This window comes from Nonomuraea aurantiaca, assembly GCF_020215705.1.
In the GTDB taxonomy this organism is placed as follows: Bacteria; Actinomycetota; Actinomycetes; order Streptosporangiales; family Streptosporangiaceae; genus Nonomuraea; species Nonomuraea aurantiaca.
Genome location: NZ_JAIWNB010000007.1, coordinates 226158 through 283828 on the forward strand (window position 1 = coordinate 226158; position 57671 = coordinate 283828).

The following is a 57671-nucleotide window of genomic DNA, read 5'->3' on the forward strand; positions in this document are numbered from 1 at the left end:
GCCGCCGAGCGCCAAGCCAAGGAGAGAGGCTGTGCTCCGCGCGGAGAGATGAGCTGACATCACTGCCATTGTGCAGCACTTCGGCCGGCCGGGCCGCGCTTCGAGAGCCGAAGCGCGGCGCCGCCTGGGGCCGGCGGGCGCTCGACGAGGTCGAGCAGACGATCTTCGGCGTGTGACCTCACGGCTCCGGGTCAGGCGTCCTCAGGTCCGGAGGGGGCGACCCACTCGACGAACTGGACGATCACGCCGTTGGGGTCGGTGACCTGGAAGAGGCGTTCGCCCCAGGGCTCCTCCCGCAGCGGCATGGTGATCTCGACGCCCTCGGCGCGCAGCCGCTTCTCCTCGGCCTCGATGCCGGTGCCGGTGAAGGCGAGGATCAGGCCGGAGGCGTGCTGGTCGCGCTGGCCGGGCGGCAGGACCTCGATGCCGCGGGCGAGCAGGACGATGTCCACGGCGGCGTCGTCACGCGACAGGGAGGCGAACCCGTCGGCGGCGGCCTGCTCGGCGTAACCGAGGTGGGTGGTGAAGAACCGCTGGGAGGCGGCGACGTCGTCGACGGTGAGCGAGACGGTGGACGCGGTGATCTGCAAGGCGGTTCTCCTCATCGGCTGTGGGGAGCCTGTCGGTGAGGCGGTATACATACGTTCGTCGCAAATTTACGGCGAACGTAAACTTAGCCGGAAGGCTGATGGATGTCAACGTAAAAATACGACGAGGGTAAGATCTCGCCATGGCTACCGACACCACATCGCCCGTGCCGCCCGCCGGCCTGCGGGAATCCAAGAAGCAGGAGACTCGGCAGCTCATCTCCGACCATGCCACCCGCCTGTTCATCGCCCAGGGCTTCGAGCAGACCACCATCGCCGAGATCGCCGTCGCCGCACGGGTCGCGAAGAAGACGGTGACCAACTACTTCGCGCGCAAGGAGGACCTGGCCCTGGATCACCAGGACGCTTTCATCGCCTCCCTGGCACACACGGTGGCCGAGCGGCGGGACGGCGAGTCGGCCCTGGCGGCGCTGCGCCGCGCCTTCGCCGACGCCGCCACGGCCGCGGATCCGGTCGCCGGGTTCTCCGGCCCCGCCTTCGCCCGCATGGTCGCCGCCAGCCCCACCCTCTCGGCCTGCCTGCGCGGCCTGCACGACCAGCGCGAGCATGCCCTGGCCCACGCTCTCGCCGCCGCCGTGGGCGCACCGCCGGAGGACATCACCGTCCGGACCGCCGCCGCGCTGCTCGGCACCGTCCACCGCATCCTGTTCCAGCGCATCCAGGACCTCACCCTGGCCGACCGCCCCAACGACGAGATCGCCGAAACCGTCGCCGCGGAGGCGGCCCGCGCCTTCGACATGCTCGAACCGGCCCTTGGCCACTACGCCATCGCCTGACGCGCGATCGCGGAGCGCCTCGTGCTTACGCCTGCTCGGTCAGCTCGATGGCGGCGCCGGGGCAGACGGCGGCGGCCTCGCGGACCGCGCTGTGCCGGTCGGCCGCGGGCTCGGGTTCGAGCAGGATGACGATGCCGTCCTCGTCGCGCTGGTCGAACACCTCCGGCGCGATCAGTACGCACTGCCCGGCGCCGCAGCACTTGTCCTCGTCCACGATGACTTTCATCTGAGAGCTCCCTCCTTACCGATCAGGATCACCAGCGGACCGGCACCGTACGCAGGCCGCCGACCGCCAGCCCTTCCACGCGCTCCAGCTCCGTCACCGGCACCGCCAGCTCCAGCGTGGGGAGTTTGCGCAGCAGCACCTCCAGTACGACCTGCAGCTCCGTGCGGGCCAGCGCCTGACCGAGGCAGGAATGCGCGCCGGAGCCGAAAGCCAGGTGGGGGTTGGGGCTGCGGGTCAGGTCCATCTGGTCGGCGGCCTCGAAGGCGCTCTCGTCCCGGTTGGCGGCGGCCATGCTGCAGATCACGGTCGTGCCCTTGGGCAGGACCGTGCCGCTGACCTCGGTCTCCTCTTTGAGGTAGCGCGGCAGGCCGAAGCCGGAGTTGGCGTCGAGGCGCAGCGTCTCCTCCACCGTGGAGCGGATCAGCGCGGGCTCGGCCAGCAGGCGCTCCCACCGGGTACGGTCGGCCAGCAGCATGGAGACCATCTTGCCGATCATGTTGGCGGTGGTCTCGTGGCCGGCGACCAGCAGCGCCATGCCGGTGACGAGGATCTGGATCTCGGCCAGCCCGCCGTCTTCTGGACCGCCGGCCGCGATCAGCTCGCTCAGCAGGTCGTCGCCCGGCTCGGTGCGCTTGGCGGCGAGGTGGTCGGACATGTACTGGAAGAACTCGGCCTGGGCGGCCTCGATCTCGTCCTTGCCGTAGCGGGTGAGGTTGAGCAGCGTGTCTGACCAGTACGAGAACTGGTCCCGATCTTCGGCGGGCACGCCGAGCATGTCGCAGATGACGTACACCGGCAGCGGGAAGCCCAGGCCCGCCCTGAGGTCGCCGGGGGCGCCGCGCTCGACCATGCCGTCGATCAGGCCCTCGGCGATCCGCGCCATCTGGGGTCGCAGGGCGTTCATGCGCTTGGCGGTGAACCACTTGCCGACCAGCCGCCGCCAGTGCTGGTGCTCCTCTCCGCCGTCGGGGATGATCGCCGCCATCTCGCTGTTGAACAGTCCGCCGTCGTCCGTGGCCGAGAGCCGGGCGGCGTCGGGGGCGTTCAGCAGACGGGTGAAGCGCGGGTCGGCCAGCACTTCCTTGACGTCGTCATAGCGGGTCAGCAGCGTCGCCTGGTCGCCGCTGGGCAGCTTCACGTGCGCCACCGGGCACTTGCCGCGCAGCTCGGCCCACTCCCCGGGCGGGTCCAGCGCCGCGTCGCTGGGGATCGGATAGCTCAGAACCTGCTCGTTGATGCTCATCGGGCATCTCCTCGTGAACGAACGAACGAACGGACGGATGGACGGATGGACGGATGGCCGGATGGCCGGATGGTGGTCTTCTGGTCGTGCGGGCTTTCACGCGGGTGTGAGTGGTGGGGTGGGTTGCCAGGTGCCCAAGAGCTGCTGCCGTAGGAGGCGGGCCTGCTTCGGCATGTTCCAGCCGAGGACGCCGGTGATCTGGTCGCCCTCGCGATAGACGGCGGCGAAACGGTGCTGCTCCGGGTCGCCCTCGGCGATGGTGACCTCGGCCGCCGGTGAGGGCAGGCCGTGGGCCTGGATCTTGATGTCGTACTGGTCGGTCCAGAAGTATGGGATCGGCGTGTACGGGCGGTCGGCGCCGAGGAGGTTGGCCGCCACCACCTGGGCCTGCTCGGTGGCGTTGGTGCGGTTCTCCAGCCGGAGGCGCCTGCCGAGCCCGGTGTGCTCGAAGGAGGCCACATCGCCGACCGCGTACACGCCCTCGGCGGCGCGGCAGCGCGCGTCGCACTCCACCCCGTCACCCAGGGTGAGGCCGCTGCCGGCCAGCCAGCCGATCGACGGGCGCGACCCGATGGCCACCACGACCGCGTCGGCGGGCAGCAGCTCGCCGGTGGCCAGTCGCACGCCGGTGACCCGGCCGCCGGCGCCGGTCAGCTCGTCGACCGCGACACCGAGCCGCAGCTGGACCCCGCGCTCGGTGTGGGTGCGGGTGAGCAGGCCGCCGACCACGTCGCCGAGCTGCTCGCGTAGCAGCGTCCGCCCCATGCCGGCCAGGGTGACCTCCAGGCCCATGGCGCGGGCGGTGGCGGCGAGCTCGGCGCCCAGTACGCCCTCGCCGACGACCACGAGCCGGGTGCCCGCGGTCAGGCGGGCGCGCAGCGTGAGCGCGTCGTCCAGACCGCGCAGCACGTGTACGCCCGCCAGCCCGTCCTGTCCCGGCAGCCGGTACGGCGTCAGACCGGTGGCCACGACCACGGCGTCGGCCCGCAGCACGCGGCCGGAGGCAGTGGTGACGGCCCGCTCCGCCGCGTCCAGCGCGACGGCGGGCTCGCCCCGGACGAACTCGGCGGCCAGGGCGTCGAGCTGGGCCGCGCTACGGAGCTGGGCGCGGGCCGGTTCCCAGGCGCCGGCCAGGACCTGCTTGGACAGCGGCGGCCGATCGTAGGGAAGGTGGAGCTCGGCGTCCACCAGGGTCAACCGGCCCTCGTGGCCGAGCCGCCGCAGCGCCTCCGCGGTGCTGAGCCCGGCGGCCGACGCGCCGACGATCAGTACGTGTCCGGGCGAGGTCACGAGGCGCTGCTCGGGGCGAGGGCCTGAGCTGCACATATGCACATAAGACGAGATCCCTTCGTCATCCCGGTCACACATTAGCCTACAGCTGCAAGGAAACTTGCACCTGTAGGCGTTCGATAGGATGGCAACTGTGGACACCGCCAGAGAGAGCAAGGCCTCATCGGGTGACCGGCGCGTGCGCCGCACCCGAACAGCGCTGGCACGCGCGCTGATCCAGCTGGTCGAGGAGCGGGACCTGTCCCGGATCAGCGTCTCCGACGTCGCCGAAGGCGCCGGCGTGAGCCGCTCGGCCTTCTACGACCACTACCGGGACGTCCACGAGCTGGCCGAGGACGCCTGCACCGCGATGATCGACGGCTTGATCGAGTCCTTGCCCGCTCCCGAGCTCGATTCGCCGGACCTGGTGCAGGAGGCGATCCGGTCGCTGGCGGCGTTCTTCGCCAGCCTCGCCGAGCACGCGGGGCTGTATCGCGCGCTGCTGGGGCTGGAGGGCAGCGCGCGGGTCGTCGGCCACATCCGCCACCGCATGGCCACGGTCATCCAAGACCACCTGGTCGCGGCCGACGCCGGGCAGTGGCCGGAGCTGGTTCCGCATGACGTCACGGCCGCGTTCACCGCCGGGGCGCTCCTCGGCGTGGCCGTCGACTGGCTCGAAGGTGGATGTGCCCGGACCCCCGCCGAGATGGCCGAGGTGATCTGGCCGCTCTTGAACGCGCACTACCGCATCAACGAGGGCGGACGGAGATGAGGCCGGCGGACCCGCCGGCCTCTGGATCGCTCAGGTCTTACGAGATGACGGCGGGCACGGGCGGTGTCATCGTGAACATCGTCTCGACCGCCGGTTTCCGCGGCAGCGCGCCCGGCCTGGCCGCTTATGTCGGATCGAAGCACGCCGCGCGCGGTGTCACGCGCGAGCTGGCCCTCGAACTCGCTCCGCTCGGCATCCGCGTGCTCGGGGTCGCACCGAGCTTCGTCCCCACCGAAGGCAATATGATGGCCGCCGCGGCCGTGATGACCGACGACATCCCGCCGACCGACCTCATGCTGAACGGCCCGATCGGGCGGGTCGGCGTCCCAGATGACATCGCGCGCGTCGTCCTGTTCTGCGCGTCGGACCTGTCGACCTTCATGACGGGCAGCACGCTGCTCGCCGACGGTGGCGACACCGCCTGACCCGCCTCGGTCAGCGCCAGTAGTCCCGTTCGGGCAGCCGCAGGTGCGTGTCCGGATCGGTGATCGCGCGGGCGTTGGTCGGGCGCAGGCCCGCGCCGGCGAAGCAGTAGGCCTCGGCGTGGCCCTGGTACAGGTATTTGAGCAGGATCTCCTCGGCCGGGTCATCGCCGGACGCGTCGCCGCCGCCCGGGTGGGTGTCCCAGTCCACGACCTCGCCGTCGCGGAAGACGCAGCCCTGGTTGCCGCTCTTGGGGTTGGCGTACATGCCATAGGCGACCGTGCCCGCCGACAGCACCTGCATGACTACGGGAGCCGAGGCCATGTAGCCCCATTCCTGGCTGACGACACAGCCGCCGGGCACGTCGGTGAAGCCGATGAACCGCAGGGCCTTCTCCTCGAACGGGTCTTCCATGATCTCTTCCAGCTCTTCCTCGTCGACGGGTGTGGCGGCTAAGCGCTGTGCCGCCTCGGCGGCGCTGATGCCGTGGACACACGCCAGGCTGAAACCGTCGTTCACGATGCCGTCCAGCGCGCCGATCAGGCGTTCGGCCTCCGTCACGGCGGCGGTCTCTGCCTCGGTCAGCCCGGCATGACCCGGCGGAAACGGAAAGAACAGGCCAGGCGTGGGGCCCGCCAGGCTGAGCCGGCCGGGCGACCAGCCGGCCATCATGGGCCGCCATGGGTCCGCTCCGGCGGCGGCCAGGGCACGGGCGTTCTCGGGCCGGTCGTTGAAGACCGCGTCCCAGAGCGCGGTGCGGCCCTCGCACTCGGCTTCGACGTCATCGACCCGGCTGGCCAGCTCGGCGACCACCTCCGGCGAACCCCGCTCCGCCGCGGCGTGCAGCGGCCGCTCGAAGGCGTAGTCCCCTTCGTTCGGGTCGGCGCCCGCGTCGAGCCTGGCGCGGACCAGAGCGAGGTCCTTCCAGGAATCCCACCTGAAATCTGACCATCCTGCGGTTTCCTTGGCGGTCATGACAGCCCCTTCGAGATCACGTACGTGGACACGAGCGGGGCCATCATGACGAAGGGCAAGGACAATTTCGGCGCGCGTCAGCCGGACGTGCCGAACAGCTGGGCGGCCATCCGGAGCGAGGCGTCTACAGCGTCGCCCCATGGACCACGCCGGTGCCGGTCGCCACCCGCGAACCGGGGGTGGCGACGCCACGGACTCGGGCTCGCGCTAGTTCACGATCTCGGTGGCCTCGCAGCCGGTGAAGGTGTCCGCCGGCACCGGCAGGCCCACGAGGTTGGACGTGCAGTGGTCGGTGCCGGCGCCGCCGTCGATGGTGCCGCCGCCCCTGCCGGTGAGCCGGTCGTCGCCGCCCAGGCCCTGGATCTGGTCGTGGCCGTTCGAAGCGTTGATGACGTTCGGGCCCGCGTTGCCGATGAGTACGTCGTCGGTGTTGGTTCCCTCCAGGTTCTCCACGTCCGCGGCGATGGTGTCGCGGGCGCCGGCGGGCCCGTCCTCGGAGCTGCCGTCGTCGCCGGTCGCGCCGTCGAGGTCGGCCCGGACGCCGAACCTGCTCGATATCTCGGAGTAGGTGACGGTGTCGGAACCACCGTTGCCCTGCAGGACGTCGCTGCCGAATCCGCCGTTGAGCGTGTCGTCGCCGGAGCCGCCGACGAGCCGGTCGGCGCCGTCGCCGCCCATCAGGTGTGCGGCGATGCCCGTGGAGTTCGTGATCACGTCGTCGCCGTCCAGCCCGCGGATGACCATGAACCCGACGTTCGTCGCCGAGCAGCGCGCCTCGTGCGGGGTCACCAGGGTGCACCCGGCGCCCACGGTGAGCGTGGCGGTGGGGTCGGCGACCGTGAGGAAACCGCCGCCCGCGCTGACGGTGATCTGGTCGTTCACTCCCACGGGGGCGTCGTACTTGAGGACTCCCGCGGAACGCACCACACCAGGCTGACAGTCGCCGTAGCAGGGCGCCGCCATCGCCGGCTGCATGGACAGAACGGCCGGCAGGGTGGCCAGCGCCGCCGCGCCCACGAGCACGCGCATCACGCGACCTTTTGACATGAGGGTCCCTTCCATCGTGCGAGACGGTGCCCCTTCGGCACCCACCCAGGAGGCGTTCCGGCGCGTTCCATCACGTGGCATGCGCGTCCCACGGGTCGACACGTCGCTGCTGGAGAAGCCGTCAACCGCGCCCTCGAACCCCGGCTCGGCCGCATGATCCAAAGAGGGTTGACACGAATCTGGTGACCAGGTCATCCTGTTCCGCGGCGTGCCCGGAAAGTCACAAAACTCAAAATCGGCAGGCATGACATTGGATGCACCACACTTAGCATCTGTTCTGCGGCTTTACCAAGATCGGCTGTCTACAGACCCAGTCAGGATTGCTGTTTCGGACAGTCAGGAACACCTCACCTACCAAGAGTTGGATCGCCTCGCGAACGGCATCGCCGCTCAGCTGCTTCGTCTCACGACGACCGGGCAGTCCTGGGTGGCCGTGCTCGCGGGCCGCTCGATCCGGCTGGTCGCGGGCCAGCTCGGCGTGATGAAGGCGGGCCTCGCCTTCGCACCGATCGACCCTGCCACGCCCGCCGAGCGGATCCACGCCATGCTGGCGGGAGCGGCGGCCGTGGTCACGGCGCCGGAGTGGAGAGCTCTGGTGCCCGACGGCATCCCGGTGATCGACACGCCCGCGGCGGCGGACGCGTTACCCCCGCCGCACATCGAGCCCGGCGATCTCGCCTTCGTCATCCACACCTCCGGCTCGACGGGGACCCCCAAGGGCGCGCTCGTCCCCCACCGCGCGCTGACCAACCTGATCAGGTGGTCGCACGAGACCTTCGGAACGGGCGGCCGGGCCCCGCTGCTCACCAGCCCCAACTTCGACGCGTCGGTCTGGGAGATCTGGCGGTGCCTGACCGCGGGCACCACGATCGTCATTCCCAGCGAGCGGACCAGGCTCTCCCTGCCCGCGTTGCGTGACTGGATCGTGGATCAGGAGCTGACCACCTGCTTCGCGCCGACCCCCATCGCCGAGGGCCTGCTCGGCATGTCCTGGCCGGAGCGGACCAGGCTGGCGACGCTGAGCACCGGCGGCGACCGGCTCACCACGTATCCGAGACCCGAGCTGCCCTTCCGGCTGTTCAACGTCTACGGCCCGGCGGAATGCGCCGTCATGGCGATCGTCGGCGAGGTGCCGGTCTCCGCCGGCCAGAGCCGTCCGCCCACGCTCGGCTCGCCACTGCCCGGCGTCACCGTCCACCTGCTGGACGAGGCGATGCGGCCGGTCGAGGAGGGCGAGATCTACCTCGGCGGCGCGTGCGTCGGCCTGGGCTACCTCGACCGGCCCGACCTCACGGCCGAGCGCTTCGTCCACGACCAGGACGGGCGGCTCCTCTACCGCACCGGAGACCTGGCCCGCCGTGACCAGGCCGGCCAGTTCGAGTTCCTGGGCCGGGCGGACGACCAGGTCAAGATCCGCGGCAACCGGGTCGAGCTCGGCGAGATCGAGACCGTGCTCGGCCGGCACCAAGGGGTCCGGGCCGCCACCACCGCCGTCCGCGGCCACGACCTGGTCGCCTACCTCGTGGGCACGACGAACGAGCAGGAGGCGCGCGCCCACCTGCGCAGGTTCCTGCCCGACTACATGATCCCCACCGCCTGGGTCTTCCTGGACGAGCTCCCGCTGACCCGTAACGGCAAGGTGGATCGCGCCGCGTTGCCCGACCCGGTCCGCGAGTCCCGCTCCATCACGCCGCCCGGCACCGCCACCGAGGAGCTGCTCGCCGAGATCTGGCAGGACGTCCTCGACACCGGGCCCATCGGCGCCGACGACGACTTCCTGGCGCTGGGCGGCCAGTCGCTGCTGGCGATGCGCATCGCCGCCCGCGCCTGCGGGCGGCTGAACAAGCCGGTCGAGCCCCGGATGCTCTTCGAACATCCCACGCTCGCCGCGCTGGCCCGCGCGATCGACGGCCTGCCGCGGATGACGGCGGTGTCCGCCGCCGAGGGCGGGCTCACACCCGCGCAGCGCCGACTCTGGTACATCGACCAGGTGGCACCCGGCCCGCAGTACAACGTGCCCATCCTGTACGCCCTGGACGGCCCCCTCGACACCGGCCGCCTGGAGCACGCGATCAACGAGATCGTGCGCCGGCATCCATCCCTGCGCACCCGTTACGAAGAGCACGACGGCGAGCCGGTGCCCATCGTCGTCGAGCCGGCCGACGGGCTCATCACGATGAAGGTCATGGACGCCACCCCGGGTGGCGCGGACGCGCTGGCCCAGCATGCCGCTCGTGACCCCTTCGACCTGCGGAACGGTCCCGTGCTGCGGGCGCTGCTGCTCCGGCTCGCCGACGACCGGCACCGGCTGCTGGTGACCGTGCACCACATCGCCTTCGACGGCTGGTCGGTCGGGGTCTTCCTGGACGAGTTGGCCCGGCTCTACGCGGGGGAGAGCCTGCCCGCGCCGACCACGCCGTACGGGCGCAGGCAGGGTCTCGACGGCCTGCCGTACTGGAGGAAGGTCCTGGAGTCCGCGCCCGAGCGGCTGGGGCTGCCCGCCGATCGCCCGGGGTCGACGGGGCCGCTCCGGCCCGGCGGCCGGGTCCGGGCCACGCTGCCGGACGGGCTGCTCGCCGAGGTGGAGTCGCTGGGCAGGAGCGCGGGGGCCAGCCCGTTCATGGTGCTGTTCGCGGCCTTCCAGGCGTTGCTGCACCGCTACAGCGCCCAGGACGACCTCGTGACGGGGGTGCCGTTCTCCGGCAGGGAGGCGCTGGGCGCGCACTCCATGATCGGCTTTTTCGTGGAGACGCTGCCGATCAGGACCGGCCTGGCGGACGACCCCTCCTTCGAGCGCCTGCTGTCACAAGTACGGGCGACGGTCCTGGCCACGCCCACGGACGTGTCGCTAGAGGAGATCGTCCGGGAGCTCTGCCCCGACGGCCGGCCGCCCTTCGACGTGATGTTCGCGATGCAGGAGCCGCTGGACGTCAAGCGGGGAGACGGCGTGACCTTCCGGATGCTCGAGGAGGTGGAGAACGGCGGCGCCAAGGCCGACCTGGTGCTCTACGCCGAAGGGCGGGAGATGAGCCTGGAGTTCGCCGCCGACCTGTTCGAGCGCGCCACCGCGGAGCGCCTGCTGGGTCATTACCTGCGCGTCCTGGAGCAGGTGGTGGCTGACCCGGCGGCGCCGATCTCCACGCTGCTCGCCCGGCGGCACGAGCCCGCCGGTCGCGGCCCCGACCAGTGCCTGCACCGGCTCTTCGAACAGCAGGCGGACAGAACGCCCGACGCGGTCGCCGTCGAGTTCGACGGCGCCGCCCTCACCTACGCCGAGCTCGACCGGCGGGCCAACCAACTGGCGCACCTGCTGCGCGGGCTGGGTGTGGGCCCGGAGGTGCCGGTCGCCCTGCACGTACGGCGCTCGCTCGACCTGCCCGTGGCGCTGCTGGGCATCCTGAAGTCCGGCGGCGCGTACGTACCGCTCGACCCCTCCTACCCCCAGGGGCGCCTCACCCAGGTACTCGGCCAGGTCGACACCCCGGTCCTGGTGACACACCAGGCGCTGGCCGGCGCACTGCCCCACGAGCGGCCCGTCCACGTCGACACCGACCTCGACGGCCGGCCCGAACACCGGCCGGACAGCGGCGTCACACCGGACGACCTGGCCTACATCCTGTTCACCTCGGGCTCGACCGGCCGGCCCAAGGGCGTGGCGATGCCGCACCGCCCGGTCGCCAACCTCATGGCCTGGCACCGCGGTACGTACCGGAGCCTGCAGTTCACCGCGCTCGGCTTCGACGTCTCGGTGCAGGAGATCTTCAGCACCTGGGCGTACGGCGGGACGCTGGTCATGGTCGGCGACGAGGTGCGGAGCGACCCGGCCGCCCTGCTCGACCACATCGCCAGGACCCGGGTGGAGCGGATCTTCCTGCCTTTCGTGGCGCTGCAGGCGCTGGCCGGCGCCGGGATCGAGCCGCCCGCGACGCTGCGCGAGGTGATCACCGCGGGCGAGCAGCTCCAGGTCACCCCGCAGCTGGAGCGGTTCATCAAGCCGTGGATGACGCTGCACAACCAGTACGGCCCCACCGAGGGCGCGATCATCGACATCGCCCACACGCTCACTGGCCCTCCGGAGAGCTGGCCGCGGCTGCCGCCCATCGGCAGGCCGGTCACCGGCGTCCAGACGCCGATCCTGAACCGCCTGGGCCATGAGGCGCCCGACGGCGTCCCCGGCGAGCTGCACCTCGGCGGCGCCTGCCTGGCCCGGGGCTACCACGGCCAGCCCGAGCTGACCCAGGAACGGTTCATCACCTGGCGGGACGGGCGCCGGCTCTATCGGACCGGGGACCTGGCCCGCCGCAACGAGGCGGGCGAGATCGAGTTCCTCGGACGCGCGGACGACCAGGTCAAGATCCGCGGTTACCGGGTCGAGCCCGGCGAGATCGCCGCGGTGCTGGCCGGGCACCCCACCGTCCGTGAGGCGTTCGTCATGGTCCGGGACGGTGCTCTGGTGGCCTACGTGGTCGCCGACGGCAGCCCCGAGCTACGCCCTTACCTGGCCGAGCGGCTGCCCGAGTACATGGTGCCGAGCACATTCGTCACGCTGGACTCCTTGCCGGTGAGCCCCGCGGGCAAGGTGGACCGGCAGGCCCTGCCGGAGCCGGGCCGGAGCGCGCGGGTCGTCACGGCCCCGGCCACCCCGGTGGAACAGGCCATCGCCGCCATCTGGCAGGAGGTGCTGGGCGGGCCGGTCGGGCGGCACGACGACCTGTTCGAGCTGGGCGGCAACTCGCTCAACGCCACTCAGATCGCCTCCCGGGTGCGCGAGGCGCTGGAGGTCCAGGTGCCGCTGCGGACGCTCTTCGCCCACCCGACCGTCGCCGAGCTGGGGGCGCAGCTCACTTCGCCGGACGTGGAGGCGGCCGCGGAGCTCTATCTGATGGTCGCCGCGTATTCGGACGAAGAGGCCGAGGCCCTGCTGCGCTCGATGGAAGGTGATCAATGAGCTTGTCCGCCCAGCAGCGCCAGCTCCTGGAAGCGTTACGCAAGAAGAAACAGCAGCAACAGACCGAGCGGCCCAGGCCCGATCGGCTGCCGATGTCCTTCACCCAGCTGCGCGCCTGGTACCTGGACAAGATGGCGCCGGGCGCCGCGCACTATCTCATCCCGCTCGCCTTCCGCATCGAGGGCCCGCTCGATCGCCAAGCGCTGCACCGCGCGCTGAACGCCCTGGTGGCCAGGCACGAGAGCCTGCGCACCACGTTCGCCATGGACGAGGACGGCCCGTACCAGATCGTGGCCGACTCGCTCACGGTCGACCTGGCGGACGTCGAAGACGGCACGCCGATGGACCTGACCACCGGCCCGCTCATCCGCGCCCACCTCGTGCGCGAGGGCGCGGAGCGGCACGTCCTGCACCTGTTGCTGCACCACATCGTCGCCGACGCGTGGTCGCTGGACGTGCTGCGCCGGGAGCTGAGCGCGCTCTACAACGGCCAGGAGCCGCCGGCGCTGTCGCGGCAGTACCCCGACTACGCGATCTGGCAGCGGGAGCAGGACTACAGCGGGGATCTGGCCTACTGGCGCGAGAGGCTGGCGGGCGCGCCGCCGGTCACCGAGTTACGGACTGACCTGCCGCGGCCGGCCGTCCAGACGTACGCGGGCGCCGAGCTGCCCTTCTCCCTCGACCTGCCGCGCGAGGAGTTCACGGCCTACTGCCGCGGCCTGGGCGCCACGCCGTACATGGTGCTGTTCGCGGCCTACCTGGTGGTGCTCTCGCGCCGCTCCGGCCGGCTGGACCTGGTGGTGGGCACGCCCATCGCCAACCGGGACCGGATCGAGTACGAGGGCCTGATCGGGTTCTTCACCAACACCCTGGCCATCCGGGCCGACCTGTCGGGCGAGCCGTCGTTCGCCGAGGTGGTCGAGCGGGTCAAGGAGGCGGTGCTCGACGCCCACGACCATCAGGGGATGCCGTTCGAGCGGCTGGTGGAGGAGCTCAACCCGGAGCGCCGCCTGGACCGTGCCCCGGTGTTCCAGACGATGTTCTCCATGCTGCCCGAGGCCACGGCGGCGTTGGAGTTGGCCGGTCTGACGGTCACCTCCGTCGAGATCCCCGAGCGTACGGCCAAGTTCGACCTGACCGTGGGCGTCCGCGAGACGCTGGACGGGCTCGTGGAGTACAACACGGACCTGTTCCACGCCGGTACGATCCGCGGTCTGGTCGCCGACCTCAATCAGGTGCTGGCCGGGGCGATGAGCGGGGACGAGACGCCGAGGGAGACGTCGGCGGAGCTGCCGCGCCACGAGATCTCCCAGCACGTCACCCAGGCCTGGCGCGAGGCACTCGACACCGACGCCTTCGGCCCCGACACCAACTTCTTCGAGGTGGGCGGCCATTCGCTGCTGGTACTCAAGGTGCACGAGCGATTACGCAAGCGGTTCAGCCTGACGGTCACCGACCTGTTCAGGTACCCGACGATCGCCTCGCTGACGGCCTACCTGAGCGCCGATGGCCCGGCGCCGGCGGCGGTCCCGACCGCCGCGCCCGCCGCCGACGGCGCGCTCGCCATCGTCGGCATGGCCTGCCGCTTCCCCGGCGCCACGGGGCCCGAGGAGTTCTGGGCGGCGATCCGCGACGGCGTGGAAGCCGTCCAGGACTTCACCGACGAGGAGCTGCTCGCCGACGGCGAGGACCCCGACCGGCTGGCGGACCCCGCCTATGTCAGGTCGGGTACGGTCCTGGACGGCATCGACCTGTTCGACGCCACGCTGTTCGAGTTCACCCCGCGCGAGGCCGAGATCCTCGACCCGCAGCAGCGGCTGTTCCTGGAGAGCGCCTGGGAGGCGCTGGAGGACGCGGGCTGCGACCCCGCCCGCCACCCGGGGCAGATCGGCGTCTTCGCCGGCTCGGCGATGAGCAGCTATCTCATCGAGAACCTGCTGGCCGCGCCCGACGTGCTCAAAGCGGTCGGCGACTACCAGGTCATGCTCGGCAACGACAAGGACTCCCTGCCCACCCGCACCTCCTACAAGCTCGACCTGCGCGGGCCGAGCATCAGCGTCAACACCGCCTGCTCCACCTCCCTGGTCGCGCTCCACCTGGCCAGGCAGAGCCTGATCGCGGGGGACTGCGACGTCGCGCTGGCCGGGGCGGTGCGGGTCAACGCCTGGACCCGGCGCGGCTACGTCTACCAGAGCGGCGGGATCGGGTCGCCGGACGGCCACTGCCGTCCCTTCGACGCCGAGGCCCGGGGCACGATCGGCGCCGGCGGCGTGGGCGTCGTCGTGCTCAAGCGGCTGGAAGACGCCATCGCCGCGGGCGACACCATCCACGCCGTCGTACGCGGCTCCGCGGTCAACAACGACGGCACCAGGAAGGTCGGCTACACCGCGCCGGCCGTGGACGGCCAGGCCGAGGTCATCACCGCGGCGCTCGCCTCGGCCGGCGTCGACCCCGGCACGATCGGCTACATCGAGGCGCACGGCACCGGCACCGCGCTCGGCGACCCCATCGAGGTCGCGGCGCTCTCCCAGGTCTTCACCGGCGATCGGCCGATCGCCCTGGGCTCGATCAAGTCCAACATCGGCCACGCCGACGCCGCCGCCGGGATGGCCGGGCTGATCAAGACCGTACTGGCGCTCAAGCACCGTACGCTGCCGCCCACGGTCAACTTCGCGACGCCCAACCCGCGCATCGACTTCAGCCCGTTCTACGTGCCCACCGCCAGCGCGGAGTGGCCGCAGGAGCCGGGGCCGCGCAGGGCGGGCGTCAGCGCCTTCGGGATGGGCGGCACCAACGCCCACGTCGTGCTGGAGGAAGCACCCGCGCGACTCCCCGCCCCGCAGCCCTTCGCCCCACGGGTGATCGGCCCGCACCTGCTCATCCTGTCGGCGGCCAGCGGCTCGGCGCTGGGGGAGACGGCCACGCGACTCCGCGCCCACCTGCGCGCGCGTCCGAACACGGACCTGGGCGACGTCGCCGCCACGCTCCGGTACGGGCGCCGTCAGCTGCGGCACCGCGGCATCCTGATCGCCGAGGACCGCCGGTCGGCGCTGGACGCCGAGCTCATCACGGGCGAGTCACGTCCACGTGAGGTCGCCTTCGTCTTCCCCGGCCAGGGCGCGCAGCGCCGGGGGATGGGCGCGGGTCTGTACCGATCGGAGCGGGTCTTCCGCGCCACCGTCGACGCCTGCTCCGGCATCCTTGAGCCGTACCTCGGCCTCGACCTGCGCCAGGTCCTGTACGGCGAGGCCGGCGACCTCGACCAGACCTGGCTCACCCAGCCCGCGCTCTTCGTCACGGAGTACGCCTTCGCCCGCGCGCTGATCGAGCACGGCGTCCGCCCGGCGATGATGGCCGGGCACAGCATCGGCGAGTACGTCGCCGCCTGCCTGGCCGGGGTCTTCACCCTGGAGGACGCCCTGCGCCTGGTCGCCGCGCGCGGCCGGCTGGTGCAGAGCCTGCCTCCCGGCTCGATGCTGGCCGTGCCGCTGCCCGAGTCCGAAGTGGGTGATTTGCTCAGCGCGGACGTCTCGCTGGCGGCGGTCAACACCCCCGACATGTGCGTCCTGGCCGGGCCGGAGCGAGCTATCGCGGAGGTGGCGCGGCGGCTGGAACGGCAGGGCGTCGCCTGCCGCACGCTGCGCACCTCCCACGCCTTCCACTCCGCCATGCTGGACCCGGTGCTCGACGCCTTCGCCGCCGAGGTCGCCTCGGTGCGGCTGGGCACGCCCGAGCTGCCGTACCTCTCCAACGTCACCGGCGGCTGGGCGTCCGGCGCCGAGACCAAGGACCCCGCCTACTGGGTGCGCCATCTGCGGGAGACCGTGCGGTTCACCGACTGCGCCCGCGCCCTCGTGGCGGCCGACGCCGCCGTGGTGGAGGCGGGGCCGGGCCGTACCCTGACCACCCTGGTACGCCGCCAGGGCGGCCAGGCGACGGTCGCCACCCTCGCCCTCGCCGGGCCGGACAGCGGGCGGACCGCCCTGCTGGAGGCCATCGGGCGGCTGTGGGTGAACGGCGCCGACGTCGACTGGACGGCGTTCGGACCATCGGGCAGGCGGGTGCCGCTGCCCACGTATCCGTTCGAGCGGCGCCGCTACTGGATCGGGCCCCGCACCCGGCGCTTCGAGGTCGCGGCCGCGCCGGTGGCGGAGGCGGAGGCGGTCCAGGAGCTCGACGTGGTTGCCGCCGTCTGGCGGGATGTGCTCGGCCTCGCGCCCACCAGCCCGCAGGACGACTTCTTCGACCTGGGCGGCGACTCCCTCGTGGCCACCCAGCTCGCCTCCCGCCTCGGCCTGTCCATCGAGGCCGTCTTCGACAACCCCACGCTGGGCGGTCAGCGGGCGCTCGTCGCCTCGGCGGCCTCCCACGAGGTGGTCCCGGCCGTCGCCTCGGCGGGCCACCGTGAGGTGCCGCCGCTCGTCGCCTCGGCGGGCCACCGTGAGGTGATCCCGGTCGTCGAGGAGCCCGCTGTCGTCTCGTTCATCCAGCGGCGCATGTGGTTCATCGACCAGGTGCACGGCTCGGCCGCCTACGCCGTGGCCACGGCGCTGGACCTGCGGGGCGAGCTGGACGTGGCGCGGCTGCACGGCGCCCTGGGCGAGCTGGTGCGGCGGCACGAGTCGCTGCGGACCGTCTTCCGCGCCCCGGACGGCGAGCCGGTGCCGGTGGTGCTGCCCGCAGGGGAGACGCCACTGCCGGTCGAGGACTGCGACGACGCCGAGCGGGCGCTCACCGAGGCCGCGGCCGAGCCGTTCGACCTGGCGCACGGGCCCCTGTTCCGCGCCCGGCTGCTGCGGCTCGCCCCGGACCACCACGTACTGTCGCTCAACTTCCACCACATCGTCGTGGACGGCTGGTCGATCACCTTGCTGAGGAGCGAGCTGGCCGCGCTGTACAACGGCGAGACGCTGCCCGAGCCGCGGGTCAGATACCGCGACTACGCGCGCCGGCAGCGGGAGCAGGCCGCCGATCTCGGCTTCTGGAAGGAGCGGCTGCGCGGCATCCCGCACAGCCTCGACCTGCCCAAGGACCGCCCGCGCCCGCCGATGCAGACCTTCGAGGGGGCGGTCGCCACCCACGTGCTCCCCGCGGAGCTGGCCCAAGGGTTGCGGAAGCTGAGCCAGGAGCGCGGCGCCACGCTCTACATGGCGCTGCTGGCCGCGCTCCACACGCTGCTGTACCGCTACAGCGGCCAGGAGGACATCTGCATCGGCTCGCCGGTGGCCGGGCGTACCCGCCCCGAGCTCGAAGGCATCGCGGGCTGCTTCATCAACACCCTGGTCATGCGGGCCACGATGGACGGCGGCCTGCGGTACACCGAACTCCTGGCGCAGGTACGCGAATACGCGCTGGGCGCCTACGCCCATCAGGACGTGCCCTTCGAACGGCTGGTGGAGGAGCTCAACCCGCCCAGGGACCTGTCACGCAACCCGCTCTTCCAGGTGCTGTTCAACCTGCTCAACCTGCCCAAGAGCGACCTGGACATGGCCGGGCTGGCCGTGGGGGAGCTGGCCGTGGAGGTCGGCACCGCCCAGGTGGACCTGGTGCTCTACGTCGACGAGCAGGACGACGAGCTGCAGTGCAGGCTGGAGTACAACACCGCGCTCTACGACGCCGGCACCGTCCAGCGGCTGCTCCGGCATTACGAGGCCCTGCTGTCGGCGATTGTCGCGGCGCCCGAGACCACGCTGTCCGAGCTGGACTTCCTCACCGGTGAGGAGCTGGCCGAGCAGCTGGACAGCCAGGACGTCGAGGTGCCCGACCTGTGCATCCACGAGCTGGTGGAGGCCCAGGCCGACCGGACGCCCGACGCCGTGGCCGTCACCTTCGAGGGCGCCTCACTGACGTACCGGGAGCTGGACGGGCAGGCCAACCGGGTCGCCGGGCGGCTGCGCGCGGCGGGGGTGGGTCCGGAGACGCTGGTGGGCGTCGCGATGGAGCGCTCGGCCACGATGCTGGTCACCCTGCTCGGCGTGCTGAAGGCGGGCGGCGCGTACGTGCCGCTCGACCCGATGTACCCCCAGGACCGCCAGGACTACATCCTGGACCACTCCGGCATCGGCGTCCTGGTCACCGAGCGCGAGCTCGCCGGGCGCTACGCCGGCTACCACGGCGAGCTCATCCTGGCCGATGGGGGCTTCGAGGGCGAGAGCCCGGAACGGCTGCCCGCTCTGGCCACCCAGGAGAACCCCTGCTACGTCCTGTACACCTCCGGCTCCACCGGGCGGCCCAAGGGCGTGCGCGTCCAGCACTCCTCGGTGGTCAACTTCCTCACCTCCATGAGCCGCGAGCCCGGCCTGACCGGCCAGGACACGCTCCTTGCCGTCACGACGTTCGCCTTCGACATCTCGGTGCTGGAGCTGTTCCTGCCGCTCACGGTCGGCGGCCACGTGGTGATCGCGAGCCGCGAGGCGGCCTACGATCCGCTACGGCTGGCCGCCCTGCTGGACGGCGCGACGGTCATGCAAGCCACCCCGGCGACCTGGCGGCTGCTGCTGTCGGCGGGATGGGCGGGCAAGCCGGACCTGAAGGCCCTGTGCGGCGGCGAGGCGCTGCCCGCCGACCTGGCCGCCGACCTGCGGGGCCGGGTGGCCGAGCTGTGGAACCTGTACGGCCCGACCGAGACCACCATCTGGTCCACCCTCACCCGGGTCACCGACGGGCCGATCACCATCGGCCACCCGATCGCCAATACGCAGATCCACCTGCTGGACGCCGCGATGCAGCTGGTGCCCACCGGCGTGGTCGGCGAGCTCTACATCGGCGGTGCGGGCCTGGCCCGCGACTACCTCGGCCAGCCCGAACTGACCGCCGAACGCTTCATCACCTGGCGCGACGGGCGCCGGATCTACCGGACCGGTGACCAGGCCCGCCGCCGGGCCGACGGCTCGATCGAGTTCCTCGGCCGGGCCGACGGCCAGGTGAAGGTACGCGGCTACCGGATCGAGCTGGGCGAGATCGAGTCGCTGCTGCTGGCGCATCCCGCGGTCCGCGAGGGGGCTGTGGTGGTGCGCGGCTCGGACGATGACAAGAGCATCGCCGCTTATCTGGCCGCCGACTCCGAGCACGACTGGCGCGAATACCTGCGGCGCAAGCTGCCCGACTACATGATCCCCTCGGCGTTCGTGCTGCTGGACGCACTGCCGCTCACCCCGAACGGCAAGGTGGACCGCAAGGCGCTGCCCGAGCCGGTCGCCCAGGTACGCGCCGAGGGCACGGCGCCGCGGACGCCGGCCGAGGTCAAGCTGGTCGAGCTCTGGTCGGCGATCCTGGGCGTGAAGGGCATGGGGATCGACGACGACTTCTTCGCGCTGGGCGGCGACTCCTTCAAGGCCGTGCGCGCCGTACGGGACTCGGGGATCCAGGCGACCGTGCTGGACCTCTTCAAGAACCCCACCATCCGCGCCTTCGCCACACTCGACGGATCATCCCGAAATACCGGGCTATTGCATGAGCTGACGCCGCCACGATCCGCGGCCTCGCTGACCCTGGTCTGCGTGCCGTTCGCGGGCGGCGGCGCGATCACGTACCAGCCGCTGGCCTCGGCCCTGCCCGAGCGCATCACCATGCTCGCGCTGCAGCCGCCGGGCCACGACACCGGCAACCCCGGCGAGCCCGTGCTGCCCTTCCACGAGCTCGTCGAGGGCTGCGTCAAGGAGATCAAGGAGAAGGTCGACGGACCCCTCGCCCTGTACGGCCACTGCATGGGCGGCGCGCTCACCGTCGAGCTGGCGCGCAGGCTGGAGGAGGAAGGCGTCGCCCTGGAGAAGGTGGTCATCGGCGGGCACCTGCCCGCGCCCCGCCTGCCGGGCAAGACCTTCGCCTGGTTCCGCAAGGTCTTCCCGATGGAGCGGTGGACCTCCAAGCGGCAGGCGCTGGAGTTCCTGCGGGCCATGGGCTTCTTCACCGAAGCGCTGGACCCCGCCGAGCGCGACTTCATCATGGGCGTCTTCCTCCACGACACCCAGGAGGGCGAGGACTACTACACCGATCTCTACCAGGCGCCCATCAAGAAGCTGTCCGCACCGCTGGTCTGCGTGGTCGGCGAGAGCGACCGCGCCACCGAGCTGTACGAGGAGCGCTTCCGCGAGTGGGAGGCCTTCTCCCACACGGTGTCGCTGGAGGTGATCCCGAAGGCCGGGCACTACTTCCAGAAGCACCAGGCGCCCGAGCTGGCCGAGATCCTCGACGCGGGGGACCGGCCTCCGGCGCCGCTGCCGCCCCGCTACCAGCAGGCCAGCCTGAAGACGTTCTTCCTGGTGGCCTTCGGCCAGCTGGTGTCGCTGATCGGCACCGGGCTGACCACGTTCGGCCTGGGTCTGTGGGTCTACCAGCAGACGCAGTCGATCTCGATGTTCGCCATCGTCTCGGTCATGGCGCTGCTGCCCGCCGTCGTGCTGGCGCCGGTCGCCGGAGCCGTGGCCGACCGCTGGAACCGCCGGCTCGTCATGATCACCGCCGACTCGGCGGCCGGAGTCTCCTCCGCCTCGCTGGCCGCCCTGCTCTGGACGGGCGGGCTCCAGCTCTGGCACGTCTACCTCATCGTCGCCGTCGGCGCGGTGTCGACGGCCTTCCACCAGCCCGCGTACATGGCGGCCGTGGCCCAGCTGGTGCCCAAACGCTATTACGGCAGAGCCAGCGGCCTGGCCCAGCTGGGGCAGGCCGCTGGGACCGTACTGGCGCCGCTGCTGGGCGGCGCGCTCGTGGCCGCCATCGGCCTGCACGGCATCGTCGTGATCGACCTGTCCAGCTTCGCCTTCGCGGTCACCGTGACCCTGGCGGTCCGCTTCCCGAACACGCTGTTCAAGAAGCGGGAGGAGTCGTTCTGGCAGGAGATGACGGGCGGCTGGCGCTACATCACCCGCAGGCACGGGCTGCTGGCGATCATCCTGTTCACCTCGTTCCTGAACCTCCCCTTCGCCATGGTCGAGGTCCTGTCCACGCCGCTGCTGCTCAGCCTCACCGACACCCGCGGCCTGGGCATAGCGCTCTCGATGACCGGCATCGGGCTCCTGGTGGGCAGCGTGATCATGACGGTGACCGGGGGTCTGGCCCGCCGCACCTACGGCATCCTCGGCTGCTTCATGGCCCTGGGCGTCTCCTTCGCCGTCATCGGGATCGCGCCGCACCCGGCGCTGCCCGCGATCGGGCTGTTCTTCGTCGGGCTGTTCACCGCGCTGCTGAACGCGCACTGGTTCGCCATCGTGCAGCAGAAGGTCGGGCTCGACCTGCAGGGCCGGGTCATCGCCACCAACCTGATGCTCAGCTGGGCCATGGTCCCGGTCGGGTTCCTGCTGGCGGGGCCGCTGGTCGAGCGGGTCTTCGACCCGATCGCCGGCGCCGCGCAGGGCAGGGGGATCGCCCTGCTCACCCTCGTCGCGGGCGCGGTGACCGTGCTGATCGGCCTGGCGGCCTACCGCTACCGGCCGGTCCGCTTCCTGGAGGACGATCTGCCCGACGCGATCCCCGACGCGGTGGTCATCACCGACAAGGACCTGATCCAGCGGGCGGCCGACAAGCAACTCGTCGCTTGACCCGCTTTCCCGGTACGGCGGCGACGCCGTACCGGGAAGTCCACCTGCCGGGGATATTGACGGCCCTGACGGAGGAAGTTACGTTTCGTCGGCAGATCGGGGGCCCGAGCGTCACACAAGGAGCCAGCCCATGATCCGAAGAATGCTGACATTCTGCACGATCGCCATCGCGTTAGCCGCCGGTCTCCCCGCTCCCGCCTGGGCGGTCGACGCGACCCGTACGCCGGGCTCGGCCTCCTACACCGTGAACCTCACCAGCAATTCCTCGGGCACCACCTGGACCGGCCACGAGAGCGTCAGCTTCACGAACCTGTCCGCCGACTCCCTCACCGAGGTCTACCTGCGCCTGTGGGACAACTACCACGGCAGCTGCCCGTCCACGCCGATCACGGTCACGAACGTCACCGGCGGTACGGCCGGCCCGCTGACCGTTGCCTGCACGGCGCTGAAGATCACCCTCCCCGCGCCGCTGGCCCAGGGGCAGAACGGTTCGGTCGGCTTCGACCTGAGCATCGTGGTGCCCAGCGGCGCCGACCGGTTCGGCCACGACGGCGCGTACAACTTCATCGGCAACGCTCTCCCCGTCCTGGCCGTACGCGACGGCGCCGGCTGGCACCTGGACCCCTACACCAACAACGGCGAGTCCTTCTACCAGCTCGCCAGCGACTACCGGGTCACCCTGGACCACCCCAGCTCGCTGCTCGTCCCCGCGACCGGCACCTCCGTGGACACTCCCGGCACTTCCGGCCGGACGATCACCACCGCGACCGCCACCCACGTCCGCGAGTTCGCCTGGGGCGCCGGCGCGTTCACCAAGACCACCGGCACGACCACCACGGGCGTCACCGTGAACGTCTACCGCGTCAGCGGCATCAGCTCCGCCAGCGCCACCTCGATGATGAACACCGCCAAGAACTCGCTCGTCGCCCACGCTGGCCGCTTCGGCGCCTATCCCTACGGCGAGGTCGACGTCGTCCTGGACAACAACTTCTGGTTCGGCGGCATGGAGTATCCGGGGTTCGTGCTCGACCTGGTCAGCTCCACCGCGCTCGCCCATGAGCTGGCCCACCAGTGGTGGTACGGCATCGTCGGCGACGACGAGTACAACACCCCGTGGCTGGACGAGTCCTTCGCCGACTACGCCACCGACCTGTACCAGGGCATCAGCGGCACCAACTGCTGGAACAGCGTCTCCTGGCAGTCGTCGGCCGAGAAGATCAGCAACTCGATGGCCTACTGGGACGCCCACTCCAGCCGCTACGGCACGGTCGTCTACACCTACGGCAAGTGCGCTCTGCATGACCTGCGCCGCCTGATCGGCACCTCGGCCATGCAGACGCTGCTGCACGACTACGCCGCCGCGCACTGGTACGGCATCTCCACGGTGGCCGACTTCAAGGCCGCCGCCCAGGCCGCGACGACGGTCAACCTGTCGTCGTTCTGGACCACGCACCGCATCTAGAGGGTCCTTCGGCTGGAGCCGCTCGCTGCAGTGACGAGGTCGCGCACGGTGGGCGCGATGGAGCAGCCCGCCGTGCGCGCCGGCGGCCGCAATGGACAGACAGTCTTCGCACGGATAATCTTCGCGTTGATATTCTGTCGAGCCGAGAGACGGTCATGCGGACGTACGAGCACGCCGTCCAGACCAACGCCATGCGCGAGGCCGTCGTCGCGAACTGGGGAGGATGGAAAAGCTGATGGTCCTCCGCCCCGGCGAGAGCCCCGGCTTCCTGCTGTGGCACGCCACACTCCGCTGGCAGCGCGCCATCGCCGCAGCTCTCGCCCCGCTCGGTCTCACCCACGTCCAGTTCGTACTGCTGGCCTGCATGTGGTGGCTCAACACCCACGAGGAGCAGCCCAACCAACTGGCCCTCGCCCGCCAGGCCGGGACCGACGTGAAAATGACCTCGCAAGCCCTGCGCGCCCTGGAGAAGAAGGGACTGATCGAACGCGAGGTCGACCCGGCCGACACCCGCGCCAAGCGACTCCGCGTCACCGCCGCGGGCGCCGAGCTGGCGCCCCGCGCGATCGCTGTTGTCGAGCAGGTCGACGCGGACTTCTTTCAGCCGGTCGCCGTCGACGACGCGATCACCCTGCTCACCCACCTGGCCCACCCCGAACCCTGAGGAGCCTCTACCCCCTCATCCCTCCAGGGCGAAGAGCATCCAGGACTGGCCCGGCGCCAGCCCGGCCAGTTCACGGCCGCACTCCTGAAGCACCTGCGGGCCCGAGGTGATGTGCGCGGTGCCGGCGTGGACATCCCTGAACAGCCGCTGGATCAGCCCGTCCCGCAGTGCCGAGGTGCCGCCCGACGCGTAGACGAACCGGGCCACCTCGGCGACCGTCGACGTGATGTGGTTGAGCGCGAGCCGCACCATCGTCTCCTGGCGTACGTCGAGCGTCCGGCCCGCGTCCAGGGTGCGTTCGGTGTCGTCCCAGGTCTCGTGCACCAGGGCCTTGGCCGCGCGGAACGCCGCCTCGGCGCGGGCGAAGTCGGCGTGGAAGGCGTCGCTGGCGGCGATCTGGCCGGGCCGCCCGGCCCGCGCCCCGGCGTGGTGGCTCAGCTCGTCGAGCAGCCGGCGGCCGACACCCAGCGCCCAGCCGGAGTGACAGATCAGCGCCTGGTCGAGGACGCCGAGCCGGAAGATCGCGCCGCCGCGCAGCGGTTCGTTGTGCGTGAAGATGTGCGTCTGCGACTCCGGTACGAACGCGCCGTCGATGGCGTAGTCGATGCTGCCTGTGGCGCGCAGGCCCAGGACGTCCCAGTTGCCGAGCATCTTGACGTCTTCGATGGGGGTGATGAAGATCCGGGCCTCGTCGGTGCCCTCGACGGCGCCCAGGCTGTGGGCGTACTGGGCGTGCGGCATGCCCGAGGCGAAGCCCCACTGGCCGCTGAGGCGGAAACCGCCGTCCTCGCGTACGGCGGTGCCCGGCCGGGTGCCCTGGCCCGCGATGAGCGGCATCCGCGGGCCTGTGAAGATCCGCGCGACGGCCTCTTCGCCCAGGTAGGCACCGGCGGTGCCGTTCTCCAGGGTGGTGGCCATGACCACCCAGCCGGTCGAGGGGTCGGCGTACGACAGCTCCTCGAAGACGGCGAGCAGCTCCCTGGGTGACAGCTCGGCGCCGCCGAGCGGCGTAGGCACCCAAATACCGAAAAGTCCCGCCTCATGCAGGGCATCCACGACGGGGGTGGTGAGCCTGCCCTGCGCCTCGGCGGCGGCCGCCTCACGCTCGATCAGCGGACGCAGCTCGCGGGCTCGCTCCAGCAGGGTGGGGCCGGCGGTGTGCAGTCGCAGCGTGTCGCTCATGTCCAGGTGCTCCTGTTCGTGATCGTTGACGCTCTTACTCCGTCAGATCACGTTGGCGGCACGTTGTCCAGACCCGCGTCCGTTCTATCGCCCCTCGATAGGGGGTGGCCGTCCTAGGGGCTCCTGCCAGGACGGGCCGTCTACTTTCGCTCCCCGAAGGGGGTATCCCTCCAAAAGGGGCGCCGGCCACATCGGACCGTCCCAGGGATTGAGACGGTCCCATGCGACGAACCACCCGGAAAACCCTCACCGGCCCCAGCTGAGGCACACCAGGCCTCATGCCGCCTGGCCCGTCTCCGCGGCCGTCAGGGGAGTGGCGATCTCCTCCAGGCCCTTGCGCTCGGCCTTGACGCCCAGGAAGAGCTCCACCAGACCCGCCAGGATCATGATGATGGCCCCGATCGAGAAGGCCAGCGCCGTGTCGCCCGGCACGCCCGTCTCGACCAGGTGGGCGAAGACGAGCGGGCCCGCGATGCCGCCCGCCGCCGTGCCGATGGCGAAGAAGAACGCTATGGCCATCGCCCGGGTCTCCATCGGGAAGATCTCGCTGACCGTCAGATACGCCGAACTGGCCCCCGCCGAGGCCACGAACAGCACCACCGACCAGCAGGCCGTCAGCGTCATCGCCGTGAGCGTCCCCTGGTTGAAGAGCCAGGCGGTGCCGAGCAGCAACAGCCCCGATCCGATGTACGTGGCGGAGATCATCGGAATCCGGCCGACCGTGTCGAAGAGCCGCCCCAGCAGCAGCGGGCCCAGGAAGTTGCCGACCGCGATGACCGCGAAGTAGTAGCCGGTATGCGTGTCGATCTTGTAGAACGTGGACAGGATCTGCGCGTACCCGAAGGTGATCGCGTTGTACAGGAACGCCTGGCCGATGAAGAGCGACAGACCGAGCACCGTCCGCTTGGGATAGAGCGCCACCATGGTGTGCGCGATCCGGACGAACCCGATGGACTTGCGCTGATGGATCGTCATCGACTGCTTCGGCTCCGGCAGGTCCCCGCCCACCTGGCGCTCGATGTCGTCGACGATCTCCTCGGCCTCCTGGCCACGGCCGTGGATGAACAGCCAGCGCGGGCTCTCCGGTACGTGCCGCCGTACGAGCAGAATGGCCAGACCCAGCACCACGCCCAGCCCGAAGGCGACGCGCCAGCCGATGTTGACCGGCAGGTCGTTCAGCAGCGGCACGGTCAACAGGGCGCCGCCCGCCGCCCCGAGCCAGTAGCTGCCGTTGATGATGATGTCGATCCGCCCCCGGTGGGCGCTCGGGATCAGCTCGTCGATGGCCGAGTTGATCGCCGCGTACTCCCCGCCGATGCCGAAGCCCGTCATGAACCTGAACAGGAAGAACCACCACGCGTCGAAGGACAACGCGGTCATCAGGGTCGCGACCAGGTAGACGACCAGCGTGATCAGGAACAGCTTCTTCCTGCCGAACCGGTCGGTCAGCCAGCCGAAGAACAGCGCCCCCGAGCAGGCACCCGCGACGTACAGCGCGGCGGCGAGGCCGGCGACCTGCGCCTGCGTGATGTCGAGGCCGCTTCCGGGTTTGGCGAGCTGGGCCGAGAGATTGCCCACGATGGTCACTTCGAGCCCGTCCAGGATCCAGACGGTGCCGAGGCCGATGACGATCATCCAGTGCCAGCGTGACCAGTGCAGCCGATCGAGTCTCGCGGGCACCTTGGTGGTGATGGTGCCAGTCTCCACGTCGCTCATGAAGTCAACTCGCTACCCCGAGGCTGGCTCGCAAACGTGCCGCGAAGCGGACCAGGCAGGCCGTGCCCTGCCCTCAGGGCACAGCCTGCCCGGTTTCAGGGCGCGACCCCGGCGAAACTGCCGCGTGATCTTCAGCTGCCATCATCCGGTCCCATGACCCGCCCCTTACTCGCGGGCGTGTGCCTGCTGGCCGCACTCCTGGGCTGCGGTGCCACGCCCCCCGCCGTAGCGACGCCTCCTGCCGTGGCGGCGCGGCCCGCCCCGTCCACCGAATCTTCTGGCGCGGCGGCGAGCCCGGCCGGGGTGCAGTATCACGCCACCGAACTACGCCCCGGCGACTGCATCGAGCCCATGCCCGAGAGCTTCCTGGTGACCGTGGTGCCTTGTACCGTGCCGCACTCGGCGGAGTACGGGACCACGTACGTCATCGCCGACGGCCCATGGCCGGGCATGGCCGAGATGCGACGCCTGTCCGAGAACGGCTGCGCGCCCAGGTTGCGGTACGTGGCGTCGAGGAGGGAGGAGGTCGGCCTCATGCAACTCATCCCCCTGGAGCAGGACTGGCCGAGGAACAGAACGGCGTACTGCCTGGCCGTCGCCTGGAACGGCGGGAAGCTCGTCGGCCACGTGCTCAAGTAGGAGCCGTCTACCCCCGTCGGACGAGTTCCGGAGCCTGATGCCCACGCTGCCTCTCCCGCCGGTACAAGATCGCCCGAGCGGCCATCACGACGCAGCCGATGCCGAGCAGCAGCCCCCAGGTGATGTCGGTGAGGAAGTGCATGCCGCGGTACAGGCGCGAGAAGGCGACGATGAGCGGGGCGGCGATGCCGAGCACCCAGATCACCACCTGGAGCGCCCTGTTGCGGACGTGCATGCTCAGGATGAGCGCGACCGAGCAGTAGAACCCGACCGCGGCGCTGACGTGTCCCGACGGGAAGCTGGAGGTGGGCGGTGCCGGGTCGATGTGCTGCACCGGCGGCCGGTGCCGGCCGACGGGCGTGGTGGTGGCCAGGAAGATGAGCGACTGGCTCCAGACGGCCGCGATCAGGAAGATCGATTCCCGCCAGCGCTTGTACACGAGCCTGAAGACGATCGCGCCTATCGCAGTGAGCGCCACGATGTAGGGAGTGTCAGAGAGGCTGGTGCCGAAGTCGGTGAGCGTGTTCCAGAGCGGGGTACGCCCGGCGGCCAGGCTCCGGCTCACCTCCGCCTCACCGGTGGGCCAGGCGACGATCAGCTTGCCCACGCCGAACGTCACCGCGGCCATCAGGAGCATCGGCACTAAGATCGTCAGCGCGTAATACTTCACGTGCTCAGCTTTGGTCATGGGTCACCTTCTCTGACTCGGGTTCCACTCCTTCGGCCAGCGGCGAGTTGGGCCTGCGGCCCTGCTCGCGCCGCCACGTCTCAAATCCCGCCGCGGTGGCGGCGACCACGGCCACGCCCAGGATGATCCCGGCGACCACGTCGCTCACCCAGTGCACGCCGAGCGCGATCCGGGTGTAGCCGACCGACAGCACCAGGAACCAGGCGACGGCCCAGGTCACGCGCCGCCCCCAGCGGGGCAGCATGGGCAGGAGGAGCAGGACGACCACTCCCGCGCCGAGCGTCACGTTGACCGCGTGGCCCGACGGGAAGGAGTCGCCGGGCGCGAGTGCGACGGGGTCCGGCAGGTGCGGTCTGGCGCGGGCAGTGATGATCTTGAGCGCGAGGCCGAGCAGCCCGCCCACGGTGATGGTGGTGATCGCCCAGACGGCCAGCCGTCGCGCGCCCTTGTGCCAGAGCCAGGCGGCGAACGCGATGACCGCGATGCGCCACGGCCACGGGCCGAACAGATCCGTCCATACGATGAGCACCCTGGTCACGCCTGGATGGGTGATCGCGTAGCCGTGCAGATCATCGGCGACCTGCTTGTCCAGTCCGTTGACCGGCATCTTGGCCACGACGAGCAGCAAGCTGAACGGGACCATGACGAGCGCCACCACGAGGCTGGCGATCGTCAGCCGCAGTCCCAGGCTGCGGTCAGGATCGACGCGAGCTTTGACCCATTGGCGGCTCACTGTCCTGATCCTCCCTCCATCGGCATTCGCGCTCGGCTACCCAGACAGCGGCCATTGATTCCTGCCTGAAAACCGGCGCCGAGGGTAGTCCGGTGACCATGTCCCCCACCGTGGCGGTCGTCGCGCACCGCAAGAAGACTCTCGGCGCAGGCCTGGACAGGCTGCGCGTGCTCATCACCGAAGAGGACGTCGGCGAGCTCCTCTGGTACGAGGTGCCCAAGAGCAAAAAGGCGCGTAAGAAGGTTCGCGAGGCGCTCAAGCAGGGCGCCGACCTGGTGTTCGTCTGGGGCGGCGATGGCATGGTGCAACGGTGCGCCGACGTGATGGCCGGTTCCGGCGTGCCGATGGCGGTCCTCCCGGCGGGGACCGGGAACCTGTTCGCCAACAACGTCGGCATCCCCATCGACCTCGAAGAGGCGGTACGCATCGGTTTCCACGGCCGGCGGGAGAAGCTGGACCTGGGAGTGCTGAACGGCGAGCACTTCGCGGTCATGGCGGGGGCCGGGTTCGAGGCCGAGATGATCGCCGACGCCGACCGGCAGGCCAAGGAGCGGCTCGGCAGGCTCAGCTACGTCAAGGCGGCCGTCCGGCACGTCGGCGGGCCGCTGGTGCCGATGGAGATCAAGATTGATGGGACGACCTGGTTCGACGGCGAGGCGAGCTGCCTGCTGCTGGGCAATGTGAGCACGATCGCCGGCGGCATCGAGGCGTTCGACGACGCCCGGCCGGACGACGGCTGGCTGGACGTCGGGGTCTCCACCGCCCAGGGGCCGGTCCAGTGGGCCCGGGTGATCGGCAGGATGGCCACGGGACGCTCCGACGACTCGCCGTTCGTCCGGATCACCCGCGCCAGGAAGGTGTCCGCCCGGTTCGGTGCTCCGCTGACGTACGAGCTGGACGGTGGAGACCGCGAGGCCACCACCTGCCTCAAGGCGAAGGTCGTCGCGGGCGCCCTCACGATCTGCCTGCCGCCGGACGAGCGCTCAGGCGAACGCTCAGACGAGCGCTCAGACGAACGCTCAGGCGAGCGGCTGGACGGACGCTCAGACGAGAGCTGGGACGGGTAGTCGTCATGAGCCGGCGGCCGCGGTGAACCGTAGCGTGCTCGGCTCCTCGCGCCCCCGCAGGTCGGCGGCGGTGGCCTCGGCGCCGCGCAGCGCCCGCAGCACGTTGCGCCCGGCCACCTTCGCCAGGTCGGCGTCCGACCAGCCCCGGTCGGCCAGGGCCGCGAACAGCCGAGGGTAGCCGCGCACGTCCTCCAGGCCGACGGGCAGCCCGTCACAGCCGTCGTAGTCGCCGCCGATGCCGAGGTGGTCGATACCGGCCACCTCGCGTATGTGCTCCATGTGCGCCACCACGTCGTCGAGCGTGACAGCGGGCTTGGGGTGCGACTTCTCCCAGGTGGCCAGGTACGCGTGGGTCGCCTCGTAGTCATGGGTGTCGACCCCGGCCGAGCGGGCGGCCTCGGTGGCGGCCTGCCGCCACTCCCAGCCGGCCTGCGACACGAAGGAGGGCACGAACACGGCCATGCACACCCCGCCGTTGCCCGCCAGCGTCTCCAGCACGTCATCCGGTACGTTGCGCGGCGTCGAACAGAGTGCGCGCGCCGACGAATGCGAGAAGATCACCGGCGCCCGCGTCACGCGCAGGGCGTGGCGCATCGTGTCGGCCGACACGTGGGACAGGTCGACCAGCATGCCCAGCCTGTTCATCTCCCGCACGACCTCCTCCCCGAACGCGGACAGCCCGTGGTTCACGGGGTCGTCGGTCGCCGAGTCGGCCCAAGGGGTGTTGTCGTTGTGGGTCAGCGTCATGTAGCGGACGCCGAGGGCGTACAGCATTCGCAGCGCCCCCAGCGAGCAGTCGATCGAATGACCGCCCTCGGCGCCCATCAGCGACGCGATCCGCCCGCCGGCGAAGACGCGCTCCACCTCGTCGGCCGTGGTCGCCAGGGCCAGCCGGTCGGGGTAGCGCCGGACCATGGCCCGTACGCAGTCGATCTGCTCCAAGGTGGCGGTGACCGCTTGCCCATTCGGCAGGCCGCACGGCACGAAAACCGACCAGAACTGCCCGCCGACCATCCCGGCCGCCATCCGGGGCAGGTCGGTATGGGTCCGATCGGAGGTGTCACCGCTGATCTCAAGCTGGTCGAAGTCGTAGCCGGTGAGCTGGCGCGCCGCCCAGGGCAGGTCGTTGTGCCCGTCGATCAGCGGGTGCTCGCGCAGCAGCTCGGTGACGCGGCGCAACGAGCCGGTGGACGTGGTCAGAGAAGGTGCTTCCATGTCGATCAGCCAATCACAGGGCCCCTCGTCGTGGCGGATCGACTTACGTCCAGGCGCTCCGCACGGCGAACCGGGCGCGTGCCGCACGCGCCCGGTTCGCCGTGCGGAGAGACGGCTCAGGTACGCCGCCAGCGGGCCTCTCCCAAGCAGTACAGGGCGAACAGCAGCAGCCCCAGCGCCACCACCGCCAGCAGCCACGGCCCCGCCGGGGTGTCGGCGAACGCCCTGAGCGTCGCGTCGATGCCCCCGGCCTTGTCGGGGTCGAAGGTGATGGCCGCCTGGATCACGAAGACCCCGGCCAGGCCGGCGATCAGGCCGCGCGCGATGTATCCGGCGAGCCCCAGCCGGTCCATCACCGCGCCGGCCCGCGGCGGCATCGGCCTGAGCTGCTTGCGGAACTCCTTCTTGATGCCGTACCGCACCCAGTAGATGCCGAGCGCGACGATGCCGAGCCCGATCAGGCCCACGATGACCTGTCCGGCCGGCAGTGCGAGCAGCTTGCCCGTCAGGTCCTGGGACCGCTTGTCATCGGATCCGGTTTTGCCGGTCAGCAGCATGGTCAGCAGCGCGGCACAGATGACCACGTAGACCACGGTCCGGCTGGCCGGCTCGACCCTGTCCTTGAGTTTGTGGGCGCCGAAGATCGCCTCAGACGCCTGCCACAGGGCCAGCGCGGCGAACCCGACGACCATGATCCATAAGAGCACGGCCCCGAACGGCAGCGCGGCCACCGTGCTGATCGCCCCGTTCTTGTCGGCCTGCTTCCCGCCGCTGCCGAAGGCGATCTGGATCGCCAGCACCCCGATCAGCCCATAAAGCACGCCACGGCAAACCAGCCCAACCCGCGCAAGCTTGTCCATAGTCGGGCTGTCTGCCGCCCGGCGTGCCATTGCCTCAGCTTCGCTCATGGATTCTCCCGAGAGTCGTCAAAGACCTCGAACTGCCCCGGATTCCACGCTCTAGACCTTCACCCGAGGAGACCAGGGACGGCGCTCAGTCCCGATCGTCCATGACGCCGTAGGTGGACGCCCGGAACAGGAAGGAGGCCCAGGAGCGGTAGGGCCGCCACGCCTCGGCCAGCTTCCGGTAGGCGGTCGGCGGCGCGTCCTCCTGCAGGCCGTACGCCTCACGCAGGATCGCGAACAGGCGCGGCTCGTCGCCCGGGAACGCGTCCGGGGCGCCCGCGCCGCGGATGAGGATGAGGCCGGCGGAGAACGGTCCGACGCCGGGCAGGGCCCGCAGCTCGGACAGGGCCTCCTCCGGCGCGAGCGCGCGCAGGTGCTCGGTGGTGAGCAGGCCGTCCAGCGCCGCGCGGGCCAGCCCGCGCACCCACTCCTCCTTCTGCGCGGGCAGGCCCAGGCCACCGGCCTCCAGCAGCGTCACAGGCGGGGGGAAGGCCGGATACACCTGCCCGTCCAAGGTGACCTTCGCGCCGTACCGCTCCGCGATGCGCTGCTTGAGGCGGGCGGCGATGAGCATCGACGAGCGCTGTACGATCACCGCCCAGCACGCCGCCTCCCACGGGCTCCAGAAGCACACCGGCCGCAGGCCGGGCCGGAGCCGCTGCAGGTCGCCGAGCACCGGGTCGTCCTCGCCGAGCCGGGAGAAACCGGCGCCGTCCACGTCGAGGGACAGGATCCGCGCCACCTCGCCACGGATGCCCGGCCCCGCGGGCCGCGTCGTTTCGACGGCGACCCCGCCCGGCGCGCCCGTCACGGTCACGCCGATCGGCAGCCAGTCGGACTCCGCGCAGTAGGCGAAGCGCAGCGCCCGCCCGTCGGAGGGCAGCGCGCTGGTGGCCGGCCAGTCCTCGACGAAGCGCAGCGAGGCACCGAAGTCGAACGGGCCCTCGGCGGTGAGCGTGAATCCGTGCGTGGTCATGCGCCGTATGTTAGGAGGCCGAGCGGATCTCATGTCGCCGGACACCGGTGTGACCTCGCACCGCCTCTGGGTAGGGGGCGACTGTAAGGCACGAGGAGGGGGACAGTCATGAGCCGCATCGGGGAATGGCTGAAGAAGGCCGAGGACCTGGCCAGAGGGCACTCCAAGCAGGCTGACAAGGTGCTGGACCGCGCCGAGCGCTTCGCCAAGGAGCGGACCGGCCACAAGTACGACGAGCACCTCGAAAAGGGCGCGGACACGGTCCGGCGCCGCTACGGGGGAGGCGAACCGCAGACCGGGCAGCCGCCGGTGCAGCCCGGACAGCCCCAGCCGCCGCCACCGGAACAGCCCGGTCAGCGCCCGGACTGACGCGCCGCAGGGCGCCTCTAACGGCGACGTCCACGCGGATCAGGGGCGCGCCGGGTGGCGGGCTGTTCCACCAGCGTGGCGCCCGTCTCCGCCTCCAGGGCCGGGGCGTAGCCCGCCGCTCGCAGGGCGGTCACCGTCTCCCGCTCCGGGCTGGCGCTGATCAATACGGTCGGGGCGATCAACCGCAGGCCGAGCGCGCGCAGCGGCTTGGCGTGGACGAGTTCGGCCAGCAGCGCCTCGTCGTCGGAGCGGATGCAGCAGCCGGATCTCACCACCCGCATCCGCCCGTGCGTCCGGCCCACGTCCTTGATCAGATACTCCAGCGGCTGCGGCAGGTCGCCCTCCGCCACGGCTCGGAGCTGGTCGAGCAGGGTGTCCGGTTGGTGGCCGGAGTCGAGGGCGTGCCGTACGGAGGCGTGGCTGATGCGCCACACCACCGCGTGGCCTTCCGATTCGCGGACGCCGACCGTGTTGAGCAGGGCGGCCAGGTTCGCCTCAGGGGCGCCGCTCACCACGGCGGTCAGGTCGGTCTGGAAGCGGGCCGTGGTCCGGGGCGCGGGCAGCATCCCGGTCAGGACCGGGGCGAGCGCGGCGTCCGGAGCCTTCCACGCCTCGCCGGTACGGAGCAGGTCGAGCACGGTGTGCCCGAGCCGCGTCAAGGCGCCCTGGCCGATGACACCGAGGAGCGCGGCCTCGCGGAGCGTGGACTCGATGCGCTGGACCCCGGCCGCCCCGTGCGGTATCCGTGCGGGGCGGTGCCAGGTCGTGGCGGGCACCAGGTACGGCGTCGCGTCGGCCGCGCGCAGCGAGGGGGCGGCGGCCAGGGCCTCCAGCAGCGCGTAACGCAGGCTGACGGCGTCCGGGTCGTCCAGGCCGGCCAGGGCGACGGGCGTCTGCTCGGGGTGGGGCCACCAGAGCGGGATGTCGCGGCACACGGCCCAGGCGGCGAGGATCGGCACCAGCCGCTGGGCGGGAGTGCGCGCCAGCCAGCGGTCATAGGCCCGGGTGGGCAGGACGACCTGGGTGGGAGGCGGCACCTTGGCGCGGCGGTTCGCGGGCGGTTCGGTGGGCTCGGCCAGGAGGCCCAGCAGGCCGGCGCGGAAGCAGAGCTCCAGCAGGAAGCGGACGGTTTCCGGGTCGGCGATCTCCTTGGCCAGGCGTTTGGTGTCGCGCACCGCGACCCCGCCGGATTTGCGTACGGTGAGCGGCTGTTCGGCGCAGCCGGCGAGCAGCCGTTCGAGTTGCCAGGTGAGCGTGCCCATCGCCGCCGCGGCCGCAGGCTCGACGCCTTCGGCCCGTTCCAGGTCGTGGGGCTCGGGAGGGTACGGCGTGAACGCCGCCCGTAGCTCGCCCCGGACCGCGATCGCGACCTCGGCGGGCAGCTCGGCCATGTGGGGCATGCCTGCCGGGAGCAGCAGCCCGCGCGCCGCCAGCCAGTCCGCGCCGGCGTGTCCCGACTCGCCGGCGAAGAAGGCGTACTTGTTGCTGCCGTACGACCCCGCCAGGTTGAAACAGTGGGCCTCGACCCTGGGCCCCTCGTACGTGAGCCGCTCCAGCAGTTCCGTGGCCGAGGCGGGCGCCCTGTCCAGCAGGGCGCGCAGGCGTGCCGGATCCGTCAGGTACGCCACGACGTCGCGTTCGGCGGCCTCCCGGCTCGGCGCCTTGTCCATCCCCAGCGCGGTGGCCAGCCGATGGACCTCGGGGGCGTTGAAATAGCGGGCGACCAGGTAGGCGACGGAGCGGCCCAGCCCCATGCCGTCCGCCAGGTTCCGGTGGACGTAGGGCGCCACCGTGCACTGCTCGCCATGGGGCGGCTGGAGGAGGGCCTGGTCGGCCAGCCGTTCGAGGGCGGCGTTCGCCTCCGCTCGCAGGTCCTGGTCCTGTCCCGCCAGGAGGGTCAGCACCTCGGCCCGGGGAACCGGGCGTGGGTCGGGGGTGCGCCAGTAGTCGTCGGGGAAGGGGCCGTAGCGCTGGGCGGCCAGCCAGGCGATCGCGCGCAGGACCTGGAGCTCGGGCAGCGTGCAGAAGCCCACCAGCCGGGCGACCACGTGATCCTGCTTGAGCAGATGGGCGTAGTCCTCCAGCGACGGCTCGCGACCGCGGGTGCGCAGCGCGCCGCGATCGGCCACGAGCGCCAGCTGCTCGGGAGCGCGCGTGGTGAGCCAGTCCATGAGAGCGTCGCGGGGCATGCCTGGCAGCGTAGTACGCGGCGGACGCCTGCTCTTCTCCATCGCGGCGAACCAGCAGGTCTAGGGACTCTCATCGGGGTATGAAGCCTCAGGGAGACCTAGGAGGCGCGCCCATGCGAGGTGAGGGAGAGGCCATGCTGGGCCGCCTGCTGGACGCGAGCCACCTGGCCGCGATCGAGGACCTGCCGGCCCTGCTCGCCCTGCACGCCGAACCGGCCGGGTTCTCCCACCCCACGATCTACGTGGTCGACCTGCAGCAGCAGTACCTCGTCCCGCTACCCGGCCAGCACGACGCGGCGGGGGAGTCGCTGCAGCCGATCCGCATCGACTCCACGCTCGCCGGGCGGGCCTACCGCAATGTGGAGATCGTACAGGCCAAGCACGCCGTCGAAGGGGAGCCGGAGCCGCCGGCCGACGGGGACCGGCGGCGGCTGTGGGTGCCGCTGCTCGACGGCACCGAACGGATCGGCATGCTGGCGGTGACCGTCTCCGCCGGCGATGACACCGCCGAGCTGCTGGTGAAGCAGCTGGCGGGCCTCGTCTCCCTGATGGTGATCAGCAAGCGCTCCATCAGCGACACCTACGCCTCGCTGGTGCGCGCGGAGTCGATGACCCTGTCGGCCGAGGTGCTGTGGAACCTGATGCCCAACAGCAGCTTCGCCAACGACAAGGTGGTGGTCAGCGCCGCCCTGGAGCCCGCCTACGACGTGGGCGGTGACGCGTTCGACTTCGCCATCGCCGGAGACACGCTGCACCTGTCGATGTTCGACGCCATGGGGCACGACACCTCCGCGGGGCTGACCGCGACGATCGCCGTCGGCGCCTGCCGCAACAACCGGCGACGGGGGACCGGCCTGCTGGCCGCGAGCGAGTTCATCGACGAGGCGATCGCCGACCAGTTCGACATGACCCGCTTCGCCACGGGCATCCTCGCCGACCTGAACCTCAAGACCGGCGAGCTGACCTGGGTCAACCGCGGGCACTACCCGCCACTGGTGATCCGGCGGGGCCGCCGGGTCGGCATCCTGGAGACGGTGCCGTCGCCGCCGATGGGTTTCCGGCTGGGCCTGTCCGCCGGTCTGGAGCACTACCAGCTCGAACCCGGCGATCGCCTGCTCTTCTACACCGACGGCATCGTCGAGGCGCAGAATCCGGAGGGGGAGATGTTCGGGCTCGAGCGGTTCACCGACTTCGTCGTGCGCCGCGAGGCCGACGGGGTGTCGGCGCCGGAGACGCTGCGCCGGCTGATCCAGTCGATCCTCGCGCACCAGCACGGCCGTCTCCAGGACGACGCCACGGTGCTGAGCGTGGAGTGGCGCGGCGAGAAGGAGCACCGGCTCACGATGTGAGCGGCCTTGACGCGCGATGTGAGCAACGCGATGGGAGCAACGCGATGGGAGTAAAAGGAGCACCGCCCTACGATGTGAGCCATGAAGAGCGGAGCGCTGCTGGTCGCGGGCACCACGTCGGACGCGGGCAAGAGCGTCGTCACCGCCGGGATCTGCCGCTGGCTGGCCCGTAAGGGTGTCCGCGTGGCGCCGTTCAAGGCCCAGAACATGTCGCTGAACTCGTACGTGACCGCCGACGGCGCCGAGATCGGCCGGGCCCAGGCCGTGCAGGCGCGGGCCGCGGGCCTCGAACCCGTCGCCGACATGAACCCGATCCTGCTCAAGCCGGGCAGCGACCGCCGCAGCCAGGTGGTCCTCATGGGGCAGCCGGTGGCCGACGTCGACGCGATGGAGTACGGCCGGCTCAAGGACCTGCTCCGTGAGAGCGCGCTGGCCTCGCTCGAACGGCTGCGCGGATCGTACGACGTGGTCATCTGCGAGGGCGCCGGCAGCCCCGCGGAGATCAACCTGCGCCGGGGCGACATCGCCAACATGGGCCTGGCCAGGGCGGCGAACCTGCCCGTGATCGTGGTGGGCGACATCGACCGCGGCGGCGTCTTCGCCGCCTTCTACGGCACGGTCGGCCTGCTGGACGCCGCCGACCAAGCTCTCATTTCCGGATTTGTCGTGAACAAGTTCCGAGGCGCGGCCGAGCTGCTCGAACCCGGCCTGGACCAGCTCAGAGACCTCACCGGCCGCCGCGTCTACGGCGTGCTGCCCTGGCTCGACGGGCTATGGATGGACGTCGAGGATTCCCTGGCCCTCGGCAGCCGCTCGATCGCCCCGCTGCGGCCCCACGGCGACCAGACGCTCCGCGTGGCGGTGGTCAAGCTGCCGAGGATCTCCAACTTCACCGACCTCGACGCCCTGGCAGCCGAGCCGGGGGTGCTCGTCCGCTTCGTGACCGATCCGGCCGAGCTCGACGACGCCGACCTGGTGGTCCTGCCCGGCTCGCGCGCGACGGTCAGTGACCTGGCCTGGCTCCGCGACACAGGACTGGCCGCCGCCGTCCGGCGGCGTACCGGCCCCGTCCTCGGCATCTGCGGCGGCTACCAGATGCTCGCCCGCGAGATCCACGACGACGTCGAGTCCGGCGCCGGCCGGGTCGAGGGCCTCGGCCTGCTTCCGGTCCGGGTCCGGTTCGCGGCGGGCAAGACGCTCGGCCGCCCGGCCGGTCACGCCTACGGGCATCCGGTCAGCGCGTACGAGATCCACCACGGCGTCGCGACCGTCGAAGGCGGCGAGCCGTTCCTCGACGGCTGCCGCGCGGGCGACGTGTGGGGCACCACCTGGCACGGCGCGCTGGAGAACGACGGCTTCCGCCGCGTCTTCCTCGCCGAGGTGGCCGAGCGGGCCGGGCGCGCCTTCGTCCCGGCGCCGGACACCGACTTCGCCCTGCTGCGCGAGAGCCGCCTGGACGCGCTCGGGGACCTGATCGAGCAGCACCTCGACACGGACGCCCTGCTCGACCTCATCGAGAACGGGCCGCCCGCCGTCCCGCCGCTGCCGCCGGGGGCTAGTGCAGGGTGAGCCGCTGGGCGCTGATCCAGTCGTCGATGAGCTCCCACTGGTCGTACAGCCACCGGATCCGCGCCTCGCGCGCCACGGGGATCCGCGAGGCGGGCACCCGCCACCACTTCGCGGTGATGTGCGCGCTGACGGGCAGCTTGCGCCACACGTCGCCGATCGTGATGAGGTCGTCCAGGCCGGTGTGCGCGACGAAGATGACATCGGCCGCCGGGCAGGACTCGATGGCCGCGATGGCGCCGCCGGGGCGGGGCGGCAGCAGGTGGTCCATGCCGCGGGCCCGCGACGCCTCCTCTTTCAGCCCTTTCTCCTCCAGCCGCCGGATAGCCAGCCGGCGGCGGCGCGGGGTGAAGTTGCCGCCCTCAGGGAAGATCACCAGAGCGTCGTCCTCGTCCATGGGCGCGGACAGCCGCCTGATCTCGTCGACGATGCCGCTCTCGGCGGTGCGGCGGGGGACGAAGGCGTTCGGCAACCGGTTGATCACCACGTCCAGCGACGGGTCGAACTGCAGCGCCGCCTTCATCACGATCCGGGGCCGCCGACCGTACAGGGAGAGGAGATGGTAGATCAGCAGGAAGGAGTCGCCGGGACCCGCGTGCCGGGCCAGGACGATCACCGGACGGGTGAGCCGGGCGGCCTGCTCCTCTTCGGTGAGCGGCGGTTCGTGGATGTCGACGGTGAGCCGGAAGATCCGCACGGCGGCGCCGTACACCTTGGTCAGGAACCACTTGATCAGCGCGTAGTGCCGCTCCTGATCCCGGTCGCGGCCGAACGCCCCCGCCACCCAGAGCCCGAGGCAGGCGATGAGCACCGCCGACTCCAGCGTCAGCCAGGCCACCCCGAACCAGACGAAGCGCAGCCCACGGCGCTGCGGCGGCGGGAGCCGCAGTGAGGCGGCGAACGTCACCCCGACCCACACCGGCAACGTGATGAGCACGACCACGGTCACCACGATGACCAGGGGGGCGAGGATGAGCCGTCGCAGGATGCGTGGGGGCAGCAACGTCGGCCTCCAGGATGTCAGGTCTTCATCGTCCTCCTGTCCGCAGGTATCGGGAAGATGCGTGATAGGCGCGTTCGATGTAGTGGGAGATCTGTGACAGGTCGCGGTAGCGCAGGTTCGACAGCGGCCGCGTCACTCCGGCGGGCAGCACGTGCACCTCGACGTCGGGCGGCAACGTGGCCATCTCCTCGGCGAACCGGTGCCTGCGCGCGATCTCGAACGCCACCATGCCCACCTCCCAGGGCCGCCGCGGCACGCTGAGCGGGCGCTCGATCCGCCCGACGTGCAGGACGTAGACGCGCTTGGCCCCCAGTTGTACGGCCCGGCCGACGGGGATGCTGTGCACCAGGCCGCCGTCGAAGAAGTGCTCACCGTCGATGGACACGAACGGCAGCAGCCCGGGCACCGCGCACGAGGCCAGCACGGCGTCGACCACCGGCCCGCGGTCGAACCAGTGCGCCGTGGCCCGCTCCACCGAGGCCGCCACGCACTGGAACGGCACGGCCAGCTCCTCGATCCGCGAAACCGGCAACATCTCGCTCAACAACCCTCGAAGCGGCCCGATCGGGTGCAGATGGGTGCCGGTCTTCGCCAAGGTGGACAGGCGGGTGACCCACGAACCGGCGAACGCCGTACGGACCACATCGGAGCGCCACAGCGACGACAGCCGCTGCACCGCGCAGCCGGGATCGGCGGCCAGCAGCACGCCGTTCAGGGCGCCGACGGACGTGCCGACCACGAGGTCGGGCACGATGCCCTCCTCGTCGAGCGCCTGGAGCATGCCCACTTCGTGCGCGCCGAGCACACCGCCGCCACCGAGCACGAACGCCGTCTGCACAGCAGCACATTACCGGCAGCACGCCCCAAGGCCCGTCAGCTGTCCATGGCCAGGCGGATGCCGAAGGCGACGATCACGATGCCCGTCACGCGATCCAGCAGGCGTTTGACGGCCGGGGTGCGCAGGGCGCCGCTCATGAGGGCGGCGAAGCCGACCAGCACGGCGCTCCACAGCAGCCCCTCGCCCACGTGCACCCCGGCCAGCAGCAGGCCCCATGGCCGCGTGCGGGGCGTCCGCCGGGACGAAAGTCGACAGGCCCACCGCGGTCAGCAGGCCCCAGGTGAGGGTGCCCACCTGGACGCCCAGCACGACACCCCAGGCGGGACGCCTGCCGGACAGCAGCGACGTACGCAGGATGAGCGCCGTGTCGAGGCCCGGAGTGATGGTCAGGAGGGCGACCACCGCGGCGAATGACCAGATGGAGGGGGCTATGTCCATGCTCGGGAGCGTAGTTCACCCCCCTCGTACGGCGGGAGGCGGCCATGCGCGCGCCACCTCCCGGCACCTGGGGGAATCAGGGGATCAGGAGCAGCTTGCCCGTCGTACGGCGGGCGGCAAGGTCCTCGTGCGCGCGGCCCGCCTCGGACAGCGGATAGCGCTGCGAGATGTTGATTTTCAGCTCCCCGTCGGCGATCCACCCGAACAGGTCGGAGGCCCGCCACAGCAGCTCCTCCCGCTCGGCGATGTAGTTGACCAGCGTCGGCCTGGTCAGGAAGAGCGAGCCCTCCTTGTTGAGCCGCTGCGGATCGACCGGCGGCACCGGCCCGCTGGCCGCCCCGTACAGCGCCATGAGCCCGCGCGGCCGCAGCGCCGCCAGCCCGCCGTCGAACGTGGTCGCCCCGACACCGTCGTAGACCACGTCCACCTGATCGCGCAGGATGTCGGCGAAGTCGTCGTAGCGCAGCACCTCGTCGGCCCCGGCCGCGCGGGCCACCTTCTCCTTCTCCTCGCTGGAGACGGTGGTGTGCACGGTCGCGCCCCTGAGCTTGGCGATCTGGATGAGCAGCTGGCCCATGCCGCCGGCTCCCGCGTGCACGAGGACGCTGTCGCCCTGCTTCACCTCGTACGTGGAGTGCGTGAGGTAGTGGGCCGTCATGCCCTGCAGCATCGCCGCGGCGGCCACCTCGGCCGGGACACCGGCGGGCACGGGCACCACCCGGTCGGCCGGGACCACGGCCTTCTCGCTGTAACTGCCGAGCACGCTGGCCCAGGCCACGGTGTCGCCGACGGACACGTCCGACACCTGGGAGCCTACGGCGGAGACGACACCCGCCCCCTCCGACCCGATCGAGCTGGGCAGATTGAGCGGGTACGCCCCGGAGCGGTGGTAGATGTCGATGAAGTTGACGCCGCTGGCCGCGACGTCGACGACTACTTCCCCGTCACCTGGCTCCGGGGCGGGACGCTCTACGTACTCGAGGACCTCTGGGCCGCCCTGGGCGGTGATGACTATGGCACGCATGCCCCTAGTCAACCTCTTGTCCGCACCCTCGATTCCACCTCCCGACAGAACCTTGGGTGTTTCACCCGATCCTGGCCAGGGCGCCCGCCTCCAGCGCGACCCAGATCGCGCCGTCGGGGCCCACCGTGAGCCCGTGCGGCTCGGCCTGGACGCCGCGCGACGGCAGCGCGTACTCCTCCAGGTCGCCCCCGGTCGTGATGCGGCCCACGCGGTCGGCGGCCCACTCGGTGAACCAGAGGGCGCCGTCCGCGCCGGCGATGATGGCGTGCGGCCGACAGGCCCGATCCGGCAACGGATATTCAGTAATTTTTCCGGAAAGGTCCACGCGGCCGATCTGGCCCGCGCCGATCTCCACGAACCACAGCGCCCCATCGGGACCCGCGGTGATGCCCACCGGCGCGGCCCCCTCCGTCGGCAGCTCATGGATCGTCACCGCGCCCGACAGCGCGATGCGGCCGATGGCGTTGCCCTGATTGAGGGCGAACCAGAGGGCGTCGTCCGGCCCGGCGGTGATGGCCGCGGGCATGCCGCCCATCACGGGGATCTCGAACTCGGTCCGCGCCCCGTCCGCTCCGATCCGTCCGATCTTGTCGGCGTGCATCCGCGTGAACCACATGGCCCCGTCCGGCCCGGCGGCGATCCCGTAGGCACCCTCCGCCTCGAACGACGTCACCTGACCCGACCCGGTGATCCGCCCCACCCGGCCGCCCTGGAACTCGGTGAACCACATGGCCCCGTCGGCTCCCGGCACGATGACGCTCGGCCCGCCGTCCGCCGGGTCGAGCTGGTGGATCACGGGTTCCGCACCCGGCACCAGCCTGCCGACCCGGCCCTGGTGCACGAGGGTGAACCAGAGCGCGCCGTCAGGGCCGGTGGCGATGCCGTACGGAGCGCCGTCAGAGATCTCGATCAGCATGTGTGGTCAGGGTTCCTTTCTCCCACGTAGCTCGAAGTCGTCGAAGGTGGTCTTGAGCACCGACGTCGCGTCCTTGGACGTGCGCGCGAACAGGCCCACATAGCCGTTGCCGATGCCGTTGGGGTCGTCGACCTGGAGGACTCTCTCGCCGTTCACCCACATGGTCAAGCGCACGGCGCCGCCGTCCTGCTCGCAGGAGGCCTCGATCCTGGCCTTGCTGTCCTTCTGCAGCCCGTTCACCTGGACCGGCTGGGCCAGCGTGCCGCCCGAGCCGTCGGAGATGCGCCGGATGCGGGCCATGCCGGAGGTGTTCAGGGCGAACTCGTAGTACGTGCCGTCGGCGCTGTTGTGGCAGAAGACGCCGTACTCGCCGGTGCCCACGGACCGCTTCACCTGGGCCGTCACGCCGACTACCACCGTATGGGGCAGCATCGGCGTGGGCGTGGCCGACGGGCTGGGCGCCGGGGTGGGCGTGGCGATCAGGAAGGGCGCCGGGGCCTTCACCAGGTGCTCTTCGTCGTCATCCGCCACGTCGAGCCCGTACATGCCGTCGGTGCGGTAGCCGTAGCTGTACTCGTCCGTCGGATCGTAGGTGCCGTCCCAGCCGCCGCCGGTCTGCGTGAAGTCCTCCCGGTACAGGACGGCAAGCTGAGGCGGCCCGCTGTCCCGGAGCGTCGCCCAGGCGGTGACACCCCCGGCGACCAGCACCGCCACGGCCGCGGCGATCCCCCCGACCACGAGCCGGCCCCGGCGCTTTCCGACCGGCCGCTCCTGCTCCGCGGTGAACGCCGCGGTCCCGTGCTGCCAGGCCACCTGAGCGGTCTGGGCGGCCTGCTCAGGCCGTACCCCCTGAACGGCCTGGACGGTCTGTTCCGGGGCGACCGAACGCCCCACGAGATGGTCGAGGAGCTGCTGCGCGGTAGGCCGCGCGGCCGGGTCCTTGCGCAGCGCCGCCCTGACCAGCTCCCGCAGCCCCGGCTCGACCGCGTCGAGCGCCGGCTCGGTGTTGAGCACCTGGTAGACGGTCGCGGGCAGGGTGTCGCCGCCGAACGCCGCCTTCCCGCTCGCCGCGTACACGATCAGCGAGCCCCAGGAGAACACGTCGCACGCCGGCGAGACCGGCTCACCACGCAGCACCTCGGGGGCCATGTACCGGGGTGTGCCGATGAGCTCACCCGTCCCGGTGACCCCGCCCAGCGTGTCGAGCGCCCGCGCGATGCCGAAGTCGATCACCCGCGGCCCGACGGGCGACAGCAGCACGTTCGACGGCTTGAGATCGCGGTGCACGACCCCCGCCCCGTGGATCGCGGTGAGCGCGGTGGCCACGCTGACCGCCAGCGCGTCGAGGCTGGACCCTTTGAGCGGCCCCGACTGCCGGACGGCCTCCTCCAGATTGGGCCCCGGCACGTACTCGGTGACGACGTAGAGCTGATCACCGTCGAGCGCCGCCTCGAGCACCGCGGCCGTACAGAACCTGCGCACCCGCTGCGCGGCGTCGGCCTCCCGCCGGAACCGCATCCGGAACTGCTCGTGCTGGCTGAGCTCCGGGTTGATCACCTTGATGGCGACCCGCTGCCCAGCGGGATCCTCGGCCAGGTGGACAGTACCCATCCCGCCTCGGCCCAGCACGCTCAGCAACCTGTAGCGCCCGATCTGGGGGGATTCACCGCTCACGGCGGGCAAGCTTACCGACTTCTGCTCGATCGGCGGATGACTCGATGCTCACGTGACATCGCGCAGCGAGTGCAGGCTGGGGAGTCCGTGTACGGCCTCGATCACCATGACGCGGCAGCCGGCGGCCGTGGCGGCGGCGATTCCGGTGGGGCTGTCCTCGATCGCGACGCAGCGACGAGGGTCCACGCCGAGCCGGTTCGCGGCCGTCAGGTACGGGTCCGGGTGCGGCTTGCCGCGGGCGGTGTCCTCGGCCGTCAGGATCAGGTTGAAGTCGTGGTCCAGCTGGGGCAGCACCAGGTGGACGATGCTCCGCGGTGAGGCGCTGACCAGGGCGGTCGGAATGCCTTCCGCGTGCAGCTCGCCGAGGAGGTCGAGGGCGCCGGGGATCAGCGGCACGCCTCCGGGCTGCTTGGTGATGCGCGCGGCGAAGGCATCGATGAGCTGCCGGGCGATGCTGGAGAGCCGATGGGCGGTGTCGGGGAGGTGGCGGGCCCTGCCGGTAGGGCTGGGGTCGGGCTGGGCGGTGGCCAGGGGGCCGGGTTCGGCGGTGGCCAGCAGGTGGGCCGCCACGTCCTCGGCCGCGCGGCCGAGGACGTCCGGTGTGTCGGCGGGGCCCAGTTCGACGCCGAGGGTCCGCGCCACCGCGGCCGTGGCCTGCCACCAGAGTCCCTCGGTGTCCACCAGCGTGCCGTCCATGTCAAAAAGGACGGCGTCGAACAGGACGGCCTGTGGCGGCTCAGACGGCATCGGCCGGTTCCGAGGCCGGGGAGGGGACCGTGACCGTCCTCTCGGCCACCAGTACGGGTCGCTCCACCAGACGGACCGTCACCCGGGTGCCGGGTGCCAGGCTCAGCGCCTCGTGGCCCGGTACGTCGGCCAGCACCTCGCCCCCCGACAACGCCACCCGGAGCCGGACCGAGGCGCCGCGGAAGGAGGCGGCGAGGATCTCCGCCTTGCCCTCCGGATCGGGGGTCACCCGTACGGCCTCGGGGCGGATCAGTACGTCCACCTCCCGGGTGCCGGCGGGCTCGCCGTCCACGGGGAGCAGCTGGCCCAGCACCCTCACCTTGTCGCCCGAGACGTGGCCGGCCAGGTGGTTCATGGTGCCCACGAACTCGGCCACGAACGGGGTGGCCGGGCGGTCGTAGACCTCGGCGGGCGGCCCGCACTGTTCGAGGCGGCCGTCGCGCAGGACCGCGACCCGGTCGGCGATCGACAGCGCCTCCTCCTGGTCGTGGGTGACGAAGATGGTGGTGATGCCGAGGTCGAGCTGGAGGCGGCGGATCTCCTCGCGCAGCGAGACCCGTACCTTGGCGTCCAGTGCCGACAGCGGCTCGTCGAGCAGCAGCACCCGCGGCTCCAGCGCCAGCGCGCGGGCCAGGGCGACGCGCTGCTGCTGGCCGCCGGAGAGCTGGTGCGGGAAGCGGTCGGCGTGGGAGGGGAGGCCGACGAGTTCGAGGAGTTCGTCCGCTTTGGCGCGCCTGGTGGCCACGGGCACCTTGCGTACGCGCAGGCCGAAGGCGACGTTGTCGCGGGCGTTGAGGTTGGGGAAGAGGGAGTAGGACTGGAAGACCATGCCCGCGTCGCGCTTGTTGGCGGGCACGTCGGTGATGTCCTCGCCGTCGACGAGCACGGCGCCGGAGTCGGGTCGTTCGAACCCGGCCACGCACCGCAGCGCCGTCGTCTTGCCGCAGCCGGAGGGCCCCAGCAGCGCGACGAACTCGCCCGGCGCGATCGTCAGGTCGAAGCCGTCCAGCGCCACCGTCTTGCCGAACACCCGCCGCAGCCCCCGGAACTCCACCTGAGCCGTCATTTCCGCTCCTTTCCGGAGAACGCGGTGGACACCGCGAGCAGTAGCAGCCAGATGAGCAACAGGCTGAGAATGGACACCGCGACCGACAGCTGGCCCTTGGACCCGGAGATCGTCACGATCCACACCGCGAACGGCTGGTAGCCCAGCAGCCGGGCCACGGTGAACTCGCCCAGCACCAGGGCGAGCGTCAGGAACGACGCGCTGGCCAGGGCCGAGCGCAGGTTCGGGATGATCACCCGGAACAACACGTGCGGCCACGACGCGCCCAGATTGCGGGCCGCCTCGACGAGCGTGCGCACGTCCATGGTGCGCAGCCCGGCGTCGAGCGAGCGGTAGACGAACGGCAGCACCAGCACCACGTACGCGAGCACGAGCACGACGGGGAACGCCGGGTTCTGCACCGCGATCAGCGTGGCCCAGAACGGCGTCGGAGCGAGCACATCCGTGCCGGTACGCAGCGACGTGGTGAGCCCGGCCACGAACGTGATCGGCGGCACCACCAGCGGCAGCGTGCAGACCACCTCCATCACGGGGCGCAGCCGCGGCGCGCTGAGCCGTACGGCCAGCATCGCCGGCAGGGTGAGCAGCAGGGCCAGCACGATCGTCGCGACGGCCAGCGACATGGACAGCAGCAGCGACGACCCGAAGCCCTCGGCCGTCAGCAACTCCCCGTAGGCCGCGAACGACACCCCGGCGGTGGGCGTGTAGATCGTGTACCAGAGCGAGGCCCCGAGCGGGATCAGGAAGTACGCGGCGGCCAGCAGGAACACCGCCCCGCGCCAGAGCCTGGGCCGGGACGGCGCGCGTACAGGAGCGGTCACCGGCTCCAGTCCGGTCAGCGCAGCCATCGGGTGCTCCTCTTCTGCAGCGGCAGGTAGATCGCCATGACCAGCCCGGCCACCACGATCATGTCGAGGCTGAGCGCGAGCGCGATGTTCTCGTAGCCGATCAGCACGTCACCCGTGAGCGCGCTGGCGATCTTCAGGGTCACCAGGGGCACCACGGTCCCGACCATGGCGTTGGCCGTCGCGAAGGCCGCGAACGCGCTGCCGAACAGCAGCACCACCCCGCCGAGCATGGCCGGCGTGAGCACCGGCAGCCCGACGAAGCGCCAGAACTGCCAGGCCGTCGCCCCGTTGTTGGCCGCCGCCTCCCGCCACTGCGGCCGCAGCCCGTCCAGCGCGGGCGCCATGACCAGCACCATCAGCGGGATCGCGAAGTACAGGTAGACGATCACCAGCCCCCAGAAGGTGTACAGCGCGCCGGACGGCAGCCCGAGGAGCCCGCTGATCACGCCGGAGTTGCCGAGCGTGGCGATCCAGAAGAAGGCCAGCGGCACGCCGCCGAAGTTGGCCAGCACGCCGGAGGCCGTCAGCACCGCCTCGCGCAGCAGGGCGAACCGTGAGGTCACCACGGCCTGGGCGAGGAACGTGCCGAGCACGGCCCCGGCCAGCGCCACCACGGCCGAGAGCTGGACGCTGCCGGCCATCGCGGTGAGGTAGCCGCCCTGGAGGCTCTGACCGACGTTCGCCAGGCTCGGCTCGCCGTTCGCGGTGAACGCCCCCGCCACCAGCGCGATGGCGGGGATGCCGAAGACCAGCGCGAAGAAGACCAGCAGGGGCAGCGCGCCGAGCCACCCCTTGGCGCGGGTCATCCCGAGACAGCGGCGTCCCAGCCGCTGGCCAGTTTGGCCTTGGCCGCGTCCACCTGCTCGGGGGTGGGGAACGTGGGCGTGCCCTCGACCTTGGGCAGCGCGTCGGCGGCGGCCTTGTCGACCGAGCCGTCGGTGGTCATGGACGGTAGGAGCACCGGCCTGGCGAAGCCCTTGAGGTAGAGGTTCTGGCCCTCGGCGCTGTAGAGGTATTCCTGCCAGAGGCGGGCCGCGGCCGGGTGGGGGGCGTCCTTGTTGACGGCCTGGGCGTACATCTGGAAGTACTTGCCGTCCGAGGGGACGTTCACCTTCCAGTCGAGGCCCTTGGCGGACATCTCGGGCGCGTAGGCGGCGTTGTTGTAGTCCCAGTCGATGCTGATCTGGGTCTCGCCCTTCTCGATCGTCGCCGGGGTGGTCTCCACCGGGTTGTAGTTGCCCGCGGCCTTCAGCTTCTTGAAGAACTCCAGGCCCGGCTGGATGTCGTCGAAGGAGCCGCCGTTGGCGATCGAGGCGGCGTAGACGCCGGCGAAGGCCGAGCCGGACTTGGTCGGGTTGCCGTTCATCGCGACCTTGCCCTTGTACTCGGGCTTGAGCAGGTCGGCGAAGCTCGTCGGGCAGGCGCTGATCTTCTTGGCGTCGCAGCCGATCGACACGTAGCCGCCGTAGTCGTTGGTCCAGAGCCCGGTCGGCTCCTTCTGCCCCTCGGGGATCTTGTCGAACGCCTGCACCTTGTAGAGCGCGAACAGCCCCTCCTTGGCGCCGCTGATCGCGAACGACTGGCCGAGGTCGAGCACGTCGGGCGCGCGGTCCTGGCCCTTGCGGGTCTTCACCGCGGTGATCTCGTCGGCGCTGGCCGCGTCGGGGTCCTCGCTCTCGATCTTGATCCCGTACTTGGCGGTGAACCCCTTGATGATCTCGCCGTAGTTGGCCCAGTCGGGCGGCAGCGCGATGACATGGAGGTTGCCCTCCTTCTTCGCCGCCTCGACGAGTTTGTCCAGGCCACCGAAATCTGCGGCGGAGGTGGCGGTCTTCGCGTTCACCCCGCCCTCTGACGCCTTGGTCTCCTGTGTGCCAGGGGCGGCGCCACACGCCGCCGTGGCTACGGTAAGTGCTGCGATGACGCCTGCGGCGCGGGTACGAGGTGTGAACACGTCGGCTCCACTCTCCGGGGGGTGTGGAAAGAAGTTAAAGGAACTTGTACAAACAAGCCAGCACAAGTAAGTCCCATGAAGATTGCTCTTTCATGAATGCGAAAGGTCGCGGATGGTTGCGCGTTATGAACGGATCGCCGATGAGCTGCGGGACGACATACTCACCGGCGTACATCCGATCGGCTCGCAACTGCCCACGGAGGCGGAGCTGGCCGGGCGCTACCGCGCCGCCCGCGGCACCGTACGCCAGGCGGTGGCGGTGCTGGTCGCCGAGGGTCTCGTCGGCTCCCGGCAGGGGGCCAGGCGCATCGTGCTGGGCAAGGCGCGCAGCCAGAGCTTCGCCGAGCTGCACAGCTTCGCGCAGTGGGCGCGCGCCAACGGCTACCGCTACGGCGGCCAGGTGATCGCCCAGAGGCGCAGGGCGGCCGGCCCCGCCGAGGCCGCCAGGCTCGGCACCGAGGAGGTGCTCGACGTGCTCCGGCTGCGCACACTGGAGGACGAGCCCGTCCTGGTCGAGCGCACGGTGTACGCGGGCTGGGTGGCCGCCGCCGTCGAAGGGCTCGCGCCCGGCTGCGAGTCGGTCACCGAGGCGCTGTACGACTCGATCGGGCTGGTCTTCGCCTACGGCGAGCACCTCATCGACGCCGTCTCCGCGGGCGTCCGTGACGCCGATCTGCTGGGCGTACGGCGTGGCAGCCCGCTGCTGCGTCAGCGCCGCATCACCACCACGCACGAGGGCAGGCCGGTGGAGTGGTCGGACGACCGCTACCGGGCGGGCAGCGTGGTCTTCAGCATCCGCAACTCGATCGACGCCAACCCTCTGGTGCGGCAGGCAGGCGACTTGCGTTTCGGGGCGTAAGAACATATGTTCGAGACATAAGCGCCCGCCTTCCCCCGGGTGGCTCAGCATAGGCACCAGAGCCGCGGGGAGAAGCGTCTTGAGCAGACTCTATGGCGATCCGATAGAGGTGTGGACCAGGGACGGGCAGCCGACCCAGTTCGTCTGGCGCGATCGTCTCTATCTCGTCCGCCGGGTCCTCGACCAGTGGGTGGTGGCCCGCGAGTGGTGGAAGATCGACGAGAACGATCCCGGTGAGCGGCAGTTCTGGCGGGTGGAGGCCAGCCCGGGGCGCGAGGTCGGGTCCTACGAGTTGCGGTTCGACACCGCCAGTGGCGGGTGGCTGCTCCTGCGGGCGTGGGACTGATGGCGCCGCCGTTCCCTCACCTGAACGTGAGCTCCGCCTACTCGATGCGCTACGGCACCGCCTTTCCGCAGGCGCTGGTGCGGCGGGCGGCCGAGGACGGGATGGACATCCTCGCGCTGACCGACCGCGACGGTCTCTACGGCGCGATCAAGCACGCCCAGGCGTGCGCGGAGGCCCGGATCGCCTCGGTGTTCGGGGTCAACTTCGCACTGGCGGGTTCCGCGGCCCGCCCAGGTGTGCGCGGAGGCGCCGGACCGGGAAGCTGGGAGCGGGCCGGCGCCGGACCGGGCGGCCGGGGGCGGCCCAGGACCGGGCCGGGGGCCCAGGACCGGGTCACGGTGCTGGCCAGGGCGGGCGGCTGGTCCTCGTTGGTGCGCCTGGTCACGGCCGCCCACTACGCGGGCGAGCGCGGCGCGCCCGAGGTGACGCGCGACCTGATCGCCTCCATGGCCGGGGGCGGGCTGACGGTGCTGCTCGGACCGCGTTCCGATGTGGGCCGCGCCGTGGCCGAGCGGCGTGACGAGCACGCCAGGGCGCTGCTCAACCTGTGGCTGGCCACCGTGCCGGGCGTGGTGATCGAGCTGGTCGACCAGTACGGCTTCCGCGACGCCACCACCGCCGTCCGGATGCTCGCCCTGGCCGAGTCCCGGGGCGTGCCGGCCGTGCTCACCAATGCCGTCAGATACCTGGACCCCGCCGACCACCAGGTGGGCGACGTGCTCGACGCGGCGCGGCAGCTCGTACCGCTGCACCCGCGCCATCTGGAGCGCACCACCTCGCACGCCTACCTCAAGGGCACCAAGGAGATGCGGCAGGTGGCGGCCAAGATCTGCGGGGCCGACCCCGACCGGGTCGGCCGCCTCCTGCACACCACCCGCGCGCTGGCCGAGGCGTGCGCGATCGACCCGGTCGACCTGCTCGCGCTGAAGCACGACCCACCGAACCTGCACCTGCCCGAGGTCGGCCGCGACCCGGTGCCGCTGCTGCGCCACCGCGTCGAGGACGGGCTGAACTCGCGCGGGCTGGACCGCTCCGACGACGCCAGGGACCGCCTGCGAGCCGAGATGGACGTCATCGAGCGGAAACGTCTGTCCGGATATTTCATAGCCGTGGCTGGCATCACCGACATGATCCGCGGCATGGGCATCCGCTGCGCGATCCGCGGCTCGGGAGCGGGCAGCCTGGTCAACTACCTCATCGGCATCGGCGAGGTGAACCCGCTCGAACACGGCCTGCTCATGGAGCGCTTCCTGTCCGACGGCCGCATCGGGCTGCCCGACATCGACGTGGACGTGGAGTCCGCGCGCCGGCTCGACTGCTACAAGGCCATCTTCGACAGGTACGGCGAGTCGCGGGTGGCCTGCGTCTCGATGATGGAGACCTACCGGGCGCGCAGCGCGATCCGGGACGTGGCGGGGGCCATGGGGCTGCCGCCGCACGAGATCGACGCGATCGCCAAGGCGTTCCCGCACATCAGGGCCAAGCAGATCACCGCCTCGCTGAACGACCTGCCCGAGCTGCGCGACAGCCGGCTCGGCGAGGCCGGGCTGGAGCGGGTGTTCCGGCTGGCGGAGCGGCTCGACGGGCTGCCCAGGCACATCGCGCTGCACCCGTGCGGGGTGCTCATCGGCAATGCGGAGCTGCGTGACAGGACGCCGGTGGAGCGGAGCCTGCTGGAGTTCCCGATGTCGCAGTTCGACAAGGACGACGTGGAGGAGGCCGGGCTGCTCAAGCTCGACGTGCTGGGCGTACGGATGCAGTCGGCGATGGCCTACACACTGAGCGAGATCCAGCGGGTGGACGACGTCGTGGTCGACCTCGACACGCAGCACGGATCGGAGCCCGGCGTCGAGTACGTGCCCCACGACGACCAGGCCACCTACGACATGATCTGCGCCAGCCGTACGCTCGGCTGCTTCCAGATCGAGTCGCCCGGCCAGCGCGAGCTGGTCGCCAAGCTGGAGCCGCGCAAGATGCACGACCTGATCGTGGACATCTCGCTGTTCAGGCCGGGGCCGGTGAACTCCGACATGGTCACGCCCTACCTGGAGGCCAGACACGGGTGGCGCAAGCCGCACTATCCGCACGAGCGGCTGCGCGGCGCGCTGAAGGAGACGCACGGCGTCGTGGTCTTCCACGAGCAGGTACTCAAGATCATCGAGGTGATGACGGGCCGCGACCTGTCGTTCGCCGAGACGCTGCGGCGCACGCTGGCCTCGCCGGAGGGGCGCGAGCGGGTGCGCAAGCACTTCGTGCCGCTGGCCAGGTCCAACGGGTTCGGCGACGCGGCCGTGGACAAGGCGTGGAAGGTGCTCGACGCGTTCGGCGCGTTCGGGTTCTGCAAGGCGCACGCGGCGGCGTTCGCGCTGCCCACCTACCAGTCGGCCTGGCTCAAGCGGCACCACGCGGCCGCGTTCTTCGCCGGGGTGCTCACGCATGAGCCCGGCATGTACCCGCAACGCGTGATCATCGACGAGGCGCGGCAGTGCGGGGTCGAGATCCTGCCGCTCGACGTGAACAGGTCCGGCAAGGACTGGCGGGTGGAACGGCTCGGCCCGCGGGTGCGGCTCAGGATCGAGCCGGGCGACTTCCGGATCGGGGAGATCGGGAAGGGCTACGCGCTGCGTGTGCCGTTCTCCGCGATCAAGGGAGTGAGCGAGGCGGAGGTGGGGCGCATGGTGGCCGGCCAGCCGTACACGTCGCTCGCCGACTTCTGGGACCGCGCCCGCCCGTCGCGGCCGGTCATCGAGCGGATCGTCCAGGTGGGCGGCCTCGACGACCTGCACGACCTGCATCCGGGCGGGGCGCGCTGGCGGCCGGGGCGGCTGACCCGCCGCGACCTGATCGCCCAGGTCGGCGTCCTCGAACGGGCCTCCACGTCGGGCGTCAAGCCGTCCGCCGCGAAGTCCAAGCGCTACACCCCGCCCGCCGCTCGTCTTGCCGCCCAGCCCGAGGAGGCGGCGGTGCAGCTTCCGCTGGGCTTCGCCGAGCACATCGCGCCCGGCGAACTGCCCGAGATGACCGAGACCGAGATGGTGGAGGCCGAGTTGGAGATCCTGGGCATCGACATCAGCCGCCACGTCATCAGCTTCCACGACGAACTGCTCGACGCGATCGGGGTGGTGCGCTCCAAGGACCTGCTGAACCAGCGCAACGGGGCCGAGGTGCTGGTCGCCGGGGTCAAGGTGGCCACCCAGACGCCCGCCGTACGCTCGGGGCAGCGCGTCATCTTCACCACGCTGGACGACTCGACGGGGCCGATCGACCTGACGTTCTTCGAGTCGGTGCAGGGGCGGTGCGCGGCGACGGTGTTCGGGTCGTGGCTCATGGTGGCGCGAGGCGTGGTCCGGCGCACGGGGACCCGGGCGATCTCGATGCGCGCGGTGGACTGCTGGAACCTGGTCGACCTCGACGCCTTGTGGCGATCGAGCGGGATCGAGGCGGTCAGAGCGCTGCTCGACCAGGCTCCCGAGGATGCGGCCGGGGTCGGCGGGCGCCGCATCGAGTACGCCAACGGCTTCCGGCTGTCCCCGTACGCGGACCTGGGGCCGGTGGTCGCGCCGCCCACCCGCCGCCTCTGGCACGCCAGCCAGGGGAGTTCGGGTCCTAGCGCGGCATGACCCCGGCCATGGCGACCAGGGGAGCTCGGGTCTTCTGGCGACCGTCAACCCGTCTGTTCGAGCGGGGTGGTGGATTCGGGGGGCGGCTGGGGGAGCCGGGTGACCGTGCCCGCGTTGCGGAGGCGGCCCCGGCCCCTGGCGCTGGACGTGGAGCACTGGATGCGGGTGATGTCGCGGACTGTGGCCGCGCACAGCAGGGCCGACACCGTCGCGCAGGCGAGCTCCGGAAGGCCGATGCCCGTCAGGTCGCCCGACGAGGAGTCGAGCGGGAGGCGAATGGTCACCAGAGCGAGCGTGGCGAGCCAGGTCAGCCACCAGGTGGCCAGCAGGGCAAGCCAACGAGGCCGCCGGTCGTAGGGCGGGCCGGCGCCCCGCCACACCTGGTCCAGCAGGAGCGGCGGCGCGATCAGGTTGACGCCGGGGATCAACCAGGCGGCGGCCACCGGGCCCGTGGGGGCCGAGCGGTCGTTGACCTGCCGGGCCCGGACGAGCCAGGTGACGTAGGCCGCCGCGGCGGCGATCGCCGTGCCCGCGACCAGCATCATCAGCACGGCGAACACCGTCACGGCCCCGACCAGCGCCTGGGCGTCGGCGCCGTGCGGACGGCCGCCGAACGCCGCGAGCTGAGTGGCGAGGCGGCGACCGCGAGCCTGTTCGAAGATCACGAGAGCGCCCAGGGAGAGGACCTGTGCGGCAAGAGTCACGTAGACGACAGAAGCGGCCCTAGTGGGCGATGCCTGGGCGTAGCGCACGTTGTTCTCCCCCCGGGCCATGCGCTGAGGTTCTGCTTCACTTCTATCCCGCCAGGCTCCTTGTTAATCAGCCGGGTCATTAATCAGCTGACGACACCGGATTCCCACGCCCAAGCTGCGATTCCCACCCGATTGCGGACACGGAGCTTCCGTTGGATGCTCCCGAGATGGGTCTTCACCGTCGAAAGTGAGACGAACAGCTCGCCGGCCACTTCCTGGTTCGTCCGGCCCCGCGCCACCAGGCGTACGACGTCCAGCTCGCGGTCGGTCAGCGGGTCGTTCAGCGGGGCGGGGACGCGGATCTTGGGCTGGGCCAGGTGCTGCAGCAGGCGTACCGTCACCGAAGGCGACACCAGCGAGTCACCGCTCGCCGCCGCCTTGACCGCCTCGATCAGCAGAGTGGGCCCGCTGTCCTTGAGCAGGAAGCCGAGGGCGCCCGCCCGCAGCGCGCCGTAGACGTACTCGTCCAGGTCGAAGGTGGTGACGATGACGACCCGCATGGGGTTCTCGACGCCGGGGCCGGCCAGGGCGCGGGTCACCTCGATGCCGTCCAGCTTGGGCATCCGGATGTCGAGCAGGCAGACGTCCGGCCTGAGCCGCCGTGCCTCGGACACCGCCTCCGCGCCGTCGGCGACCGCCGCCACGACCTCCATGTCCGGCTGCGCATCCAGAATCATCTGGAATCCGGTACGTACAAGCTGTTGATCGTCGGCGATGAGCACGCGAATAGTCACGCCCACAACTCTAGGATCAGCCCGCATCGGCAATTCCAGGATCAGCCGTTCGGCCGATGGGGAACCGGACGTCCGGCTGATCCGCCGGACCCCTCCCCGGCGAGAGGCTCGGCACCATGAACGACGTGCTTGTTGGACGAGCCCTGGCCAAGCGGTTCGGGCAGACGGTGGCCCTGGACGGAGTGGACCTCGCGGTCCGGGCCGGGGAGGCCGTGGCGATCATGGGTCCGAGCGGCTCCGGCAAATCAACCCTGCTGCACTGCCTGGCCGGCATCATGAAGCCCGACTCCGGCGAGGTGCACCTGCTCGGCCAGCGCATCGACAACATGCGCGAACGCGGCCGCAGCGCGCTGCGCCGCACCCGGTTCGGCTTCGTCTTCCAGTTCGGCCAGCTCCTGCCTGAGCTGCCCGCCGAGGAGAACGTGGCCCTGCCGCTGATGCTCGGCGACGTACCGAGGGCGCAGGCCGTACGGCAGGCCCGCGACTGGTTCGGGCCCCTCGGCCTGCACGGCATGGAGACCCGGCGGCCCGGCGAGCTGTCGGGCGGCCAGGCGCAGCGCGTCGCCATCGCCAGGGCGCTGGTCACCAAGCCCGCGGTGGTCTTCGCCGACGAGCCGACCGGCGCGCTCGACCAGACGACCGGCGAGGAGACGATGCGGCTGCTGGTCGAGGCGACCAAGCACAACGGCGCCTGCCTGATCGTGGTGACCCACGACCCCAACGTGGCCGGCTGGTGCGACCGCACGGTCGAGGTCCGCGACGGCCACCTGCTCGCGGGCGGGGTACGCGCGTGAACCCGAACTTGACCTGGCGGCTGCACAAGGACGGGGTACGCGCGTGAACCTGGACCTGACCTGGCGGCTGCTCAAGGGCGGCGGGCGCAAGGGCCTGCTGGGCACCTGGCTGACCCTGGGGGCCGTCGCCGTCTCCATGGCGCTGCTGCTGTTCGCGGTGGCCGCCAACTACGCCTTCGAGGCCAGAGCCGACCGGAGCGCCTGGCGCAACCCGGTCGCGACCACGGGCGTTCAGGAAAAGGGCGTTCAGGAAAAGGGCGTTCAGGAAAAGGGCAAGGCGGTGGCGATCGAGGCGTCCCGTCATGACTTCGTCCGCGACAAGGACATCACCGTCGTCGACCTGGGGGCGCTCGGGGCGGAGGCGCCCGCGCCGCCGCCCGGCCTGGCCCGCTTCCCCGCGCCCGGCGAGGTCTGGCTCTCCCCGGCGCTGAAAGAGCTGGCCGAGCAGTTGCCCGCCGACCAGCTCGCCGCCCGCTTCCCGGGCACCAAGGGCGTGCTCGGCGAGGAGGCGCTGCTCTATCCGGGCGAACTGATCGCGGTCGTCGGCCGCAAGCCGGACGCGCCCGAGCTGACCGCGCAGCGGAGCGATGACTGGATCATCGCCAAACCCCCGGTGAAGGTGGCGAGCCTGGCGGGGGAGCCGACGGAGGACGCCGAGGCCTACCAGGTGCTGGCGCTCATCGCCGGCGTGCTCATGATCGTGCCGCTGCTGGTGTTCGGGGGCGCGGCGGCCCGGCTCACCGTGGCCAGGAGGGACCAGCGCCTGGCCACGCTCAGGCTGGTCGGCGCCACGCCCGGCCAGGTGGTCGGGATGACCGTGGCCGAGGCGATGATCGTGGCCCTCGCGGGGGCGGTCACGGGCACGCTCGCCTACGCCCTGGCGGCGCCGCTGCTGGCCGGGATCCAGATCGGCGGCGGGCCGTGGTTCGTCTCCGACCTGTGGCCGAGCCCGCTGGTCCTGGGCGGGCTGCTGGTCGCGGTCCCGCTGCTGGTGGGGCTCTCGGCCGTGGTGGGGCTGCGGCGGGTCGTGGTCAGCCCGCTCGGGGTGGCCAAGCGGGAGACGCCTCCCGCCATGCGCTTCGTCAGGGTCGTCGTCCTGCTCGCGGTGCTCGCCGCCGTTCCGCTGCTGAGCCGGGGCAACGCCGTGGGTCCCATCGCGGTGGTGATCGGCCTGGCCTTCCTCTGCGTCAACCTGGTCGGCCCGTGGGTGGTCGGGATCATCGGACGCGTCACGGCGAGGCGGGCGAACCGGCCCGCCCGGCTGCTGGCGGGCCGGCGGCTGGTGGACGATCCGCGCTCCGCGTGGCGCACGGTGAGCGGGGTGGCCATGACCGGCTTCGTCGCCGGGTTCCTCTGCCTGCTCAGTCCGGGCGTCTTCAACAGCACCGGCGTTACTGGGCAGCTCCAGATCGCCGTTCCGGCGGATCAGACGGCCGCCGTTGCCGAGCAGGCGCGCACCCGGCTGAAGGAGGCGGGGATCACGGCCACGGTGAAGCCGGTGAAGAAGGTCGTCGC

45 protein-coding genes and 1 pseudogene (2 of these 46 cut by a window edge) are annotated in these 57671 nt (G+C 71.1%); 17 read left to right on the top strand and 29 right to left on the bottom strand.

The annotated features are described in order from the left end of the window. A protein-coding gene (locus LDL49_RS19190) for an ADP-ribosylglycohydrolase family protein (RefSeq protein WP_225292453.1) crosses the window boundary here: on the bottom strand, positions 1 to 60 show its beginning. 519 nt of this gene lie to the left of the window's left edge; only the first 60 of its 579 coding nucleotides appear in the window; the start codon lies at positions 58 to 60; its stop codon lies beyond the left edge, outside the window. Positions 61 to 191: 131 nt separating this feature from the next. After that, positions 192 to 590 (bottom strand): VOC family protein, encoded by a 399-nt coding sequence (locus LDL49_RS19195; protein WP_225292454.1) that lies wholly within the window; start codon positions 588 to 590, stop codon positions 192 to 194. A 140-nt stretch (positions 591 to 730) separates the two neighbouring features. Here LDL49_RS19195 and LDL49_RS19200 point away from each other — a divergent pair, with 140 nt between their 5' ends. Beyond that, on the top strand, positions 731 to 1384 hold the full coding sequence (locus LDL49_RS19200) for a TetR/AcrR family transcriptional regulator (protein WP_225292455.1): 654 nt from the start codon (positions 731 to 733) through the stop codon (positions 1382 to 1384). Between the two features lie 25 nt (positions 1385 to 1409). Here LDL49_RS19200 and LDL49_RS19205 read toward each other — a convergent pair whose 3' ends face one another. From LDL49_RS19205 to LDL49_RS19215, 3 genes are all read right to left on the bottom strand, one after another. Then, a complete protein-coding gene (locus LDL49_RS19205; RefSeq protein ID WP_225292456.1) occupies positions 1410 to 1610 on the bottom strand; it encodes a ferredoxin in 201 nt (66 codons plus the stop codon). 28 nt (positions 1611 to 1638) lie between these two features. Next, complete coding sequence (locus LDL49_RS19210) at positions 1639 to 2853, bottom strand: cytochrome P450 (protein WP_225292457.1); 1215 nt, start codon at positions 2851 to 2853, stop codon at positions 1639 to 1641. A gap of 96 nt (positions 2854 to 2949) precedes the next feature. Further along, positions 2950 to 4143 carry an NAD(P)/FAD-dependent oxidoreductase gene (locus LDL49_RS19215; RefSeq protein WP_225292458.1) on the bottom strand — a complete coding sequence of 398 codons (1194 nt, stop codon included), beginning with the start codon at positions 4141 to 4143 and terminating at the stop codon, positions 2950 to 2952. 124 nt (positions 4144 to 4267) lie between these two features. On the opposite strand from LDL49_RS19215, the gene LDL49_RS19220 reads away from it, so the two are divergent. Continuing rightward, positions 4268 to 4894, top strand: a complete 627-nt coding sequence (locus LDL49_RS19220; protein ID WP_225292459.1) for a TetR/AcrR family transcriptional regulator — start codon at positions 4268 to 4270, stop codon at positions 4892 to 4894. Positions 4895 to 4938: 44 nt separating this feature from the next. Next, positions 4939 to 5319 carry an SDR family NAD(P)-dependent oxidoreductase gene (locus tag LDL49_RS19225; RefSeq protein ID WP_225292460.1) on the top strand — a complete coding sequence of 127 codons (381 nt, stop codon included), beginning with the start codon at positions 4939 to 4941 and terminating at the stop codon, positions 5317 to 5319. Positions 5320 to 5329: 10 nt separating this feature from the next. On the opposite strand, the gene LDL49_RS19230 is transcribed toward LDL49_RS19225, so the two are convergent. Both LDL49_RS19230 and LDL49_RS19235 read right to left on the bottom strand, forming a co-directional pair. Next, complete coding sequence (locus LDL49_RS19230; protein WP_225292461.1) at positions 5330 to 6292, bottom strand: ankyrin repeat domain-containing protein; 963 nt, start codon at positions 6290 to 6292, stop codon at positions 5330 to 5332. Between the two features lie 207 nt (positions 6293 to 6499). Next, positions 6500 to 7321 (bottom strand): calcium-binding protein, encoded by an 822-nt coding sequence (locus tag LDL49_RS19235; protein WP_225292462.1) that lies wholly within the window; start codon positions 7319 to 7321, stop codon positions 6500 to 6502. A 262-nt stretch (positions 7322 to 7583) separates the two neighbouring features. Between LDL49_RS19235 and LDL49_RS19240 the strand changes: the two genes are divergently transcribed. The 4 genes from LDL49_RS19240 to LDL49_RS19255 all read left to right on the top strand — a co-directional run bounded on the left by LDL49_RS19240 (position 7584) and on the right by LDL49_RS19255 (position 23949). After that, the gene (locus LDL49_RS19240) at positions 7584 to 12287 is read left to right on the top strand and encodes a non-ribosomal peptide synthetase (RefSeq protein ID WP_225292463.1); all 4704 of its coding nucleotides are present in this window, start codon (positions 7584 to 7586) and stop codon (positions 12285 to 12287) included. Next, complete coding sequence (locus LDL49_RS19245; RefSeq protein WP_225292464.1) at positions 12284 to 21823, top strand: non-ribosomal peptide synthetase/type I polyketide synthase; 9540 nt, start codon at positions 12284 to 12286, stop codon at positions 21821 to 21823. Before LDL49_RS19240 ends, LDL49_RS19245 begins: the two co-directional genes overlap by 4 nt. Positions 21824 to 21953: 130 nt before the next feature. Next, entirely contained in the window at positions 21954 to 23285 is a 1332-nt protein-coding gene (locus LDL49_RS19250) for a M1 family metallopeptidase (RefSeq protein WP_225292465.1), read from the top strand. A gap of 223 nt (positions 23286 to 23508) precedes the next feature. Further along, positions 23509 to 23949 carry a MarR family winged helix-turn-helix transcriptional regulator gene (locus LDL49_RS19255; RefSeq protein ID WP_225292466.1) on the top strand — a complete coding sequence of 147 codons (441 nt, stop codon included), beginning with the start codon at positions 23509 to 23511 and terminating at the stop codon, positions 23947 to 23949. A 15-nt stretch (positions 23950 to 23964) separates the two neighbouring features. Here the strand turns inward: LDL49_RS19255 and LDL49_RS19260 are convergent, their stop codons facing one another. Together LDL49_RS19260 and LDL49_RS19265 are read right to left on the bottom strand one after the other, a co-directional pair. Beyond that, a complete protein-coding gene (locus LDL49_RS19260) occupies positions 23965 to 25131 on the bottom strand; it encodes an acyl-CoA dehydrogenase family protein (RefSeq protein ID WP_225292467.1) in 1167 nt (388 codons plus the stop codon). A 276-nt stretch (positions 25132 to 25407) separates the two neighbouring features. Continuing rightward, complete coding sequence (locus tag LDL49_RS19265; protein WP_225292468.1) at positions 25408 to 26847, bottom strand: MFS transporter; 1440 nt, start codon at positions 26845 to 26847, stop codon at positions 25408 to 25410. 153 nt (positions 26848 to 27000) lie between these two features. Between LDL49_RS19265 and LDL49_RS19270 the strand changes: the two genes are divergently transcribed. After that, complete coding sequence (locus LDL49_RS19270) at positions 27001 to 27486, top strand: hypothetical protein (RefSeq protein WP_225292469.1); 486 nt, start codon at positions 27001 to 27003, stop codon at positions 27484 to 27486. A 7-nt stretch (positions 27487 to 27493) separates the two neighbouring features. Here the strand turns inward: LDL49_RS19270 and LDL49_RS19275 are convergent, their stop codons facing one another. Beyond that, positions 27494 to 28174: a phosphatase PAP2 family protein gene (locus LDL49_RS19275; protein ID WP_225292470.1), complete on the bottom strand. Its 681-nt coding sequence runs from the start codon at positions 28172 to 28174 to the stop codon at positions 27494 to 27496. Then, on the bottom strand, positions 28161 to 28907 hold the full coding sequence (locus tag LDL49_RS19280) for a phosphatase PAP2 family protein (RefSeq protein ID WP_225292471.1): 747 nt from the start codon (positions 28905 to 28907) through the stop codon (positions 28161 to 28163). The genes LDL49_RS19275 and LDL49_RS19280 overlap by 14 nt, the downstream gene beginning before the upstream one ends. A 98-nt stretch (positions 28908 to 29005) precedes the next feature. On the opposite strand from LDL49_RS19280, the gene LDL49_RS19285 reads away from it, so the two are divergent. Beyond that, complete coding sequence (locus LDL49_RS19285; protein ID WP_225292617.1) at positions 29006 to 29974, top strand: diacylglycerol/lipid kinase family protein; 969 nt, start codon at positions 29006 to 29008, stop codon at positions 29972 to 29974. Positions 29975 to 29977: 3 nt separating this feature from the next. Here the strand turns inward: LDL49_RS19285 and LDL49_RS19290 are convergent, their stop codons facing one another. The 3 genes from LDL49_RS19290 to LDL49_RS19300 form a co-directional block, all read right to left on the bottom strand. After that, positions 29978 to 31189, bottom strand: coding sequence for a dipeptidase (locus LDL49_RS19290; RefSeq protein WP_225292472.1), 1212 nt, complete (start codon positions 31187 to 31189; stop codon positions 29978 to 29980). Positions 31190 to 31305: 116 nt separating this feature from the next. Next, positions 31306 to 32097, bottom strand: coding sequence for a DUF1206 domain-containing protein (locus LDL49_RS19295; protein ID WP_225292473.1), 792 nt, complete (start codon positions 32095 to 32097; stop codon positions 31306 to 31308). Positions 32098 to 32182: 85 nt separating this feature from the next. Then, positions 32183 to 33070 carry a DNA-3-methyladenine glycosylase family protein gene (locus LDL49_RS19300; RefSeq protein WP_225292474.1) on the bottom strand — a complete coding sequence of 296 codons (888 nt, stop codon included), beginning with the start codon at positions 33068 to 33070 and terminating at the stop codon, positions 32183 to 32185. A gap of 108 nt (positions 33071 to 33178) precedes the next feature. Here LDL49_RS19300 and LDL49_RS19305 point away from each other — a divergent pair, with 108 nt between their 5' ends. Then, positions 33179 to 33439, top strand: coding sequence for an antitoxin (locus LDL49_RS19305; protein WP_225292475.1), 261 nt, complete (start codon positions 33179 to 33181; stop codon positions 33437 to 33439). A gap of 17 nt (positions 33440 to 33456) precedes the next feature. Here LDL49_RS19305 and LDL49_RS19310 read toward each other — a convergent pair whose 3' ends face one another. After that, on the bottom strand, positions 33457 to 35628 hold the full coding sequence (locus LDL49_RS19310; RefSeq protein ID WP_225292476.1) for a helicase-associated domain-containing protein: 2172 nt from the start codon (positions 35626 to 35628) through the stop codon (positions 33457 to 33459). Positions 35629 to 35741: 113 nt separating this feature from the next. On the opposite strand from LDL49_RS19310, the gene LDL49_RS19315 reads away from it, so the two are divergent. Then, on the top strand, positions 35742 to 36977 hold the full coding sequence (locus LDL49_RS19315) for a PP2C family protein-serine/threonine phosphatase (RefSeq protein WP_225292477.1): 1236 nt from the start codon (positions 35742 to 35744) through the stop codon (positions 36975 to 36977). Between the two features lie 81 nt (positions 36978 to 37058). Further along, positions 37059 to 38546, top strand: coding sequence for a cobyric acid synthase (locus LDL49_RS19320; RefSeq protein ID WP_225292478.1), 1488 nt, complete (start codon positions 37059 to 37061; stop codon positions 38544 to 38546). Here the strand turns inward: LDL49_RS19320 and LDL49_RS19325 are convergent. The 12 genes and pseudogenes from LDL49_RS19325 to LDL49_RS19380 all read right to left on the bottom strand — a co-directional run bounded on the left by LDL49_RS19325 (position 38533) and on the right by LDL49_RS19380 (position 49051). Further along, positions 38533 to 39546: a 1-acyl-sn-glycerol-3-phosphate acyltransferase gene (locus LDL49_RS19325; protein WP_225292479.1), complete on the bottom strand. Its 1014-nt coding sequence runs from the start codon at positions 39544 to 39546 to the stop codon at positions 38533 to 38535. The two genes, LDL49_RS19320 and LDL49_RS19325, sit on opposite strands and share 14 nt — an antisense overlap. 25 nt (positions 39547 to 39571) lie before the next feature. Beyond that, positions 39572 to 40384 carry a patatin-like phospholipase family protein gene (locus LDL49_RS19330; protein ID WP_225292480.1) on the bottom strand — a complete coding sequence of 271 codons (813 nt, stop codon included), beginning with the start codon at positions 40382 to 40384 and terminating at the stop codon, positions 39572 to 39574. A gap of 35 nt (positions 40385 to 40419) precedes the next feature. After that, positions 40420 to 40578 (bottom strand): LysE family transporter, encoded by a 159-nt coding sequence (locus tag LDL49_RS19335; protein WP_225292481.1) that lies wholly within the window; start codon positions 40576 to 40578, stop codon positions 40420 to 40422. A gap of 103 nt (positions 40579 to 40681) precedes the next feature. Continuing rightward, positions 40682 to 40822 (bottom strand): annotated as a pseudogene (locus LDL49_RS59190) (LysE family translocator); the annotation flags it as partial. 76 nt (positions 40823 to 40898) lie between these two features. Further along, positions 40899 to 41846, bottom strand: coding sequence for a quinone oxidoreductase family protein (locus LDL49_RS19345; protein WP_225292482.1), 948 nt, complete (start codon positions 41844 to 41846; stop codon positions 40899 to 40901). Positions 41847 to 41907: 61 nt separating this feature from the next. Further along, positions 41908 to 42762: a Vgb family protein gene (locus tag LDL49_RS19350; RefSeq protein ID WP_225292483.1), complete on the bottom strand. Its 855-nt coding sequence runs from the start codon at positions 42760 to 42762 to the stop codon at positions 41908 to 41910. A 6-nt stretch (positions 42763 to 42768) separates the two neighbouring features. Next, positions 42769 to 44436 (bottom strand): serine/threonine-protein kinase, encoded by a 1668-nt coding sequence (locus tag LDL49_RS19355; protein WP_225292484.1) that lies wholly within the window; start codon positions 44434 to 44436, stop codon positions 42769 to 42771. A gap of 48 nt (positions 44437 to 44484) precedes the next feature. Next, entirely contained in the window at positions 44485 to 45183 is a 699-nt protein-coding gene (locus LDL49_RS19360; protein WP_225292485.1) for an HAD family hydrolase, read from the bottom strand. Beyond that, the gene (locus LDL49_RS19365) at positions 45173 to 46249 is read right to left on the bottom strand and encodes an ABC transporter ATP-binding protein (protein ID WP_225292486.1); all 1077 of its coding nucleotides are present in this window, start codon (positions 46247 to 46249) and stop codon (positions 45173 to 45175) included. The genes LDL49_RS19360 and LDL49_RS19365 overlap by 11 nt, the downstream gene beginning before the upstream one ends. Beyond that, on the bottom strand, positions 46246 to 47097 hold the full coding sequence (locus LDL49_RS19370) for an ABC transporter permease (RefSeq protein WP_225292487.1): 852 nt from the start codon (positions 47095 to 47097) through the stop codon (positions 46246 to 46248). Before LDL49_RS19370 ends, LDL49_RS19365 begins: the two co-directional genes overlap by 4 nt. Then, on the bottom strand, positions 47085 to 47903 hold the full coding sequence (locus LDL49_RS19375) for an ABC transporter permease (protein WP_225292488.1): 819 nt from the start codon (positions 47901 to 47903) through the stop codon (positions 47085 to 47087). Before LDL49_RS19375 ends, LDL49_RS19370 begins: the two co-directional genes overlap by 13 nt. Continuing rightward, positions 47900 to 49051 (bottom strand): ABC transporter substrate-binding protein, encoded by a 1152-nt coding sequence (locus LDL49_RS19380; protein WP_225292489.1) that lies wholly within the window; start codon positions 49049 to 49051, stop codon positions 47900 to 47902. The genes LDL49_RS19375 and LDL49_RS19380 overlap by 4 nt, the downstream gene beginning before the upstream one ends. 112 nt (positions 49052 to 49163) lie before the next feature. Between LDL49_RS19380 and LDL49_RS19385 the strand changes: the two genes are divergently transcribed. The 3 genes from LDL49_RS19385 (at position 49164) to LDL49_RS19395 (ending at position 53876) form a co-directional block, all read left to right on the top strand. After that, positions 49164 to 49910: a GntR family transcriptional regulator gene (locus LDL49_RS19385; RefSeq protein WP_225292490.1), complete on the top strand. Its 747-nt coding sequence runs from the start codon at positions 49164 to 49166 to the stop codon at positions 49908 to 49910. Between the two features lie 79 nt (positions 49911 to 49989). Further along, entirely contained in the window at positions 49990 to 50256 is a 267-nt protein-coding gene (locus LDL49_RS19390; protein WP_225292491.1) for a DUF6504 family protein, read from the top strand. Next, positions 50256 to 53876 (top strand): DNA polymerase III subunit alpha, encoded by a 3621-nt coding sequence (locus LDL49_RS19395; RefSeq protein WP_225292618.1) that lies wholly within the window; start codon positions 50256 to 50258, stop codon positions 53874 to 53876. Before LDL49_RS19390 ends, LDL49_RS19395 begins: the two co-directional genes overlap by 1 nt. A 44-nt stretch (positions 53877 to 53920) precedes the next feature. On the opposite strand, the gene LDL49_RS19400 is transcribed toward LDL49_RS19395, so the two are convergent. Both LDL49_RS19400 and LDL49_RS19405 read right to left on the bottom strand, forming a co-directional pair. Further along, positions 53921 to 54649 (bottom strand): DUF4328 domain-containing protein, encoded by a 729-nt coding sequence (locus LDL49_RS19400; RefSeq protein ID WP_225292492.1) that lies wholly within the window; start codon positions 54647 to 54649, stop codon positions 53921 to 53923. Positions 54650 to 54711: 62 nt separating this feature from the next. Continuing rightward, positions 54712 to 55362, bottom strand: coding sequence for a response regulator (locus tag LDL49_RS19405; protein ID WP_225292493.1), 651 nt, complete (start codon positions 55360 to 55362; stop codon positions 54712 to 54714). A gap of 116 nt (positions 55363 to 55478) precedes the next feature. Between LDL49_RS19405 and LDL49_RS19410 the strand changes: the two genes are divergently transcribed. After that, the gene (locus LDL49_RS19410; protein ID WP_225292494.1) at positions 55479 to 56156 is read left to right on the top strand and encodes an ABC transporter ATP-binding protein; all 678 of its coding nucleotides are present in this window, start codon (positions 55479 to 55481) and stop codon (positions 56154 to 56156) included. A gap of 43 nt (positions 56157 to 56199) precedes the next feature. After that, a protein-coding gene (locus LDL49_RS19415) for an FtsX-like permease family protein (RefSeq protein WP_225292495.1) crosses the window boundary here: on the top strand, positions 56200 to 57671 show its 5' portion. Its footprint extends 511 nt past the window's final position; the window shows 1472 of its 1983 coding nt (coding positions 1-1472); the start codon lies at positions 56200 to 56202; its stop codon lies beyond the right edge, outside the window.

Coding starts and splice junctions, on each gene's coding strand:
- LDL49_RS19345 (WP_225292482.1), bottom strand. CDS start 41,846: ATGCGTGCCATAGTCATCACCGCCCAGGGCGGCCCAGAGGTCCTCGAG.
- LDL49_RS19285 (WP_225292617.1), top strand. CDS start 29,006: ATGTCCCCCACCGTGGCGGTCGTCGCGCACCGCAAGAAGACTCTCGGC.
- LDL49_RS19320 (WP_225292478.1), top strand. CDS start 37,059: ATGAAGAGCGGAGCGCTGCTGGTCGCGGGCACCACGTCGGACGCGGGC.
- LDL49_RS19275 (WP_225292470.1), bottom strand. CDS start 28,174: ATGACCAAAGCTGAGCACGTGAAGTATTACGCGCTGACGATCTTAGTG.
- LDL49_RS19305 (WP_225292475.1), top strand. CDS start 33,179: ATGAGCCGCATCGGGGAATGGCTGAAGAAGGCCGAGGACCTGGCCAGA.
- LDL49_RS19395 (WP_225292618.1), top strand. CDS start 50,256: ATGGCGCCGCCGTTCCCTCACCTGAACGTGAGCTCCGCCTACTCGATG.
- LDL49_RS19220 (WP_225292459.1), top strand. CDS start 4,268: ATGGCAACTGTGGACACCGCCAGAGAGAGCAAGGCCTCATCGGGTGAC.
- LDL49_RS19240 (WP_225292463.1), top strand. CDS start 7,584: ATGACATTGGATGCACCACACTTAGCATCTGTTCTGCGGCTTTACCAA.
- LDL49_RS19365 (WP_225292486.1), bottom strand. CDS start 46,249: ATGACGGCTCAGGTGGAGTTCCGGGGGCTGCGGCGGGTGTTCGGCAAG.
- LDL49_RS19200 (WP_225292455.1), top strand. CDS start 731: ATGGCTACCGACACCACATCGCCCGTGCCGCCCGCCGGCCTGCGGGAA.
- LDL49_RS19410 (WP_225292494.1), top strand. CDS start 55,479: ATGAACGACGTGCTTGTTGGACGAGCCCTGGCCAAGCGGTTCGGGCAG.
- LDL49_RS19400 (WP_225292492.1), bottom strand. CDS start 54,649: ATGGCCCGGGGGGAGAACAACGTGCGCTACGCCCAGGCATCGCCCACT.
- LDL49_RS19350 (WP_225292483.1), bottom strand. CDS start 42,762: ATGCTGATCGAGATCTCTGACGGCGCTCCGTACGGCATCGCCACCGGC.
- LDL49_RS19315 (WP_225292477.1), top strand. CDS start 35,742: ATGCGAGGTGAGGGAGAGGCCATGCTGGGCCGCCTGCTGGACGCGAGC.
- LDL49_RS19205 (WP_225292456.1), bottom strand. CDS start 1,610: ATGAAAGTCATCGTGGACGAGGACAAGTGCTGCGGCGCCGGGCAGTGC.
- LDL49_RS19230 (WP_225292461.1), bottom strand. CDS start 6,292: ATGACCGCCAAGGAAACCGCAGGATGGTCAGATTTCAGGTGGGATTCC.
- LDL49_RS19295 (WP_225292473.1), bottom strand. CDS start 32,097: ATGAGCGAAGCTGAGGCAATGGCACGCCGGGCGGCAGACAGCCCGACT.
- LDL49_RS19385 (WP_225292490.1), top strand. CDS start 49,164: ATGGTTGCGCGTTATGAACGGATCGCCGATGAGCTGCGGGACGACATA.
- LDL49_RS19310 (WP_225292476.1), bottom strand. CDS start 35,628: ATGCCCCGCGACGCTCTCATGGACTGGCTCACCACGCGCGCTCCCGAG.
- LDL49_RS19235 (WP_225292462.1), bottom strand. CDS start 7,321: ATGCGCGTGCTCGTGGGCGCGGCGGCGCTGGCCACCCTGCCGGCCGTT.
- LDL49_RS19255 (WP_225292466.1), top strand. CDS start 23,509: ATGGAAAAGCTGATGGTCCTCCGCCCCGGCGAGAGCCCCGGCTTCCTG.
- LDL49_RS19370 (WP_225292487.1), bottom strand. CDS start 47,097: ATGGCTGCGCTGACCGGACTGGAGCCGGTGACCGCTCCTGTACGCGCG.
- LDL49_RS19360 (WP_225292485.1), bottom strand. CDS start 45,183: ATGCCGTCTGAGCCGCCACAGGCCGTCCTGTTCGACGCCGTCCTTTTT.
- LDL49_RS19260 (WP_225292467.1), bottom strand. CDS start 25,131: ATGAGCGACACGCTGCGACTGCACACCGCCGGCCCCACCCTGCTGGAG.
- LDL49_RS19250 (WP_225292465.1), top strand. CDS start 21,954: ATGATCCGAAGAATGCTGACATTCTGCACGATCGCCATCGCGTTAGCC.
- LDL49_RS19210 (WP_225292457.1), bottom strand. CDS start 2,853: ATGAGCATCAACGAGCAGGTTCTGAGCTATCCGATCCCCAGCGACGCG.
- LDL49_RS19300 (WP_225292474.1), bottom strand. CDS start 33,070: ATGACCACGCACGGATTCACGCTCACCGCCGAGGGCCCGTTCGACTTC.
- LDL49_RS19270 (WP_225292469.1), top strand. CDS start 27,001: ATGACCCGCCCCTTACTCGCGGGCGTGTGCCTGCTGGCCGCACTCCTG.
- LDL49_RS19265 (WP_225292468.1), bottom strand. CDS start 26,847: ATGAGCGACGTGGAGACTGGCACCATCACCACCAAGGTGCCCGCGAGA.
- LDL49_RS19225 (WP_225292460.1), top strand. CDS start 4,939: ATGACGGCGGGCACGGGCGGTGTCATCGTGAACATCGTCTCGACCGCC.
- LDL49_RS19375 (WP_225292488.1), bottom strand. CDS start 47,903: ATGACCCGCGCCAAGGGGTGGCTCGGCGCGCTGCCCCTGCTGGTCTTC.
- LDL49_RS19245 (WP_225292464.1), top strand. CDS start 12,284: ATGAGCTTGTCCGCCCAGCAGCGCCAGCTCCTGGAAGCGTTACGCAAG.
- LDL49_RS19290 (WP_225292472.1), bottom strand. CDS start 31,189: ATGGAAGCACCTTCTCTGACCACGTCCACCGGCTCGTTGCGCCGCGTC.